Genomic DNA, 57671 nt, shown 5'->3' with positions numbered 1-57671 from the left:
TCCTGCAGCAGGACCTGCTCACCGTCCTCTCCGAGGGTGCGCTCATCGCGGTCAGCGGACGCTTCGAGGTATCGGGGAAGAGCGGAGAACGGCAACTCCGCGTGGAGAAGGTGAGCGCCACATCCGTGCCACATGCCGGAGCCGCATATGTGGCGCGTGCCGAGGCCGAACGATACCTGGCCGCTCAGCGAGCTGCGCGGCCCGAGCGGTTCGAGGGGCGGTCCGCCGTCAACCCGTACGCGGAATCCGGTCCCCAGATCGCGAGGCGGCTGACGGCATTGGGAATACAGGTCAAGCGCGTCGTCGTGCTGAGGCCGGCCGATTCTCAGACGAACGACGAATTCTCCGGCGGCTTCAGGAAGGCGGGACTTCGCGAGGACCACATGCCGGTGAGCTTCGACGCGGCACCGTTGTCAGCTGCGCTGGAAGCCGTGTCGTCAGACGGCGAGACCGTCGTCGCCATTCACCGTGGTGGCGGGCATTGGAGCGGCCGCGCCGCGCTCGACGATGTCCGAGTCGTCCGAGCGATCCTGGACTGCGCTGTTCCGGTTCTGACCGGAATCGGGCACTCGGCCGATCTGACGGTCAGTGACCGCGCTGCTTTCGCAGCCGCGACGACACCAACCGACCTGGGGAAGCGGATCGGTGCGATCGCCTTTGCGCAGTCGCGGCCAGCGCGCCGGGTCGAGAAGTCGTCGGCGCATCCGTCCGCACTTCATTCGCGAAACCGGGATCGACACGATGACCTCGCCCGTCAGCGGAAGCACGAAGCCGCCGAACTCAGGGCGGCGAGAGCATCCGCCGATTGGCAGTTCCACCGACGGATCGACGAGGCGAGGTCCGCGGCGATGTATCGACTGCGTGTGCGCGGAGCGATCCTCGCGATGCTGTGGGCCGTGGCGGGCGTCATCCTCGCGGGCTCGTCCCTCGCCGTGCTCGCCGGGAACTCCGCAAGTGCCCCGGTGCTGGCTTGGATGGCCGCAGGCTGCCTCCTCATGATGGCTTGCAGCGGTTCATCAGGGAGACGAGCGACGTGGGTGACCGCGAGGCAACGGAAGCGAGGATGGCCGCCGATCGATGACGAGTCGTGGTTCGTCACCGCGGCTCAGGTGCGAACTCCGAGACAATTCCGACGGCACTTCGCCGAATGAGCCGTCGCGTAGACGTGCCGCCCCGCCAAGCGACCGCTACCGGGTGAGGGCAGCCCGCTCGTCGTCGCGCGGCGCGAGGACGACGGCGTCGTCGACCCCGTCGAAGGTCCGGACCGGACGGGTGGCGTCCCAACGCTGCCAGCCCGGGTCCCCTGTCTTCGCGAACGCGACCCAGGCGTCGTGCATCGCGGTCGCGAGCGACTGCGGGGCGGACGAGCCCGCCATGCGGACCGCCTCCGGGGAGTCGAGGTGGTCGAAGACGAAGCCGATCTCCATCGCGTGGGCCGCACCGAGCTCTCCCTCGCCGTCCCCACCGACCGGGCTCCGCCAGGCGAACTCGTACACCCAGGTGTCCGAGCCGTTGTCGGCGCGTGCGTCCGCCAGTTGATTGAGCGGGACGCGGAGCAGGATGTCGGTGGCGATCGCCCCGAGGATCTCGCCGGACTTCGCTTTCGGACGGTTGCGGCGGAAGGTCCGCACAGCCGAAGCACTGACCCCGAAGCGCAGTCGCGCCGCGAACAGCTGGAGGCGCGTGATCCGCCGGGCGATGCCGGTCGGGACGAGGAACAGTCGGTGCTCCTCCGTCGTCGTCCCGATGAGCACGGGGATGTCGGCGGAGCCGCCCGACACCAGGGCGTCCAGCGGACTCATCGGCGCGAGTGGCGACGACGTCGTGATCGAGAACCCCGGACCGCCGGTCAGCGGGTTGCCTCCGCCCATCACCCGCTCCTGGGCCCCGACGAGTCCCTCGGGCGGCACACGGCGGAAGCCGGCCCTGGTGGTCGGCACGCCGAGGTCCTTGGCCATGAGCTTCGAGATCCGGCCGGAGCGCTCTCGGGGTTCCGAGCGCAGCGGGCCGCTCTGGATGATCGCCCGTCGCATCACGGACGAGGCGTCCGGGTGTGCGAGGAGTGCCGCGACCGAGGCCCCGCCCGCGGATTCGCCGAAGACGGTGACGTTGTCGGGGTCACCGCCGAACCGGGCGATCTCGTCCTGCACCCACGTCAACGCCGCGAGTTGGTCGGCGAGACCGAGGTTCAGCGGTACGTCGTCGAGCACCGAGAACCCCTCGGACCCGAGGCGGTAGTTGATGGAGACGAGGACGACGCCGTCGCGAGCGAACGCGGTGCCGTCGTACGAGTCGAGCGCGTTGGAGCCGTGCACGAGCGAGCCACCGTGGATCCACACCATGACCGGGAGCGGGGTGTCCGACCGCTCGGCCGGGGTCCAGACGTTGAGGTTCAGGATCTCGTTGCCCGGCACCGTCACCGTGGCGAGCAGCTCGCCGACCGCGCCGGTGTAGGGCGGCTGCGGGGCGGTCGCTCCGGGGCGGGTCGCATCGCGGGCGTCCTCCCAGGGGACGACCGGCTGGGGGAGTCGGAAGCGGTCGTCGCCGAACGGTGCCGCCGCGTAGGGGATACCGAGGAATCGGGAGACACCCGCTTCGGTGACCCCGGTGATCGGGCCGCTGCCGATGGTGACGGTGACCGGCGTCGATCCGTCGCGCGCAGGGATCGGTTCGCCGGTCGGTTCCAGGCCAGGGTCGATGCTCATACGGGTCCGTTCGTCGATGCTCGGGTGACCAACTGTATCGACGCCGCGTGTGCGGAAGACTGGGCTGATGCAGATCCGTCCCTTCACGCCTTCCGACACCGAGCCCGTCATCGCCCTCTGGCACACCGTCGGGATCACCCGACCGTGGAACGACCCGGCGAAGGACATCGAGCGCAAGTCGACGACGCAGCCCGAGCTGTTCCTCGTCGCCACCGACGGCGACGGCGCCCTCGTCGGCACGGCGATGGTGGGGTACGACGGCCACCGCGGGTGGGTGCACTACCTGGCGGTGTCGCCGGCCCAGCAGGGCGGCGGGCTCGGACGGCGGCTCATGGTCGAGGCCGAGCGTCTGCTCATCGAACTCGGGTGCCCGAAGATCAACCTCATGGTCCGGACGGGCAACGACCGCGTGATCGGGTTCTACGAGGCGCTCGGGTACGGCACCGACGAGGTCGCGCTGCTCAGCAAGCGGCTCATCCCCGACGCCTGACGCTCCCGGTCAGAAGAGGGTCGGCTGGACCTGCAGGCCGGTGGTGACGAACTCGGGGGCGCGCTTGCGCAGCTCGGCCCGCTCGCCGTACCCGTCGCGCAGCATGCCGAGCGCCGACGAGCGGACACCCCCGGTGGCGGGGTCCTCGGTGCCGCGCTCGAGCCCGTGATCGCGGATCATCGGGCGGATGCGCGCGGCCAGCCACTTCCGGTACTCCTTCGGGGCGTAGGCGCCGTCGGCATACATCGAGGTGTAGCGGTCGACGAGCTCGGGGTGCTCCCGCGACAGCCACTGCATGAACCAGGGTTTGACGCCGGCCTTCAGGTACAGGGTCGAGAAGAGGACGGTGCTCGCGCCGGCCTCGCGGATGCGCGACAGGGCGAGGTCGAGGTGGTCGACGGTGTCGGTCAGGTAGGGGAGGATCGGCATCATGAAGACCCCGACGTCGAAGCCGAGGTCGGCAGCGGCGCGGACGGTCGCGAGTCTGGCCGCCGCCGTCGGGGTGCCGGGTTCGATCGACTGCTGGAGCTCGTCGTCGTAGATGGCGATCGACATGGCGAGGTCGACCGGTACGCGCTGAGCGACCTCGGACAGGAGGGGCAGGTCGCGCCGGAGCAGCGTGCCCTTCGTCAGGATCGAGAACGGGGTTCCCGAGTCGGCGAGGGCCTTGATGATCCCCGGCATGAGGCGGTACTTGCCCTCGGCGCGCTGGTACGGGTCGGTGTTCGTGCCGAGTGCCACCGGGTGCCTGCCCCAGCTCGCCTTCGCGAGCTCCTTCTCGAGGACCTCGGCGACGTTCACCTTGACGATGAGCTGCGAGTCGAAGTCCTTCCCGGCGTCGAGGTCCAGATATGTGTGAGTCGGTCTAGCGAAGCAGTAAAAACACGCATGCGAGCATCCCCGATAGGGGTTGATGGTCCACCCGAACGGCATCACGGACTGGCCGGGTACGCGGTTGAGTGCGGACTTCGCGAGCACCTCGTGGAAGGTGATCCCGGCGAACTCGGGCGTCTGGACGCTGCGCACGAGGTTGTTCAGCTTCGCGAGGCCCGGCAGCGCCGACGTCGTCTCAACCCCGAGTTCCTGTCCGCTCCACCGCATGCCTCCATTAGAACATATGTTCGAGTGCTCCGGGTGACTCCGGACGATCAGTTCCGGATGACGGGGCCCGGTCCGGCGGTGAGGCTCCACCAGAGGAGGGCAGCACTCACGAGCCAGAAGGCGACCATGAAGCACCAGTCGCGGGTCCGGAAGGGGATGCGGGTCCGCTCCGTGCGCTGCGGATGGGCACCGAACGCGCGGGAGTCCATGGCGAGCGCGACCCGCTCCGCGTGGCGGATGGCACCGGCCAGCAGCGGCACGACGGCGCCGGCGGCGCGGCGGACGGCGGCGATCGTTCCGCGACCCTCGGCCATGCCGCGGACCCGGTGGGCGGAACGGATCACCTCCAGCTCGTGCCCGAACCGCGGCACGAACCGGTAGGCGGCGAGCGCCGTGTACCCGATCCGGTAGGGCACGTGCAGCTGCTGGATCATCGCGCGGACGAACTCCGGGCCGGTCGAGGTGAGGCCGCCGATGCAGGCGAGGACGAGGAGGGCCGCGAGCCGCAGTGCCGTTGCGAGGCCGACGAGCAGCGCGCCGAGGAAGAACCGGTAGTCGCCGACCTGGAACAGTAGGACGGACTGGTCGACGCGGCTCGGGTCGGTCCACAGGCCGAAGCTGAACGACATGATCGCGACGAGGAGCGGCAGCGCCACGAAGAGTAGGAGGGCGACCGTCCGCGTCAGGCTGGCTCCGACGAGGATGACGACGACCGCGAGGGCGATGAACAGCGCCGGCGTGACCGGGTCCCTCGTGAACGCGAGCAGGATCATCACCGGGAGCGGAGCGCCGAGTTTCGCGAGCGGGTTCAACCGGTACAGGAATCGACCGGCCGGTGCCGTGCTCGACGCGTACGGGTCGATCGTCGTGGCGCTCATCGGGCGGCCGCCCCGGGCAGGTCGTCGAGTCTCGACAGGTGCCGCCAGTCGGGGTGGTTCGTCAGCGAGCGCATCGCCTGGGCGAGCGGCGGTGGCCGGAGCCCCGCGCGGCGCAGGAGCTCCTCGTCGCCGAGGACCACGGCGGTCGTGTCGTGGGCGAGCAGGCGACCGTCGGCCATGACCGCGACGTGACTCGCGTGATCGGCGACGAGCTGGAGGTCGTGGGTCACGACGAGGACCGTGGTGCCCTGCGCGTTGAGTCCGGCGAGGAGGTCCAGGAGCTCGTTCGCCCGCGCCCGGTCCTGACCGAAGGTCGGTTCGTCGAGCGCGAGCACCGGAGCTCCGGCGATGAGGGCGCTCCCGACGGACAGCCGGCGCTTCTGGCCGCCGGAGAGGAGGAACGGGTGCACGTCGCGCGCGGATTCCAGGCCGAACCGCCGCAGCAGGTCGTCGACGCGCCGCTCGATCCCGGTGTCGTCGACGCCCCGGATCCGCAGGCCGTGCGCGAGTTCGTCATGGACGGTGTGGGCGATGAACTGGTGCTCGGGGTTCTGGAAGACGAAGCCGATGTGCGCCGCGATCGTCCGGACGTCGCTGCGCGCCGGGTCGATCCCGCCGACGTCGATGCGGCCGCGGGGTGGCCGGACCACCCCGGCGATCGCCTGGAGCAGGGTCGTTTTGCCGGCACCGTTCGTCCCGATCACCGCGAGGAAGTCACCCGCAACGACCTCGAGGCTCACCTCATGGAGGATCGGGGTGCGCCGGCGGCCGCGACCGCGTTCGACGCTGAGCCGGTCGACGCGGACCGCGACCGGTCCCTCGGCGGTGACCGGCGCGACGGCTACCGCCGGCGGCGGCGTCGGCAGCGCGATCGCGTCGAGTGCGGCGGTCAACTCGGCGGGTGTCAGGGGGAGGTTCGGCAACGCGACACCGGCCGACCGCAGACGCAGCGCGGCGAGCGTCGCGACGGGAAGCCAGACACCCATGGCGAGGAGCTCGTCGAGGTGTCCGAGCAGGACGTCGCGGGTCGGGCCGTCGAAGGCGAGCCGCCCGTCGCGATCGAGGACGACGACCCGGTCGACGAGGTCGATGGCGGCGTCGAGGTTGTGCTCGACGAGCAGGATCGCGTGCCGCTTCCCGGCGCCGTCGGGTCCGGAGACGAGTGAACGGAGGGCGGCGTAGACCTCCTCGATCCCGGCCGGATCGAGGTTCGCCGTCGGCTCGTCGAGGACGAGGAGGTCGCTCCCCATGGCCAGGGCGCAGGCGATCGCGAGTCGCTGTCGGCCTCCGCCCGAGAGCCGGTCGGGGTTCTCGGTCCGGCGCTCCCAGAGCCCGACCTGCCGGAGCGCCCGTTCGGCGCGGGACAGCACCTCCTCGACGGGGAGCAGGAGGTTCTCCGGGCCGAAGCACACCTCGTCGAGGACCGTTCCGGTGACGATCTGCGCGTCGGGGTCCTGGAACACCATCGCCACGTGCTCGCTCAGCTGCGCGACCGTCGAGGTGGACGTGTCGAGCCCGCCGGTGACCACAGCACCCTCGAACTCGGCCGGGACAGCGTGGGGGACGAGGCCGTTGAGGGCCAGCGCGAGCGTCGACTTCCCTGAGCCGCTCGGCCCGAGCAGGAGCACCACCTCACCGGGTGCGACCTGGAACGACACGTCGTCCGGGGTCCACTCCTCGCGCTCGTCGTGACGGATGCGCACCCGCCGGACGACGGTGGCGGGGTGCGTCGGCGGTACGGGGTCCACTCAGGCCCGCGTGCCGGCCGAGCCGCGGTCGCGCTGCAGGGGTTTCGCGATGGACCGCCCCACACCGGCTCTCGCGAGCGCCGCTGCGACCGCCCGCCCGAGCGCGGTGAAGGCGATCGGGCTGAGGACGAAGAGCGCGATGTAGACCGTCTGGGCGAGGGGCGCGAAGTGCTCGATCCCGAGGACGACGAGCACGGAGCCGCCGAAGACGAGTCCCGCGATGCCCGCTGCCAGGTAGAAGACCCAGGCCTTCCAGACGCGGTAGCGCGACACGGCGAAGGGGATCTCCTGCAGGAGCCCGATCGCGAGACCGGTGCCGAAGTAGCGGAAGAACCACTGCGGGCTGAACGCCGCGGAGACGAGCCCGGCGGTGAGCCCGGTCATGAGGGCCACACCACCACGTCGGAGGAGCGCCTGGGAGACGACGCCCGGCAGGAAGTACACGCCGATGATGAGGCCGTAGAGCACGGGGGCGGTCGCTGAGATCGTGCCGCCGACGTACCCGGAGACGACGAAGACGAGGCCGCCGCCGACGCCGATGGCGGCGCAGGTCAGCAGCAGTCGCGTACTCAGACGTTGCATGAGCCCACCTTCACGAGCAGCCGATCTCCTGAGGACAGCCTATCCTTTATCGGCCCGTCGAGACGCCGACGGACACCGCTCGGAACGGGGTCCCGAGCGGCCGATCCGGGCGATCAGATCGAGCGTCGGCGCGGGGTCAGACGGACGTTCGGCAAGGGCGGCGCCGGGATGCGGTCCGTGCCGTGGCCGGCGACCGAACCGAAACGCGGCGACCCCGCCTCCCAGTCCTCCCGGGCGGACTCGATGTCCTCGTGGCTGCGACCGACGAAGTTCCACCACATGACCAGCTCCTCCGGGAACGGCGTCCCTCCGAGGAGCACGAAGCGGGCACCGCTCGCGCTCCGGAGCTCGAGTCGATCGCACCCGGGCGCCAGGTAGAGCAACGGGCCGGAGCCGAGTTCGACGCCGCCGACCTCGACCACTCCGTCGAGCACGAGGACGCCATGCTCGAAGGCCGGATCCACCGGCACCTCGACGACGGTGTCGGCCTCGAGGGTCACGTCGGCACCGAGCAGGGGCGAATGGACGGTCGCGGTCGACGTCACCCCGCCGAGCGTGCCGACGAGGACGGTCGCCTCCAGGCCCGGAGCGCGGTGGACGGGCAGGTCCGTGTGCTGCTCGAACGCCGCCGGCACCGAGGCGGCGGCCTCAGGGAGCGCCACCCACAACTGGAGGCCGTGCATCGCAGCCGCCTCCTCGCCCACCGAGAACTCGGAGTGCGACACGCCTCGGCCGCTCGTCATGAGGTTGAGCTCGCCCGGGCGGACGACCACGTCGCTGCCCACGCTGTCGCGGTGGCGGATGTCGCCGACGAGCGGCCACGTCACGGTCTGCAGGCCGGTGTGCGGATGCGGCAGCACGCGCATCAGCGAGCGGTCCTCGTCGAAGCGGTCGAGGAAGCACCAGGCGCCGATCATCGGCAGCTCGCGCTGCGGGAGGGTGCGATGGACGCTCAGGCCGCGGACGCCGCCGAGGGGGACCTCGCGGGCCTCGAGGATTCTCGTCCCGGATCCGTCAGGTGCGTGGCAGACGCTGGGGACCGGGTCGGCGTCGAGTCTCGTCATGAGCGCCTCCTTATCACGGACAACGCTACTCCCGCTCGGCCTGACCTCGGCCCGCACCGACGTGGTTGACTGGGCGCGGGGCTCGTCCGGCTCCGCCGCTGCCGAGATTGGGGATCCCATGGGCCTGTTCGACAAGCATGAGGACGCACCGGAGCCGCTCGCCCGCGGCCTCTGGCACGACCGCATCGGCACGTTCGCGACCCGGAGCATCCAGACGCTCGCCATCGTCGCGGTCGCCGCGCTGATCGTCTTCGCGCTGACCCAGCTCTCGCTCGTGATGATCCCCGTCGTCATCGCGCTCATCCTCGCCTCGGCGATCTACCCGCTGATGCGGTGGATGCGGTCGAAGGGGCTCCCGTCGATCCTCGCCACCTGGATCGCCCTCGTCTCGATCCTGGTCGTCCTCGGCGGCATCGGGTGGCTCATCGTCTGGGCCGTTCGCAGCCAGTGGGACGACCTCGTCGACTCCGCCTCGAAGGGCTTCGGCCAGCTGCAGGACTGGCTCGGCACCCTGCCGTTCGACATCGACGAGAAGCAGATCGAGGACGCCAAGCAGACCGCGGTCGACTTCCTCACCTCGAGCCAGTTCGGCAGCGGGGCACTCGCCGGCGTCTCCGCGACGGCGAGCTTCCTCACCGGCCTGGTGCTCATGGTCGTCGTCCTGTTCTTCTTCCTCAAGGACGGGCCGCGGCTCTGGGAGTTCCTGCTCCGCCCCTTCACCGGAACCGCGTACGACCGTGCCAAGCGCATCGGCGGCAAGACGGTGGACACCCTCGGCGGGTACGTGCGCGGCACCGCCACGATCGCGGCCGTCGACGCGATCGGCATCGGCATCGGCCTCGCGATCATCGGGGTCCCGCTCGCCCTGCCGCTCAGCGTCATCGTGTTCCTGACCGCCTTCATCCCGATCGTCGGTGCGACCGCCGCGGGCATCCTGGCGGCGCTCGTCGCCCTCGTCGCCAACGGTCCGGTCGCCGCCCTCATCGTCGTCGGCATCGTCGTGCTCGTGAACCAGCTCGAGGGCAACTTCCTCCAGCCCGTCGTCATGGCACGCTCGCTCAAGCTGCACGCCCTCGTCGTCCTCCTCGCCCTGACCGCCGGCACCATCCTCGGCGGCATCGTCGGCGCGGTCCTCGCCGTCCCGATCGCCGCGGTCGCCTGGGGCATCGTCGGTGTCTGGAACGGTCCGGACCAGCCGGCCGAGCCCATGCGGCAGAAGCGACCCGAGTCCGTCTGAGCGAGGCCGTCAGGGCCGTGGGTCCGCCCGCCGGATAGCATGTGATCGTGGACCCCCACGATCTCCTCGGCCTCGTCTTCGAGGTCTTCACCTGGATCGGCTTCGGCAGCGCCGTCGCCGTGCTGCTCGTCATGCTCATCGCGCGGGCGGCGGACGGCAGCTGGGTGGAGACGCACGGGGTCATCGTGGACCTGCCGGAGGACGCGGGCGGCGGGGACGTCGATCGCGGTCCGGGGCGCGAGGTCCGCTGGATGACGGAGGCGGCCGAGCTGTACTCACGGCCCGTCACGGATGCGGAGTTCGACGCCCTGCGCGACCCCGAGGAGCCGAACGTCTTCTACGCCCGTCGGGAACCGTCGCGCGCACGCTTCCGCCGGACGGCCGATCACACGAGAGCGCTCCGGCTGCTCTTCGGCGTGACCTTCGGCATCGGCGTCGTCTGCTCCATCGCCTCGATCGTCCTGCTGTTCGTCGCCGACACCGGGTCCTGAGCACCCGCTCCCCGGTCCTTGAGCTCCCCTCCCCGGTCCCTGAGCTCCCCTCCCCGGTCCCTGAGCCTGTCGAAGGGCGACGCTCGGGTAGGCTGTGTGCACGAGCGTCGACACCTGGTCCGCTCGCTCTCCCGGAGGCATCGCATGACGGAACGGTGGGCCCGTGTCGCCCGCGGCACCGCCGCAGCCGCGTTCGCCACCTTCGCCGCCGCCCTCTCGCACACGATCGGCGGGGCCGCCGCGCCGTCGGCGTTCGTGCTCCTGGTCGGTGGCACCTTCGCCGTCCTGGTCTGCGTCCTCCTCGCCGGCCGACGCATCACCGCACTCGGGGTCATCGCCTCCGTGCTCGTGAGCCAGCTCGGCTACCACGCGCTCTTCACCCTCGTCCCGAGCACCGTCAGTGCCACGGTCGCATCCGGCGGCGCGACCGGCCCCGCCGACTGGCACCGGCACGGTGTCGTCGAACTCGCGACCGGCGGCGTCACCGCGGCGCACACCCACGGCGACACCACGATGTGGGCGGCGCACCTCGTCGCGGCCGTCGCGACCATCGCAGCCATCCTGTTCGCCGAACGCGCGACACTCGCAGCGCTCGCCGCTCTGACCGTCCGGATCCTCGCCCGCCGCGCGGCACCGACGCACCTCGTCCCCGCGCCCCGCCGGGTGCGCTGGGTCCGCGTCAACCGTCGTCCCCGCAACCTCGGGGTGGTCCTGCTCCACCTGCGACACCGCGGTCCGCCGGCGCTCGCCGCCGCCTGACCGACGCACCACCCTCCGACCGGGACGGGTGCGGTGCGTGGCCGGGTCGGCCCCGACGCAGCAGCACCCTTCGGCGCGCCATCCGGCGTGAGCCATCCCTTTCCGCACGCTCGACGCCGTGCGGATCAGTCGACAGGACGATCATGAACGCAACCACCCCCCGCCCGACCTTCCGCAAGCCCGCCGTGCTCGGTGCCGTCGCCATCGGCGCCGGAGCGCTCCTCGCGGTCGGCGCACCACTCGCCGCCAGCGCCCACGTCAGCGTCACGCCGACCTCCACGGCCGCCGGCTCCTACACGGTGCTGAGCTTCGCCGTCGGTCACGGCTGCGACGGCTCGCCCACGACGAGCCTCTCCTTCGAGATCCCCGAGGAGATCAACGCCGTGACGCCGACGGTCAACCCGAACTGGACCATCGACAAGCAGATGGCCCCGCTCGCGAAGCCCATCACCGACAGTCACGGTGAGCAGCTCGCCGAGCGCGTCGGCACGGTCGTCTACACGGCCAAGACGCCGCTCGCCGACGGCTACCGCGACACCGTCTCCTTCCAGGTCCAGCTGCCGGCCGACGCCGAGGGCAAGACCCTCGTCTTCCCGGTGACGCAGACGTGCGAGGTCGGCCAGACCGACTGGACCGACGTCGCGAAGGACGGTCAGACCGAGGACGACCTCGAGTCGCCGGCGCCGGTCGTCGTCGTGACCGCTGCCGAGGCCGGCGACCACCACGGTGGCGCCGCCATGGACGACGACGGTGACGGCGACCACACCGAGGCCGCCGCCGCGACCGACGCCGGCACCACCGACGTGCTGGGCCGCGTGCTCGGTATCGCCGGTCTCGTCGTCGGTGCCGCCGGCATCGTCATCGCCGCCTCCGCACGCCGCGCAGCGTCCGACGCGAAGCGCCAGGCCTGATGACGGTCTCCCGTCGTCGCCGTCTCGTCGGCACCGCTGCGACCGCGTTCCTCGCGGTCGCAGCGGTGCTCGCCGTGGCCCAGCCGGCCTCAGCGCACAACAGCATCATCTCGACGACGCCGGCCGAGGGGTCGACGATCACGGAGCAGCCGGAGCAGCTCGTCATCACGACGAACGACAACCTGCTCGACCTCGGGGAAGCCGGCCAGTCCAACCAGATCCAGGTGACCGGTCCCGGCGACGAGCGGCTGTACTACGGCACCGCGTGCGCAGCCGTGAACGGCCCAGCGCTCGTCATGCCGCTGCAGCTCGGGCAACCCGGCGAGTACACCGTCGTCTGGCAGCTCGTCTCGACCGACGGCCACCCGCTGTCGGGCAGCTACACCTTCGAGTGGGCACCGGCCGAAGGCCAGGAGCTCGCCGTGGGCAGTGCGAAGCCCGCGTGCGCGACGAGCGGTGCCTCCACGGTCGAGCCCTCGTCGGAGGCGGGCGGTGTCGAGCCGGAGTCGTCCTCTGGCGGGCTCAGTGGCGATGTGTGGTGGATCGTCGGCGCGATCGGCGTCGTCCTGATCGCCGGCATCGGCGTCCTGCTCGTGACCCGGCGGAAGCCGGAGCCGACCTCGGACGACCACGGTACGGACGCCCCCGCGCCCTGAGCCGCACCCGTTCCGGTCCCTGAGCGTGTCGAAGGGTCCCGACACAACGGAACAGCCCCGCCATCCTCGAGAGGATGGCGGGGCTGTCGCTGTTACCGGTGTAGCGTGCGGGTGAACCCGCGGTCGGCTACTTTGCCGGCGGCATCAGCACCGAGTCGATGAGGTACACGGTCGCGTTGGCGGTCTTCACGCCACCGCAGATGACCTTGGCACCGTTGACGGTGATGTTGTCGCCCGAGCCCTCGACCTTGACGGTTCCACCCTCGACGGTGGTCTGCTCACCATCGATGTCGGACGGAGCGATCTGGCCGGGGATCACGTGGTACGTGAGGATCGAGGTCAGCGTCGCGGCACCCTCAGGCGTCTTGAGGCTGTCGATCGTCGCGGCGTCGATCTTCTTGAACGCGTCGTCGACCGGGGCGAAGACGGTGAACTCGGAGCCGTTCAGCGTGTCGACGAGGTTGACGTCGGGGTTCAGCTGGCCGGAGACGGCAGCGGTGAGCGTGGTCAGCAGCGGGTTGTTGGACGCGGCGACGGCGACGGGGTCGGCCGACATGCCGGCGACGGAGCCTGCACCGTCCGGGACAGCCTCGGCGTAGGCGGCGCAGCCCGAGCCGACGAGGTCCGCTGCGGGGTCGGCGGTCATGCTCGACTCGGAGGGAGCGGAGCTCGGCTCCATCGAGGAACCGCTGTCGGAGCTGGAGCCGCTGGAACAGGCTGCGAGGCCGAAGGTCGCGACGGCGGCGAGTGCGAGCACTGCCATGTGGTTTCGCTTGATGGTACGCATGTGATTCTCCTTTGATGACGGTTGGACCGGCTGTTCGAGTGCCTCTCAGAACCGGCCCTCGATGACACTTCGGAGCCCCCACGGGGGTGGTTTGGAAAAAGATCCGATCGCGTGTCGGACGGGGTCGCGCATTAAGAGGAGCGAAATTCTTCGGATCCGTTCCTGTGGAGGCGCACCGGGGTGTCAGCCGCTGCGGCTACGATCGACGGATGAGCTGGAGCACCGAACCCGACTGGATCCCGGACGACGCGGACGCTCCCGACGACTTCGACGCCCCACCGCCCGACGACGCGTACCTCGGCGGCGGTGTCGCGTGGGGGAGCGGAGCGGTCGCGTCCGCTCCAGCCGCGGCTCCGGTGGCGGCCCGCGCGGCAGGCCAGAAGTTCGCCACGGCCCAGGAGGCACTCCACACCGTCTTCGGGTACGACGCGTTCCGCGGCGAGCAGCAGCAGATCATCGAGCAGGTCGCCGGCGGCGGCGACGCGGTCGTCCTCATGCCGACGGGTGGAGGCAAGAGCCTCTGCTATCAGATCCCCGCGCTGCTCCGGCCGGGCACCGGCATCGTCGTCTCCCCGCTCATCGCCCTCATGCAGGACCAGGTCGACGCACTCCTCGCCGTCGGCGTCCGCGCCGCGTTCCTCAACTCGACGCAGGATCCCGCTGAGCGCTCCCGGGTCGAACAGGCCTACCTCGCCGGCGAGCTCGACCTCCTCTACGTCGCGCCGGAGCGGCTGAGCTCCGAGGCGACGCGACGGTTCCTCGGCCAAGGCACCATCGCCCTGCTCGCGATCGACGAGGCGCACTGCGTGTCGCAGTGGGGGCACGACTTCCGCCCCGATTACCTCATGCTCGGCGAGCTCGCCGAACGCTGGCCCGACGTCCCGCGCATCGCGCTCACCGCGACGGCCACCGAGGCGACGCACCAGGAGATCACGCAGCGGCTCCACCTCGGCGAGGCGAAGCACTTCGTCTCGAGCTTCGACCGCCCGAACATCCAGTACCGGATCGTCGGCAAGAACGAGGTCCGCAAGCAGCTCGTCGCGTTCGTGAAGGAGCAGCCGGCCGGCACCGCCGGGATCGTCTATTGCCTGAGCCGCAAGACGGTGGAGCAGACGGCGCAACTCCTCCGAGACAACGGGGTGGACGCCGTGGCGTACCACGCCGGACTCGACGCCTCCGTGCGAGCGGCTGCGCAGTCCCGCTTCCTCCGTGAGGACGGCGTCGTGGTCGTCGCGACCATCGCCTTCGGCATGGGGATCGACAAGCCGGACGTCCGCTTCGTCGCCCACGTCGACCTCCCGAAGAGCGTCGAGGGCTACTACCAGGAGACCGGCCGTGCGGGGCGCGACGGCGAGCCGTCCATCGCCTGGCTCGCCTACGGCCTCCAGGACGTCGTCCAGCAGCGGCGGATGATCGCCGAGTCACCGGGCGACCTCGCGCACCAGCGCAACCTCAGCGCCCACCTCGACGCGATGCTGGCCCTCTGCGAGACCGTCGACTGCCGTCGGGTCAACCTGCTGCGCTACTTCGGTCAGCCCTCCACGCCGTGCGGCAACTGCGACACCTGCCTCGAACCGCCGGTCACCTGGGACGGCACCGTGCCGGCGCAGAAGCTCCTCTCGACGATCGTGCGCCTGAAGCGCGAGCGCAACCAGTCCTTCGGCGCTGGGCAGATCATCGACATCCTCCGCGGCAAGCGGACCGACCGCGTCGCCCAGCAGCGGCACGACGAACTCGCGACCTTCGGCATCGGCGAGGACCTCAGCGACCAGGAGTGGCGCGGCGTCGTCCGTCAGTTGCTCGCACGCGACCTCCTGGCCACCGTCGGCGAGTACGGCACGCTCGGCCTCACCGAGGGGAGCGCCGAGGTGCTCGCCGGGAACCGGCCGGTCGCCATGCGTCGCGAGCCGGAACGCGCCGCGCGCTCCTCGTCGAGGTCGTCCTCCCGCTCGTCGACCGCGAACGCCGAGCTCGAACCGGCCGCGGCGGAGCTGTTCCAGGCCCTGCGTGCCTGGCGGGCCGGGGTGGCGAAGGAGCAGGGCGTCCCCGCCTACATCGTCTTCGGCGACGCGACCCTGCGGGAGGTCGCGACGGCGAAGCCCGACTCGCTCGGTGCGCTCGACGGCATCAGCGGCATCGGCGCGAAGAAGCTCGACGCCTACGGACAGGCGCTCATCGAGGTCGTCGCCGCCAACGCCTGACGACGCTCCTGGGAGCGAGCTGCGACAGCTGTGGGGGAGGACCAAGTCGATCGACGACGATCGGGCGGGCCCTTGTCCACATCCCACAGGCGCTTTCGCCCATCGTTATGACAGTCCTACCATTGTGGGAGGTCTTCATGGGTGAAAGGCAGGACACAGCGATGGTCGACACAGCGATCCGGACGAGCGTCAGCGGTACCACGGCAGCGACGGTCGAGGTGGCGCCGTCCGACGCGCGGATCGACGTCCCCGCGCTCGCGCACCAGCTGCTCGGCACCTGGCCGGAGGCCCGTGTCGCCTCGCGCGCACTGGCAGCCAAGCCGGAGATGCAGCGCATCGAGGGCCAGTCGATGGACGACCACCGCGACCGCGTCTTCCACCAGCTCAAGCTCCTCGTCGAGAACGGCCAGGTACTCAAGGCGTTCCCGACGCGCCTCGGCGGCGCCGACGACCACGGCGGGAACATCGCCGGGTTCGAGGAGCTCGTCCTCGCCGACCCGTCCCTCCAGATCAAGTCCGGTGTCCAGTGGGGCCTCTTCGGTGCGGCGATCCTGCACCTCGGCACCGAGCCGCACCACGACGCGTTCCTGCCCGGCGCGATGAACCTCGACGTCCCCGGTGCCTTCGCGATGACGGAGTCCGGTCACGGCTCCGACGTCGCCTCGATCGCGACCACCGCGACGTACGACCCGGAGACCCAGGAGTTCGTCATCGACACCCCGTTCCGCGCGGCGTGGAAGGACTACCTCGGCAACGCGGCCGTGCACGGCAAGGCCGCGACCCTGTTCGCGCAGCTCATCACGAACGGCGTGAACCACGGCGTCCACTGCTTCTACGTGCCCATCCGCGACGACGAGGGAGCCTTCCTCCCCGGGATCGGCGGCGAGGACGACGGCCTGAAGGGTGGGCTCAACGGCATCGACAACGGCCGGCTGCACTTCACCGGCGTCCGCGTGCCGCGCACCAACCTCCTCAACCGCTACGGCGACGTCGCCGAGGACGGCACCTACTCCTCTCCCATCAAGAGCCCCGGGCGACGCTTCTTCACCATGCTCGGCACGCTCGTCCAGGGCCGGGTGTCCCTCGACGGAGCAGCGACGTCGGCCTCCGCCCTCGCCCTGCAGATCGCGATCACCTACGGCAGTGAGCGTCGGCAGTTCAACGCGGGCAGCGACACCCAGGAGGAGGTCATCCTCGACTACCAGCGCCACCAGCGCCGGCTCCTGCCGCGCCTCGCGACGACGTACGCGCAGATCTTCGCCCACGACCGGCTGCTCGTGAAGTTCGACGAGGTGTTCAGCGGCAAGGCCGATTCGGACGACGACCGTCAGGACCTCGAGACGCTCGCGGCTGCCCTCAAGCCGCTGTCGACCTGGCACGCGCTCGACACGCTCCAGGAGGCGCGCGAGGCGTGCGGTGGCAACGGCTTCCTCGCGGAGAACCGCCTCACCGGCCTGCGCGCCGACCTCGACGTCTACGCGACGTTCGAGGGCGACAACAACGTGCTGCTGCAACTCGTCGCCAAGCGCCTACTCACCGACTACAGCCGGAAGTTCGCGAAGGTCGACGCCGGTGCGCTCGCCCGCTACGTCGTCGAGCAGGCGACCGACCGCGCCGTGCACAGCAGCGGACTCCGGAGCCTCGCGCAGACCGTGAAGGACTTCGGGTCCACCGCACGCTCGGTGAGCCAGCTGCGCGACACGAACGTCCAGCGCGAGCTGCTGACCGAGCGCGTCGAGTCGATGATCGCCGAGGTCGCGACGAAGCTGCGCGGCGCGAACAAGCTCTCGAAGCAGGCCGCGTCCGACCTGTTCAACGCACACCAGAACGAACTCATCGAGGCGGCACGCGCCCACGGCGAGCTTCTGCAGTGGGAGGCGTTCACCGAGGGCGTCGAGCAGATCCAGGACCCCGGCACCAAGCAGGTACTGACCTGGGTGCACGACCTCTTCGGGCTCTCGCTCATCGAGAAGCACCTCGCCTGGTACCTCATCCACGGGCGCCTCTCCCCGCAGCGCGGCCAGGCCGTCAGCGCGTACGTCGACCGTCTCATCGCCCGGTTGCGTCCGCACGCCCTCGACCTCGTCGAGGCGTTCGGCTTCGCACCCGAGCATGTGCGCGCACCCATCGCGACCGGCCAGGAGGCGCAGCGCCAGCAGGAGGCCGCCGACTACTTCGCCGAGCTCCGTGCCTCGGGCGAGGCGCCGGTCGACGAGAAGACGCTGTCCAAGAAGTCTCGCTGATCACAGCCGGTTGACGGGAGGCATATCGTCGTCGGCGCAAGGGTCCGGCGACGATATGCCTCACCTCGCGCTGCGCGATAGGGTGCCGACATGACGTTCAACGACAACGCCGACATCAGCGGGAACAAGGTCAAGCGACGGGGCCGCACGACCGGCATCGCCGTCGGTGGCGGCGCGGTCGGCGTCATCGTGATCGCCCTCATCTCGCAGTTCCTCGGGGTCGACGTGTCGGGCATCCTCGGCGGCGCGGGCGTCGGCGGGGGCCAGCAGGAGGAGAGCCAGCTCTCCGACGAGTGCCAGACCGGTGCCGACGCGAATGCGAGCGTCGACTGCCGCATGGGCGGTGCCTACTCGTCGCTCGACGCCTACTGGGCGGAGGAGCTGCCCGCGCTCGGCGCCGACTACACCTCGCCGGCCGACTTCATCATCTTCGACCAGCAGACGAACACGGGCTGCGGCGCGGCGACGAGTGCCACCGGCCCGTTCTACTGCCCGCCGGACCAGACCATCTACATCGACACCAGCTTCTACGCCGAACTGCGCGACCGCTTCGGCGCCTCGGGCGGACCGCTCGCCGAGATGTACGTCGTCGCCCACGAGTGGGGGCACCACATCCAGGCGCTCACCGGCATCATGGACCGCGCCGACCGCAGCGGTACGGGTCCGGCCTCCGACTCCGTGCGCATCGAGGTCCAGGCCGACTGCTTCGCCGGCGCATGGGTGGCCGCGGCGTCCGACACCGAGGACGCGAAGGGGGTCGCCTTCCTGAAGCCCGTGACCCAGCAGGAGATCGATGACGCCCTGAGCGCTGCGGCGGCCGTCGGTGACGACCGCATCCAGGAGGCCGCGACCGGCCAGGTGAACCCCGAGGCGTGGACCCACGGCTCCGCCGAGCAGCGGCAGCGCTGGTTCATGACCGGCTACCAGTCCGGTCCGTCCGCGTGCGACACCTTCTCGGTGTCGGCCGACCAGCTCTGACCGGCGGGCCGGGTGCGGCATGCTAGATGAGACACGTGTCGTGAACACAGGAGGAAGTGGACCGTATGGGTGAGCCGTATCCCGAGATCGAGCCGTACGAGACCGGCATGCTCGACGTCGGCGACGGGCAGTCGCTGTACTGGGAGACCTCCGGAAACCCCGACGGCAAGCCCGTCGTGTTCCTCCACGGTGGCCCGGGTGGCGCGACGAGTCCCATCCACCGCCGGCTCTTCGACCCGAAGCGGTACCGCATCGTCCTCGTCGACCAGCGCGGCTGCGGCAAGAGCACCCCGCACGCGAGCGATCCGGCCGCCGACCTGTCGACGAACACCACCTGGCACCTCGTCGCCGACCTCGAGGTGCTCCGGAAGGCGCTGAAGATCAAGCGCTGGATGGTGTTCGGCGGGTCCTGGGGCTCGACGCTCGCACTCGCGTACGCGCAGAAGCACACGAAGCGCGTCACCGAGCTCGTGCTCCGGGGTATCTTCACCCTGCGCGACGCCGAACTCGACTGGTTCTACGAGGGTGGTGCCTCCGCGGTCTTCCCCGACCTGTGGGAGGGCTACCTCGAGCCGATCCCGGTCGACGAGCGCCGCCACCTCATCGAGGCCTACCACCGTCGCCTGTTCGACGAGGACCCAGCCGTCCACGGGCCGGCGGCCGTCGCCTGGTCGCGGTGGGAGTCGTCGACCATCACCCTGTTGCCGCAGGAGGAGACCGTCGCGCGGTTCACCGACCCGCACTTCGCGGTGGCGTTCGCGCGCATCGAGAACCACTTCTTCACGAACAAGGGCTGGTTCGAACCCGAGCAGCTCATCCGCGACGCCGGCAAGCTCGCCGGAGTGCCCGGCGTGATCGTCCAGGGCCGCTACGACATGTGCACCCCGGTCTTCACCGCCTGGGACCTGCACCGGGCGTGGCCGGAGGCGGACTTCACGATCGTCCCCGACGCGGGCCACGCCTTCGACGAGCCGGGCATCCTGTCGGCGCTCATCGACGCGACGGACCGCTTCGCGAAGGACTGAGGGGCGGGGTCGCCGGAGCCGCTGGCGGTCACTCCGTGAAGCGTGCCCGGCGGACGGCCTTGCCCACCCGCAGGGCCTCGCCGAGCGACCGGCCGACGAGGCCCTCGCGGGCGAATCCGCTCAGCAGCTCGGCTGCGAGCGCGCCGCGGTCGACCTCGGGTTCCGGGCCGTCGTCGACGCCGTCGGCCGGGCCGGCGAAGCCGTCGTGGGCGAGCAGGATCGAGCCCTGGTGGCAGTGCCGGACGGCGTGGGCGACGCGCTCGTGCTCGCCGACGTCCTTGACGTCCCAGGCGGTCGCCGTCCACAGCACCGTCTGCAGACCGGCTCGCTTGACGGCCTGCCAGGTCTCGATGCTCTGCGCGCCGTAGGGCGGCCGGAACCACTCGATCGGCTGGCCGCTCAGCTGTTCGAGCTCCTGCTTGGCGGCGAGGGTCCGCCGGTAGGCCGCTTCCTCGGAGAAGTCGGTGAGGCGCACGTGGTCGTCGCCGTGCAGCGCGAGTTCGTGACCACCGGCGACGATGCGTTCGAGGAGCTCGGGGTGCTTCCGCGCGCGGCCGACGAGGACGAAGAACGTCGCGGTCGCGCCGGCTTCGGCGAGGGCGTCGAGGACCCCTGGCGTGCCGTCGGGACTCGGGCCGTCGCCGTAGGTCATGACGACCGTGCGCTCCTCGGTGGCGACACCGACGATCGAGCCGTGGACGGGCAGCGAACCGGTGAGGCGTGCGAGCAGCGCCTGCCGAGCCTTCGTCATGTGTCCACCGCCCTGTGAGTCGATCCGTCCAACAGTACCTCGCTGCCGTGGCGAACGGGAGCGAGGCCGCGGCGGCGGAACGAGCGGCGGGAAGCGGTGGGTGTCAGGCCTGGACGAGCGTGGTGTCGAGCTCGCGCTGCTCCTCGAGCTGGGCGAGTGCACGGCGGAGTGCGGTGCTCGACGTGCTCATCGTGTACGGGAAGTAGACGACCTCGACGCCGACCTTGGCGAATTCCGCTTCGAGCCGGAGGCCCTCGGCGGTCCCGCGCCAGTCGTCGCCCTTGAAGAAGATGTCGAAGCGGAGAGCCTCCCACGCCTGGAGCTTGTCCTCCCAGGTCTCCTCGACGGCCTCGTCGACGAAGCCGATGTGACGGACGATCTCGAGACGCTCCGTCAGCGGGACGACGGGCTCGATGCGCTTGCGGGTGCGGAGCAGCTCATCCGAGACGACTCCGGCGATGAGGTAGTCGCACGCGCTCTTGGCGTGGCGCAGGATGTTCAGGTGACCGACGTGGAAGAGGTCGAAGGCCCCTGCGGCGTAGCCGACGCGTCCGACTGCACTGCGATCCGTCATGGTCTGCCCCCTGGCATGCTCGTGGTGGTGTGCGCACGGAGCCGTCGGGATCGACTCCGGCATTCGGCACATCCATCGGGCCTCTTGCGAGCCTATGAGGGGCATCAGCGCTTGCCGAGTCCACTTTCAGGTGCCACCCGACCAGGGGTGCCAGCTCCGATACGGGTCGACCGACCGGTGCGATACAGTTCCCGAGACGATCTGGAGCGTGACATGGCCGAAACAGAAGACCGCACCGAGGTTCCGACGACCGGCGACGAGCCCGGGGCACCCGGTCGTCGTCGCGTTGTGCCGATCGTCGTCGGCGTGGTCGTCGTCGTCGTGGTCGTCGGCGTTTTGCTGTGGTTGACCATTCGCCCGGGCATGCCGTCCTCGCAGACCACGAGCGACCCGTCCAGCGCCCCCTCCTTCTCGTCGACGGTGCTTCCGACCGCTGAGCCGGGCTCCACGTTGCCCCCCGCCGGATCGGAAGCCGGCGCGATCGGGTTCGACGACTCGGCCGCCATCGGCGACGCGGTGAGCGTGCGGATCGAGTCCTTGGAGGCGGTCGACGGCGAGGCGTCACAGCCCGGCGAGGTGGCCGGGCCATCGATCCGCGTGACGATCGCCTTCACCAACAGCGGCTCCGAGGCGTATTCGCTCGCGGGCGCCGTCGCGAACGCCTACTACGGCGCCGACCTCACTCCGGCGATCGAATTGGCGGCTCCAGGCGGTGTCGCGTTCCCCGAGCAGGTCGCGGCCGGCGAGACGGTGCGGGGCACCTTCATCTTCAACATCCCCGAGGACGCGCGTGACACCGTGCGGGTGACGGTGGACTATGCGGCGGCCGAACCGGCCGTCGTGTTCGAGGGCGCCGTCCCGCGCTAGCCCTGCGGCGTCGGGGCTCCCGGCGGACGATTTCGGCTCGTGTCGGTATCAGACATATGTCGATCTGTCAGCCGCCAGCACTGATCTCGATGGAATTCACCCCTGATCTGGGGGTGCAACTGCCCCCAACGGGGTGCATCGTCGTCCCCCATCTTGCGGTTGACTGCGTGGAAGGACCATCCCCGCTGGCCCACGGCTCCCGACCGTGTGCGTCAGAGGTCCGACTCCTTCACCCGAGAAGACTGCGAGATACCCCATGACCACACTGCTGTCGTCCGAGCCCGCGACCCCGCGACGGACGCGCCGGCCGGCGCGCGCGCGCCTCGTCGCCCTCGTCGGCCTCGCCGCCGCCTCCGTGCTGTTCGGCACCCTGACCGCCGTGCAACCGGCCGTGGCCGACACCACCCCGGCCACCGGCCAGCCGGCCACGGTGTCGTCCGACGCGCTCCCCGCGCCGCAGATCAACGGCGTGGTCTGGGATCAGGTCGTCATCGGTAACACGGTGTATGTCGCGGGGTCCTTCACGACCGCGCGCCCGGCCGGTTCCGCGGCCGGCGCCAACACGGTGACCCGGAACAACTTCCTCGCCTACACGTTGTCGACCGGTGCGCTCCTCCCGTGGGCACCGAACTTCAACCAGCAGGTGCGCTCCCTCGCCGCCTCGCCCGACGGCTCGAAGCTCTACGCGGGTGGGCAGTTCACCGCGGTCAACGGGACGACGCGCTACCGCCTCGCCGCGTTCGACGTGGCCACGCAGACGCTGGTCGCCGCCTTCGCGCCCTCGATCAACTCGATCGTCAAGTCGGTCACGGCCACCAACACCACCGTGTACGCCGGGGGACAGTTCACGTCCGCGCAGGGCTCGGCCCGTGCCGGCGTCGCCGGTTTCGCCGCCTCGAACGGTGCCCTGACCGGCCTCGCCCCCGACGTCGTCGGTGGAACGGTCCAGGCGCTCGTGCTCAGCCCCGACTCCTCGAAGATCGTCATCGGCGGCAACTTCACGTCGGTGAACGGTTCCGACAGCCCCGGCTACGGGCTCGCGGCCCTGAGCACCACCTCCGGCAGCTCCATGCCGTGGGCGATCAACTCCCTCATCCGCAACGGTGGTGAGGAGGCATCGATCAACTCGCTCACGAGTGACGGCACGAGCGTCTACGGCACCGGATACACCTTCGGCAAGGGCGGCAACATCGAGGGCGCGTTCAAGGCCGACTGGGCCGGCGGCGAGCTGCAGTGGGTCGAGGACTGCCATGGCGACTCGTACTCCGTCGCGGCCGACACCGACGTCGTCTACGTGGCCAGCCACGCACACTACTGCGGCAATGTCGGCGGATACCCGCAGACCGACCCCTGGGGGTTCCAGCGCGCGACCGCCTTCACCAAGGCCACCACCGGCACGCTGACCGCCGACCCGTACGGCTACTACAACTTCGCAGGCACTCCGGCACCGACCCTGCTCAACTGGTTCCCGACGATCAACACCGGCAGCTACACCGGTACCGGTCAGGGCGCCTGGGACGTGACCGTCGCCGGTGACTACGTGCTCTACGCCGGTGAGTTCACCCAGGTGAACGGCACGGGCATGCAGGGCCTCGTGCGGTTCGCGAAGGCATCCATCGCACCGAACAAGGACGGCCCGCGACTCACCGGCTCCAACTTCGTGCCCGCCGTCACGTCGTTCAGCCGCGGGACGGCCCGCATCTCGTGGCAGGCAAACTACGACCGCGACAACTCGGACCTCACCTACCAGGTGATCCGCAACAACGTCACGGCCTCGCCCGTGTACACGACCCAGGCTTCCTCCACATTCTGGAAGCGCCCGGTCATGTCCTTCCTCGACACCGGCCTGACGCCCGGACAGTCCTACAACTACCGGATCCGGGCGACCGACCCGTACGGCAACTTCCAGCAGGGACTCAACGTCGCGGTCACCGTCTCCGAGGACGGCGTGATCAGCAGCTACCAGCAGTCGGTGCTGAACGACGGCGCGACCTCCCTGTGGCCGCTGGGTGAGTCGAGCGGGACCACGGGGTTCGACTGGACCTCGGGTGACGACCTGACCCTCACGGCGACCGGCGTGACGCGCGGAGCGGCGGGCCAGGAAGCCGCCTCGAACAACGCGGCCACCACCTTCTCGGGCGGATCCAGTTCCTCCACCGTCCAGAAGCCGTCCCCGAACGTCTTCACCACGGAGGCGTGGTTCAAGACCACGACCACCTCCGGCGGCAAGATCATCGGATTCGGCGGATCCGCGACCGGTAACTCCTCCTACGACCGTCACATCTACATGGGCAACGACGGCCGACTGAACTTCGGCACCTACACGGGCGCGACGAACGTCGTGACCAGCCCGAAGGCGTACAACGACGGCCAGTGGCACCAGGTCGCAGCCTCACTCGGAGCGAACGGCATGCAGCTGTTCGTCGACGGGCGGAAGGTCGCGGCCAGGGCCGACGTCACGAGCGGTCAGGTCTTCAACGGCTACTGGCGTGTCGGTGGTGACAGCCTCGGTGGCTGGCCTAACGGTCCGAGCAGCAGCAACTTCTCCGGCGACATCGACGACGTGTCCGTGTTCCCGACGGTCCTGACCCGCCAGCAGGTCGACGCCCACTACGTCGCCTCCGGCCGCACGTCCACCGTCCCGACCGCACCGGCCGACGCGTACGGCGCTGCGGTGTTCGGCCTCGACCCGGCGCTCTACTGGCGCCTCAACGAGACGAGCGGGTCCACGGCCGTCGACGCCGGCCCGACCGAGTCGAACGGCCTGTACTTCGGTCAGGTCACCAAGGGTGCGAACGGCGCCATCTCTGGTGTGGACAACACGGCGGCCCAGTTCACCTCCAACGGCTGGGACGAGGGAGGTGTCTCGAGTCAGTCGAGCTACTCCAACCCGACCAGCTACGCGATGGAGGCCTGGTTCCAGACCACCTCGACGCAGGGCGGCAAGGTCATCGGCTTCGGGTCGAACCAGACCGGTGGATCGGGCGGGTACGACCGGCACGTGTTCCTGCGCCCCGACGGCAAGCTCGTCTTCGGCACCTGGACCGGCCAGGAGAACACGATCACCTCGCAGGCCGCGGTCAACGACGGCAAGTGGCACCACGTGGTCGCGCAGCAGTCGGCTGCCGGGATGAATCTCTACATCGACGGGGCCTCCGTCGGGACCAACCCGCAGACCGGCGCGCAGGACTACACCGGCTACTGGCGAGTGGGTGGCGACAACGCCTGGCAGGGTTCGGTGCCGTACTTCAACGGCAAGATCGACGAGGTCGCCGTCTACAACGCGCCCCTCACCGACGCCCAGGTCGCCCAGCACCGTGAGCTCGGCCTCGGCCAGGCTCCGAACGTCCTCCCGACCGCCGCGTTCACCAACGCGGTCGCCAACCTCGACCTCACCACGGACGCGACGACGTCGACCGACACCGACGGCGTCATCAGCTCCTACGCCTGGGACTTCGGGGACGGTCAGACCGGGACCGGCGCCACGGCGGCACACCACTACGCCGCCGGCGGCACCTACACGGTCACCCTCACGGTGACGGACAACCGGGGCGGCACCGCCACCGCGCAGCAGACGGTCACCGCGGTGGCTCCGAACCAGCTCCCGACCGCGGCGTTCACGCCGACCGTCGTGAACCTGGACGGGTCGTTCGACGCCTCGGCCTCCGCCGACCCGGACGGGACGATCGCCTCGTACGCCTGGAACTTCGGTGACGGCACCTCGGGGACCGGTGTCACGGCGACCCACAGCTACGCCACGGCCGGGACGTTCACGGTCAGTCTCACGGTAACCGACAACGTCGGCGCCACGGCGAGCGTGACGCACGACGTGGTCACGACGCTGCCGCCGAACCAGCTGCCGGTCGCGAGCTTCACGGCGGCCTCCACGGGACTCACCGCGAGCTTCGACGGGTCGGGTGCCTCGGATCCGGACGGCACGATCGCCTCGGTGGCCTGGAACTTCGGTGACGGAGCGACCGGTACCGGGACGACGACGACGCACAGCTACGCGACGGCCGGCACGTACACGGTCACCCAGACCGTGACGGACAACCGCGGCGGCACGGCGGCCACGACCCTGAGTGTCACGGTCGCCGAGATCCCGGTGGCGTCGACCTACGCGGCCGACACCTTCGAGCGCACGACGAGCAACGCGTGGGGCACGGCCAGTACGGGCGGAGCCTGGACCGTCGCGGGCGGCAACACGAGCTTCTCGGTCGGCAACGGCACCGGCAAGATGTCGCTGCCCGCCGGCGGGACGCGTACGGCCCGCCTGAACGCGGTGTCCGCCACCGACGTCACGGTGAGCGCGAAGATCACGGCCTCGGCCGTGGCCAACGGAGGCGGCGTCTACGCCTCGGTGATCGGTCGACAGGTCGGCAGTGCGTTCTACTCCACGCGCGTGTGGATCCAATCGAACGGTGCCGTCCGCATCCAGCTGCTGCAGGGGGCGACCGCGCTCCAGGCGGTCACGGTCCCCGGACTGACGTACACCGCCGGTCAGGCCCTGCAGGTCAAGCTCCAGGTGACGGGCGCTTCGCCCACCACCCTCGGTGCGAAGGTCTGGGTCGCCGGAGCGACGGAGCCGACCGCCTGGCAGGTCCAGGCGACCGACGCCACCGCGGGACTGCAGTCCGCCGGCCTCGTCGGGCTCAGCAGCTACCTGTCCGGTTCCACCACGAACGGTCCGGTCACGGTCACCTTCGACGACCTGCTCGCGGCGACGCCGGGAGCGGCCCAGCCGACCCCGGTGAACCAGGCCCCGACGGCGTCGTTCACGACGACCCCCTCGGGCTTGACCGCGGCACTGGACGCCTCCGCCTCCACGGACCCTGATGGCACGATCGCGTCGGTCGCCTGGGACTACGGAGACGGATCGACGGGGACAGGCACCACCTCGTCCCACGTCTACGCCGCCGGCGGGACGTACACGGTCACCCTGACGGTCACGGACAACGGCGGCCTCACGGCCACGACCTCGCAGACCGTCACGGTCACCGCGCCGGTCGTGCCCCCGGTCGACCCGAGCCCTGTGGTGGTCGCGGCGGACACCTTCGCCCGGACGGCGACGAACAGCTGGGGCGCTGCGCAGACCGGCGGGCCGTGGACGCTCGCCGGGACGGCCTCCTCGTTCTCCGTGAACGGGACCGCGGGCGTGATCTCCGCCAGCGCCGGGCAGTCGCGGACCGCCCGTCTGGCGCAGGTGTCGTCCTCCGGCACCGACTCGACCGTGTCGTTCACCATCGCGCAGGCGCCGACCGGCGGCGGGCAGTTCGTCTCGCTCGTCGGCCGCCAGGTCGGTGCCGACAACTACGCGGCCCGGGTCTGGATCCAGGCCAACGGCGTGCTGCGCCTGCAGCTCATGAAGGGTTCGACGGCTCTGACAGCGGTGAACCTCGCCGGGCTCGCCTACACCCCGGGGATGAAGATCACCATCCGCACGCAGGTGTCCGGTGTCGGCACGACGGCGATCAAGGCCAAGGCCTGGGCCGACGGTCAGGTGGAGCCGGACTGGCAGGCGAGCACCACCGACACGACCGCTGCGCTGCAGGCGCCCGGCTCGGTGGGTGTCGACACCTACCTGTCCGGCACGATCACCAACGGCCCGGTCGTGGTCAACTACACCGGCTACCGGGTCACGGCCCTGTGAGCTGATCGAAACCCGGTCGGGAGTGGACGCCGTCGCAGCTGAGACGCCCACTCCCGGCCGCACCAACGGCGACGTCCTCCTGGGTTCGCAGCTCCGGGGCGTCGCCTGGGGTGTCCCGTCGGGATACGAGCACCTCGCAACAGCGCCCCTGGTCCGACCAGGGGCGCTGTTGCGTGGTGCGGGTCAGCCCCGAGGCGAACGGCCGGAGCGGATCCGGGCGGCGAGCCGGCGACCGTCGCGGATCGCCCGCACCGCCGTCCACAGGATCGACGGACGGGTCACGAACTGTCGACGCCCGCCCTGCAGCAGCACCTCGCGCGAGACGGCCGCCGTCGCGCGTCGCCAGGCGGCCTCGTCGGTTTCCGAGAGGTGCAGGGCGGCGAAGACGAGTCGGTTCCGGATGTTGTAGTAGTAGTAGAGGTCGGATTTGGCCTGGCCCGACGCGGTCTGTCCGGCGGCCTGCGTCCCGCCCTCCGCGTGCACAGCGGTGACCTCGTCCAGGACGAGGAGGCGACCGCCGACGGACACCACTTTGTGCGAGAGGTCGACGTCCTCCCAGTAGAGGAAGTACTCGTCCGAGAACCCACCGATCCGGCGCCATAACGTCAGGTCGACGGCGAGGCAGGCTCCGGTGAGCCACGGCTCGATGCGATCGAGCGGGACATCGGCGAGACGGCGACGGCGGGAACGGATGCGCCCGTCGTCGAGGTAGAGGTCGGAGCCTCCGAACCACAGACTGCCGTCGGGGCGCAGGATGCGCGGCGCTACGAGCGCGGCCGGGTCGGCGGAGCAGGCGGCGAAGAGGGAGGCCGCGGCCGGCGGCAGGAGTTCGGCATCCGGGTTGAGGATGACGAACCTGGTCGCGCCGGATTCCACGGCGAGCTCGATACCGGCGTTCACTCCGGCGCCGAACCCCAGGTTGGTCGGGGGTTCCACGAGGTACCAGCCCTCGGCGGTGGCGAGCGACTGCAGACTCGAGCGCTCGGCGGACGTCGTCGGATTGTCCACGACGACCGTCACGAGTCCCGGCGCGTTCCGGGTCAGCCGCGTCAGGTGCTCGGCGAGCAGGGCGCTCGAACCGTAGTTGACGACCACGACGGCGGCGTCGGCGAACGCCGGGTCCGGTGTGGCGTTCATGCGAGACTCCCGTCGTCGGCAGGACCGTCCGGCTCAGATGAGACGACGGGTGGGGTCTTCGACCGTCGAGCGGCGCGGACGATGTCGAGGACCAACCGGAGGTCCCGGCGGACGGCCGGGACGAGGAGTGCCGCGAGGGCGTACACCGCGAGATCGGCGACGATCGCCGCGAGGATCTGCAGGATCGTCCCGCCAGCGGTCGCGAACACCGTCGCACCGTACGCCGCGGCTCCGGCGGAGAGAGTCAGCAGGGAGAGCCGCACCACCCCGAGGAGGAGCGTGCGGATGGGGATCGGCGCCCAACGGTTCAGCCACCAGAGTGACAGGGGCCACGAGACCACCGGTTCGAGGGCGAATCCGGCGGCGACGCCGACCACGCCCCAGTTCGACCCGATCAGCACGAAGGTGATCTTCAACGCCGCGCTCATCAGGGTGAACTGGAACAGGCGGGCGGTCAGCCCTTTCGACACGTAGACCCAGTAGCCCACGAGGGCGAGCGTCTGGAAGGCGCCGGCGACCGTGAGGAAGCGCAGCACCGGCGCGACCTCGAGCCACCGTTCACCGAGTCCGAGCGCGACGATCGGCTCGGCGGCACCGGCGACGAGCCCGAGCCCGGCGACGAGGGTGTAGCCGAGGGCGACCTGTCCACGGACGATGTACGAGTCGAAGCGCGCCTGCTGGTCCTGGATCCGCGAGAGGACTGGGATCGCCACGCGCGTGACCGGTGCGCGGAGCTGATTGAGCGGGTTCATGAGCAGCTGGAATCCGCGGCTGTAGATGCCGAGCGGTGCGGGGCCGAGCCGCAGGCCGATGACGAACGAGTCCGTGTTGTTCGCCGCGTACCCGACGAGCTGCGTGGCGACCATATTCCAGCCGAAGCGGTAGAACCCGCGCATGTCGACGCCGCGCTTCGGCAGCCGGGGCAGCCAACGGGACGCCGCGAGCACGAGCACGAGCGTCGCGAGCGAGAGGGTGACCATCTGCCAGGCGAGCGCCCAGTACCCGGCCCCGAGGACGGCGAACACGATCGCGACCGCGAGGGCGATCACGGAGGCCGCGACGTCGACGACGGCGAGCGTCGTGAAGCGCAGGGCCCGGCTGAGGCTCGCCCGATGCTGCGTGCAGACGCCGTTCAGGAGGAACGCGAGCCCCATGAATTGCGCGAGCGGCACCAGCTCCGGCCGCCCGTACAGGGCGGCGATGAGGTACGCGAGCCCGAAGATGACGGCGCCGAGGGCGATGCCGATCCCCGAGTTCGCCCAGAACAGGATGTCGCGCTGGCGGTGGCTGAGGGTCTTCGCCTGGATCGCGGCGTTGGACAGCCCGAAGTCGCGGAAGATCTCCGAGACCCCCACCACGGCCATGACCATCGCGAAGAGGCCGTAGTCGTTCGGGGTGAGGAAGCGGGCGAGGACGACGACCGACACCACCTGGACAAGGATCCGGGTGAGCTGGCCGACCATCGTGACGGCCGCGCCCCGTGCGGCATGGCGGCCGAAGTCGCCGCTCGTCGTCCCGGGTGCCGTGCCCGCGGTCATGCGTGCACCGCGGTCGCGACGCCCGAGCTGGGGGCGGTGGGGGCGTGCGGGCACCCAATAGTCTGGTGGTCCATCGACGGCTCAGCCGCGGAGAGGGAGTACATGCACTCGGACACCCCGGTCGGATCCACCGGAGGCGGACTCGCGACCTCGTTGGTCGTCGCCATGCTCACCTTCCGCCGACCGGACGACCTCCGCGTCGCACTCCCGGCACTGCTGGAGCAGGCCGCGAGCGTGACCGACCGCTTCGAGCGGGTCGAGGTGCTCGTGGTCGACAACGACCCGGCCGAGAGCGCCAGGGGGTCCGTGCTGTCGACACCGTCGCCGGACGCGGTGACGCTCACGTACCGTTGCGAACCGGAGAGCGGCATCACGGCGGCCCGCAACCGGGCGCTCGCCGAGGCGGGCGAGAGCGACCTGCTGGTGTTCATCGACGACGACGAGCGGCCGACGGAGCACTGGCTCGTCGAGCTCGTCGCGACGTTCGACCGCGGCGGGGCGGTGGCGGTCGTCGGCCCGGTCGTGTCGCGGTTCGAGGTGGAACCGTCGGCATGGATCGAAGCCGGCGAGTTCTTCACGCGCCGTCGGCTCCCGACGGGCACCGCGGTGTCGGTCGCCGCGACGAACAACCTGCTGATCGACCTGCGGGTCGTCCGGGCGATCGGGCTGGAGTTCGACACCGCCTTCGGGCACGCGGGCGGCGAGGACACCATGTTCACCCGGACCCTGCACGCGACGGGCGGACGCCTCGTCTGGTGCGACGAGGCGGTGGTGTGGGACATCGTCCCGGCGGCCCGCAGCACGCGGGACTGGGTCGTGCGCCGCGCGTTCAGCAGCGGCAACAGCTGGAGCCAGACATCCATCGCACTCGAGTCCTCGACGCGTGGTCGGCTCGTCGCCAGAGCGCGTTGCATCGGCCGCGGCGCGATCCGGGCGGCCGGCGGGGCGGTTCGGGCGCTGCTCGGCGTCGTCACCCTCTCGCTCCGCCACCGGGCCAAGGGGGTCAGGACGCTCGCGCGTGGCACCGGCATGATCACCGGTGCGGTCGGGTACTCGTACGAGGAGTACCGGCGTTCCGACGCCTGAGCGACGGCGGTGCCCTCGGCGAGACGGCGGGGCTCAGATCGCACGGTTGCCGACCCTCCGGACGGGGGCACCGGGCGCTTCGGGGCGGCCGTGTCCCAGCGCGGCACGGTAGGCAGCGAGGTGCAGCTGGCCGGCGAGGTCCCAGTCGCGCGCCGACAGGTCCGGGCTCGGCCCGCGGGACGGATCCCGGACCGCGTCGAGCGCCCGCTCGAGGTCGGACGCGTCGAGGTCGCCGTCGTACTGCACGACCCAACCCTGGCCCACCTCGGCGGCGAGCCGCTCGTTGACCGCGTTCGCCGGGACGAGGACGGGTCGGTCGACGGACAGCGCGGCGAGCGCTCCACCCGAGTTGTGCATCTCGCGGTAGGGCAGGACGACCAGTTCGCCCTGTCGGGCCACGTCCACGAGCTCGGCGTCGCTCAGGAACTCGAGACTCAAGTCGATGCGGTCGTCGTCGGCCGCCAGGCTCCGGAGGTCCGCGGCGAGGGCCTCGCTCGAGGGGCGGCCGGCGACGCGCAGGCTGCGGTCGCCTCCCGGGAGAGCCGAGAAGGCGCGCAGGAGGCCGTCGACGCCCTTGTAGCGGCGGATGAGGCCGAAGTAGCTCAGTCTCCCCTCGACCGCTTCACGCTGGGGGTAGCGGGCGTACCAATCGCGGTAGTGACCGTGCGGGATCACGGCGCTCCCGACGCCCTCCGGCGGAACCGTCTGCTCGTTGAGCACGATCACGAAGGCCGTGCGGCGCTCGAAGAGGCCCAGGAGCGCGTGCTCGATCCAGGAGATGCCCGAGGGCCGGTGGAGGTTGTGGAGCGTGCGGACGATCGGCGTCCTCGTGACGGCGAGCTTCGCGAGCAGCACCAGGGTGAGCAGCTGCCGGACGGCGCGCTTCGGCTTCGACGCACCCGACACGAGGATCTCCGGCCAGTGTGCGTGGAAGACGTCGTAGCGGCCGAGGATGGCCCCGCGCCACGAGAACGTGCGGACCGCGAGGCCCGGCGTCGTGGCGAGGTGGTCGCGCAGCATCACGATGTACGGGTTCGTGGTCGGACGGGGGTCCGGGAACGACTGCTGGACGGTGACGGTGCTCGGGTGCTGAGTCACGGGAATGGCCTCCGGAGGCGGGGTACTGGCGGGCCGACGGTCGCCGCTAGGCTCGCAATCGGGGAAATCGAGGATCGGACGGATCGATGGGACGACTGCGTGCGGTGCGCAAGCACTTCTGGAGCTATGCGCGCGGCGTGCTGCGCGGCCACCCCGGCGCGAGGATCGAGGCCGGGGTGAAGCTCGGCGGCCCGGGGACCTACCGACTCGACCGCGGCTGCACGGTGTCCAAGGGGGCGCAGATGTGGGTTGGTGAGGCGGCGACGCTGCACCTGTCGAGGGGCTCCAAGATCGGGATGCGCACCATCGTGAACGTCGAGTCCGGGCTCGAGATCGGACCGGACGTCCGCATCTCCTGGGAGGTGCAGATCCTCGACACCGACTTCCACTGGACGACGTCGCCCAGCGGTCGTCGCCGAGCGCACACCGCGCCCATCGTCATCGAACGCAAGGTCCTCATCGGGACGCGTGCGCTCGTCCTGAAGGGTGTCACGCTCGGCGAGGGATCCGTGGTCGGTGCCGGTTCGGTGGTCCGACGCGACGTCCCCGCGCGCACGGTCGTCGCCGGGAACCCGGCCGCGGCGGTCGGCGAGGTCTCCGACTGGGGGAGCGCCGTCGGCTGACCCCGACCGCTCAGGCGACATGGGCGTGCCGTCCGCGTGGTGGAACCGGAGCGGGTCCGCGGATGAGCCGTGGCGCCTCGTAGAGCACCCGCGCCGGCCCGCGCACGGCGGCGCCGCTGATCAGGAGCGAACCGGCGATCGCGAGACCGGCGAGCACCGGTGGCAACCCCGGAGCGACGACGGCGACCGGGGTCACCCTCGCGAGGAGTGCGAGCAGGTAGGCCATCACGATGATGAGCGGGGTGTGCGTGAGGTAGACCGGCAGGGTGTTCGAGCCGATCGCCACGAGCCTGGGGATGCGGGCCAACCACCGGCTGACGGTCACGCCGGTCACGACGCCGAGCACGCAGTTCACGAAGTACAGCCCGGGCACCCAGCGCAGCCCGAACACGGCCACGACCGCGGAGACGGCGACCCAGGCGACCATGAGCGCCACGAGGAGCCCGCCGATGCGCGCGCGGCTCAGCCGGAAGACGACGTCCTTCAGGTAGAGCCCGGCGAGGAAGAAGAAGAAGTACTTGATCGAGCCGCTCCACCCGATGTTGGCGGTCTCCCACCCGCTGAGGGCGGCGGCCGAGCACACCCCGGCGACGGCGAGCTGGACACGCCAGTCGATCCGGCGGATGAGCTTCGCGACCACGAAGAAGATCGCGAGCGCCCAGATGAACCACAGCTCGAACCGTGGCGCGATCGGCGAGACGAGGAGGTCGCGGACCGTGCCGACGAGGTTGATCGGTTGTCCTTTCATCGTCAGCCCCAGCAGGAACACCGCTGAGCCGATGACCTCCCAGACGAGGAACACCCAGACGAAGAGCGAGAGCTTCGAGCGCCACAGCGACCGCCAGCAGGCGGTCAGCCATTTCGCGGCGAAGAGTCCGGCGAGCATGAAGAACAGCGGCATGCGGAGCGACGAGAGGGCCTCGTTGACCTGGCGCCACCCGTCGATCTCGAATCCGGCTCCGAGGAGCCAGCTCGCGGAGTGGTACATCGCGACGAGGGTGATCGCGAGCCCCTTGCCGGCGTCGACCCAGTCGAGCCGCGGTTTCGCCGGTGCGGTGGCGCTCATCGGTGCACCGCCGTCTGACGGGTCGGCGGGATGCGTCCCCCGGCGGTGGACGCCTCGGGCCGCGACCGCATCGTGACCGGGACGAAGGCGACGCCGAGGAACAGCATCGTGAGGAGCATCGAGGAGTCGACGGGGCTGAAGCAGAGGTTCCACAGCATGCGGATGGCGAGCCAGATCACCAGGGCGCTCGCGGCACGTCGGGCGAGACCGTCACCGAGCGCTCGGAAGGTCAGGACGAAGAGCAGCACGACGAGCGCGGCGCCGAACAGCCCGAACCGGACCCAGAGGTCGCCGATCATGGAGTGCACTTCGTAGCCGTTGCCGAACATGTAGCGCTCGACGTAGCCGTTGTTCGGCTGGTACCCGATGAAGGACATGCCCGTCTTCGCGGACAGGATGTCGGAGAGGGTCGGGATCGCACCCGAGCCGTAGCCGAGAGGACGGTTCGCGACGAGCTCCACCGTCGCGGCCGCCTCCGGCCGCCCGCCCACGATGAGGTTGCCGGAGGTGTCGATCTGCGCCTGGGTCCGCTCCTGGGTGCGTTCGCCCAGGAGCCCGCCGAGGATCACCGCCTGGGCGACCGTGTAGACGGCCGCGCCGAGGACGGCGAGCCCGAGGAGCGTCCGCACCGTCGAGCCGCGTCGACCCGGCGTCGTGGGGCGCAGTTGCCAGAGGACCAGGGCCGCCGTCATCACGAGCATCGCACTACCGGAGCGGGCGTCGTTCAGGGCGCCGATCACGCCGATGGCGCCGATGACCGCGAACTCCATCACGCGTGAGCTCCACCGCCAGGCGAGGGCGAGGAGCAAGACGGTCAACGGGAGCGAGAGACCGAAGCGCCAGACGTTGACGCTCGAGAGTCCGCTGCCGAGCGGGATCGCCGCCACCATGCCGAGCCCGAACCAGACCGCCACCATCGGTGCGCCGATGACCGTGCGCGCCCAGAGGAGTGCGCCGGTGCCGGCGACGAGCCCGAGCACCATGAACGAGTTGCCGGCGAGGAGCGTCTGGCTGGTCGACTGGCCCGCGTTGCTGAACGCCGTGAGGACGGCGCCCATCGCGATCGCCGCGAGACCGAGGACGGCGAACAGTCTGGCTTCGCGGAACCGGGCGAGCACCGGCAGCCACACCGGCACGAGGAGCAGCGCGATGACGTACCCGACCTTGAGGCCCTGGGGCAGGTCCAGCGACATCGCGAGGAGGACCGGTGCGGTCGCGGCCGCCGCACGGTCCATCCACGTGTGCGGGCGCAGGGGCGGCGACGGCACCTCGGCGGCGGTGGCGCGCGGCGCGACGGCGCGGGTGCTCGGTCGTACCGTCATGATCACCCCCTCATGGCTCCGGCCAGCTCGTCGGTTCGCCAGGGCCGCGGGGTTCGAACGCGCGCGAGCGACAGTCGATTCGGGAGGGCCTGAGGTGGGGGACGCGCCGGGTAGCGCCCATCCACCGATAGTCCGATTCTACCGAAGGGCCTACCGGAAGACCTTCCCCAGTTCGCGGGGATGTTGCCCCCAAACCGAGGGGTGACGACGGAACGGCGCGTGCCGTGGCACGCGCCGTTCCACTGCCGGTGGCGGTCGATCAGGGGGAGAGGAGGCTCCCCGCCCGCGCCGGGGCGAGGCCGGCCGGCCGACCCAGCAGGGCGGCGACCGACGTCGGCAGAACCACCACGACGAGCGCCGACTGCGCGAGTGCCGCGGGGGTCAGCTGATAGCCCGTCGTCGTCACGGCGGTGCCGTCGACGAGGACCGACCGTCGTTCCTGCCCGGTCGCCTTCGTGAACGCGGCGACCGTCGCGAAGCTCTTGGCCGTGCCCGCACCCTGGCCCCACCGGACGGCGAGCGAGGGCGAGCTCGTCGAGGCCCGCTGGTAGACGTTGCCGTTCAGCGTGAGCTTCATCTGCTCGGCCGTGAACTCCTTCGACTGGTCCTCGACGCAGACGAGGCAGCCGCCGCCCGCACCCGAGATGACGTTGTTCGAGACCGTGACGTTCTTGATGATCCACGGGACCGTGAGGTCCGGCAGTGACTGTCGCCGGTCGTGGCCGGCGGAGTTCACGTTCGTCTGCCGCCGCTTGTCCTGGGTCAGTTGCAAGGCGGCCATGCTGTTGCCGGTGATGGTGTTGTTCCAGACCTGCACGTTGCCGGTGTTGCCGATCCAGAGGCCGTACCGGCCGTTCGAGGCGATGACGTTGTTCGTCACCGTGAACGTGTCGGAGATCTCGAGGATGATCCCGGACGCGCCGTTGGCGATCGAGCGGTTCCCGGTGACCGTCCCGTTGTACACCGACTCGTCGAGCCAGAGGCCGACCGTCGTGTTCCGCTGGAAGTCGTTGTTCGTGAAGGCGACCGTCCGGGACCTGGTGATCTTGAACCCGCCGGACACCGGCATGCGGTTGAAGTTCTGCACGTTGTTGCCCGAGACGACCGAGTTCTTCAGCGTGAACTTGTCGGCCGCGTTCGCTCCGCCGCCCATCATGCCGTTGCCGGTCGCCGTGATGTTCGCGAAGGTCACCCCGGTGCCCCAGGCGTAGAGCCCGATGGTGGCGTTGTCCTGCACGACGAGGTTCTCGAAGGTGATGGCGTCGTTCTGGGCGGTGATCGCGCCCATCTGGTACACCGAGTTGCCGTAGTTGCGGACGCCGATGCCGCGCACCACGCTGCCGACGCTCTTCACGGCGAGCGCGGTCTGGAGTGTGCTCGCGGTGACGGTCCTGCCGGACGGGTCGGTTCCGAGGACGAGCCGCTTCCCGCTGCGGTCGACGAAGAACGAGCCGGCGGTGACGGCGCGCTCGCTCGCGACCTGTCGCTGGGCGACGCCGTCGATCCAGACCTGGTCGGGGTACGCGGCGAGCGGGTAGTCGGGGTTGATGAACTTGATGGCCTCGGCGCTGCCGTCGGACGCGCCCTTGGTGAAGGTCGGGCTGGTGTCGAAACCGGTGTTCCACCCGGAGACAGCCCAGCCGACCGAGCCCTTCTTCCAACCGGTCACGGTGGAGCTGCCGTCGAGCCACACCGCCTCCTTCGGGTACGACTGGATCGTGAGCTTCTTCGAGCTCGCGACGACGACGCTCTCCCGGTAGGTGCCGGCCCGGAGCACGAGGGTGGAGCCGCTCGGAGCCTTGTCGATGGCGTGGGCGAGCGAGGTGTACGGCGAGGCGAGCGTCCCGGAGCCGCCGTTGCCCGTGCCGGCGGACACGTACAGCGCCTTCGTCGGGATCGCGTAGGACGCCGAACCGACCGCCGCGGAGCCGCGACCGGCGGAGGGGACCTGTGCGTCAGGGCCCGTCGGCGTGGTCGGCGCCGTCGGCGTGGTGGGGGTGGTGGGCGTCGTCGGCTCGGCCGGCGTGGTGGGCTCGGGCGCCGGCGTCTCCACGGGGTCGGTGGGTTCCGTCGGCGTGGGGACCGGCGTCGTCGGTTCCGGTTCCGGGTTCGACGTCGTCGAGGTGACGGGGGCGGCGCTCAACGCGCTGATCCCGAGGCCCTGCGGGGCCGCGGTGCTCGAGAGGTAGCCCCAGACCCCGATCCCGCCGGACTGCAGCCGCTGGGCGCTCGCGTCCGTGGCGATCCGCTGCCAAGAGGGCTTCGCGCCGCCGACGACCCAGGCGCGACTGGCGATCGTGACGCTGCCGGAGGAGCGGGTGCGGAGGTCCATCTGGAGCGACTGACCGGGCTGGAGGTCTGAGGCGATGAGCGCCTCTTTGGAGAGCCTCGTCTGGTCGGCGGTCGAGCCGTCGACGCGGGCGGTGCCGAGGTAGACCGAGCCGGTGGGTGTGACACGCAGAGTGCTCTGGTAGTACCGCTTGCCGTCGGAGCGTGTCTGCAGCCCGAAGTACAGTCCGCTGCCCGCGGTCGGGAGGGTCGGGACGGTGATCGTCGCGGTCGCCTGCACGTCGGCGATCTGGACTCCGGAGAGCACGGCCTGGCGGGCCGTGCCCGGGGTGGCGAAGGAGATGCGGCCACCGCTCGCCACGGCCAGACCGGTGGTGACCGGGGAGGTGTAGGCGCCCCCGAGCTCCGCGGTGCCGAATCCGCTCGCCACGGTCCTGGCGAAGGTGTCGTTGACGACGGGGGAGCCGACCTTCCAGGTCTCCGTCGCGGCGCTCGCCGGCGTCGAGACCGTGAACGAGCTGAGGATCAGTGCGCCGGCTGCGGCACCGGCGGCCAGCAGTGAGCCGAGACGCCGGGCCCGACCGCGCCGCTCAGGCGTCGCGGAGGTGCTGGTCGTCGTCCGGTTCGGGTGTCGGCGGTCGGCGGGGGGACCGGCTGCGTGCGGAGCGGAAGTCAAAACGGGGTTCCTCACAGGGATCGGGAACGTCCGATCCCTCGACGCGGAGCAGGGGCGGGGGTGGTGCGGTCGCGTCGTGCGGGGCGGACTCGGCCTTCGGGAGGCCGTTTCGGTCGGGTGGCGCTGGAGTGTTGTTGAGGGATGCTACAGCAGGGATCTGTGACGGGTCCACGTTTCGGAGGCGAAGATCCGAGGTGGTCGTCCACCTCTTGACCGGGACGGAGAAGACGCCGGGTACCGAGCGGAGAAGTCGGTGGATGCCTAGTGATACGAGGATCGACAGCGCGGCGAGGGCGGGCGGGAGAGCCACTCGCTGCCAGGACGCCACCTCGTCCGCGACCGGATGCAGTGCTCCAGCAACGGCGATCATAGGAAACGTATGTACGAGGTATATCGGGAGGGTCCTAGTGCCGAGGTAGGCCAGGAAGGCACCCGCGCGCGCGCGGGACAACACCACCGCGAGCGCGATGCCGGTCGCGGTGGCCACGAGTCCGGCTCCGAGCAGCACGAAGGGGGCGAATCGCCACTCGGTGCGGAGGACGAAGGCGACGATGCCTCCGTAGATCACGACGAGCACGAACAGATGTCCGAGCCGGAGCCGCGGAGCGAGCCGCCGGATGATGGGTGCCGCGTGCGCGGCGAGGAGGAAGAAGCAGAAGTAACGCCCGGCCTTCTCCCACGGGACACCGAGCGAGGAGAAGATCCCGGTGCCGAACGCACCGGAGACGATCGCAGCGATCGCCAGTTGCAGCAGCCGCGGCCAGCTGCGCATGAGCCAGGCGATCATGAAGTAGATCGGCAGTGCGTAGATGAACCAGAGGTTGGGGTGCGGCTGGACGAGGATCGAGGCGAAGGACCACCAACTCACCGGGTCCGGTGCGTCGTTCAAGGGGGGCATCACTGCGCCGTACGCCGTCTGCACGGTGCTCCACACCACGTAGAGGTACAGCAGCAAGACCAGACGCTTGCGGAACAGATCCCCGAAGGATCGGGCGAGCGCCGAGGGCGCCAGCAGCCCGGAGACGAAGAAGAACAGCGGCATCCGGAAGGTGTCGAGCGGAGTACTCGCGAGCGCCCATGGACCGGCGATCCCGGCGACGCCGAGGTACATGACTGCGTGGAACAGGACCACGAGGATGATCGCGATCCCGCGTGCGGAATCGATCCAGGTTTCTCGGGAACCGGTGTCCTCAGCCGAACCCGGCCGCGCGTGTCGGGCGGTCGCGGACATGGGGTTACCGGTCTCCGGCGGTTTCGGGGGTCGACTCCGAGGCCCCGGCCGCGACCGCTCGCCGGCGCGGGCGGAGCGCACGGCCGCTCTGGCGGGGTCGGGCGTTCTCGTCATCGGTGTAGTACGTGGTCCGCTCATGGTGCCGGACGTCGTTCGCCACGACACCGAGCACACGCGCGCCGACGGAGTCGAGGTTGGACAGCGCCTTCTGGAGCTGCTGCCGCTTCGTCCGACGCTCCCGGACGACGACGATCGCACCGTCGGTCTCGTGGACGAGCCAGAGGGGGTCTGTCACCGGGATAACCGGGGACGTGTCGATGACCACGAAGTCGTACTGTGCCTTCAACGCCTCGAGGGTGCCGCGCATCGTGTCCGAGGCGAGGAGCTGGTTCGGGTTCGGTGGGACGGCGCCCGCGACGAGGATGTCCAGGCCGGGGACACCCCAGGGCTGGACCGCCTCGTCGAGCGAGGAATCGCCCAGGAGGACACTGGTGAGACCGACCGATCCCTCGAGGCCGGTGTAGTCGGCGATCGAGGGGTTCCGGAGGTCGCCGTCGACCAGGATGACACTCCCGCTCGATTCCGCGAGTGACATCGCGAGCCCGACCGACACGGAGCTCTTCCCCTCGCCAGGCAGCGCGGAGGTGACCACCACGGAGGCGACCGGCTTGTCGACGTCGGCGAAGGCGAGGCTCATGCACAGTGACCGGAACGCCTCGGCGGTGACGCCGTTCGGGCTGGAGCGGACCACCTGGGCGATGCGTCGCTCGCGTGAGGTGCGGCCGATCTCCGCGAGGAGGGGCAGGTCGGTGACGAGGTCGATGTCGGTGTTGCTCCGGATCCGGGTGTCCACGAGCTCGCGGAGGACCGCCCAAGCGAGGCCGAGCAGGACACCGACCGCGGCGCCGAGACCGGTGATCAGCCGGACATCCGGCGAGACCGGGTTCACCGGTGCCGACGCCGGCGAGATGATGGTGAGCTGCACCGAGGCGGCCTGCGCCGCATCCTTCGGGGAGATGTTCGCGACGGCGTCTGACAATGACTTCGCGATGCCGTCGGCGATCGCCCTGGCCAGCTCCGGGTCGGAGTTCACGACGGAGATGTCGACCACCACGGTGTTGAGGGGGGTGTCCGCCGTGACGGTCCGAGCGAGCTGCGCGACCGTCAGATCGAGGCCCAGGTCGTTGATGACCGGCTGCAGCACGTACGGGGACTTCGCGATGAGGGCGTAGGACTGCACGAGGTTCTGCACGTAGGTCGAACCCTGGACGAGTTCGCTCGTCGACTCGCCGTAGGCGGCGGAGGCGTAGGCGCTGCTCGTCGAGCGGTACATGCTCGGCATGGACTGAGCGTAGACATAGCCTCCCGCCGCTCCGAGGAGCGCCAGGAGGAGGATGACGGCCCACTGCTTGCGGATCGCGCCGAGGTAATCGTGAACGGTCACGTCACTGCCCTTCTGCCGGCACCGGGCCGGGGCTGTGCTGTGGGCGGCGCGGAACGGCCGCCCTGTTGGTCCCACTATCATGTGGGGAGGACGAGGGGAGCGGGGATCTGGACGAGCAACGTGACCAGACACTGCTGGTGGTGTGCGCGGCGAACGTCTGCCGGTCGCCACTTGCGGCGTTCCAGTTGGAACGCCGGTTGAGCGGTCTCGCCGAATTCGACCAGGTCGTCGTCGAGAGCGCCGGGGTGACGGCGCGGACCGGCTCGGAGATCTGCGAGCGGGTGAGGCGGCTCGAGCGCGGCACCGGCTTCGCGGCGTTCGCCGATGCCCACCGCTCACGGCCGATCACCGAGGCGATCATCGACCACGCATCGCTGATCCTCACCGCCTCGACGGCCGAGCGATCAGCGATCGCCACGCTCGCACCCGCCGCCCGGTCCCGGACGTTCACCCTGCGGGAGGCGGCGGCTCTGGCCGTCGTGCCCGGATTCGCAGACGAGGACGGGATCGAGCTGGAGGGTGTGCTCGACCGCTTCGCGGCAGTCATCCACGGGCGCCGCGGGTTCGTCGCGCCGAGCCGTCGACCGAAGAGCCTCCGACGGTTCGGACGGGCTGCGGCGCCGACGGATCCGTTCGACATCGCCGACGGCCACCTCTCGGGGTCGGCAGCCCACGACCGCACCATCGCGCAGGTCGGTGAGGTCGCCGGACTGCTCGCCGACGCGTTGCCGAGGACGGCACCGCGCGACGTGGCCTGACCACCAGCCGCTGCCAGGAGGCCCTGCGCTGGAAGCAGGACGCTACGCATCGATCCGCTCCGCCCCACGAGGCCGGAGCGGAAGCCCGTCCACCGACTCGATGATGCGGTCCTGATAGGCCCTGACCGAATGGCGGTCGGCCGCGATGCGCTCGTCGTCGAGCGCTGCCGCGGACCGAGCAGCCCAGTCGGACCGGATCTCGGCGAGCGCGTCCGCGATCGCGACGGCGTCTGCAGGGGTCACGAAACTCGCTGCGCGGTAGCCGGCGGCAGCCTCGCGGAGCCCGGAGGTGTCGCTCACCACGACCGGCCGTGCGGCGAGGATGCTCTCGACGGCGGTGTTCCCGAACGGCTCGTCGAGCCGGGAGGGCACGACCAGCACGTCGCTGGCGGCGAGTGCAGGCCACGGGGTCGGCTGGAAGCCGAGGAGCGTGACGCGGTCCGCCAGGTCCCGCGCGGCGATCGAGGCGCGCAGCTCGTCCTCGAACCACTCGTAGCCGGGGTAGACCGCACCGACGATGTCGGCTCGCGCGTCGATCCCACGGCGGTTGAGTTCGTCGACCGCCTCGATGACGAGGTCCGGCCCCTTCCGCGGTGACAGGCGTCCGACGAAGAGCACGCGAAGTTCGTCGAGGACGTCCGTCCGAGGAGCCGTGACCTCGGACGGCCCGGGGACCCCGTTGAGGACGACGGTCGTCCGGTCGGCGAGGCGGGCGTAGGAACGCTCGAGTGTCTTGGCGCTGTACGAGCTGTTGGCGATCAGCCGATCGGCGAACAGCAGGGGGAATGCGAGGGCGCGCATCACGATCGGCTTCGCCGATCCTTCCGCCTCGTGCACGTGCACGACGGAGGGGAGACGGCGCAGCCGCGCGAGCGCCGTCCACAAGGGGATCGTGATGGTGTTGGTCCAGACGAGATCGGGCTGCACCTCGCGCATGAGACGACCACCCGCCCGCAGACCTCGGACGGTCTGCGACACGAGCTCGCCGAACCCGCGTGGGGTCAGCAGACGCTTCCGCAGCACGAGGGTCGGCACGATGCGCACCCGCGCACCCCGTTCGACGAGCAGCGGGCTGAGTGGTCCGTCCGCGGGCATGGTGACCACGACGTCGGCCCCGTCGCGGACGAACGCCTCCACCGTCTCCAGGAACACGCGATCGGATCCGTACAGGTCTGCGCTCGGATGAGCGAGCAGCAGCGTCCTCCGTCTGATCGGCTCGGGCCGTCCAGACCCCCCAAGGTCGTTCATCGTCCGATCAACTCAGCAGCTCGGAGACGGGGTCTGCACCCAGGCGGTCCATGTCGCGGAACCACTTCACGGAGGCGAGGAGCAGGTGGCCGGTGTTCGCGACGAACATCAGGGTGTACACGGCGAAGAAGAGGACGGGCGCGCCGAGCAGCAGGAACACCAAGCAGAGGAAGCCGTAGTCCGTCGGGATCACGAGGAGCGAGCGGAGCGGAGAGCTCTTCCGTGCGTCCGCAGCGGGCTTGAACCCGTAGGCGGCCTTCAGCTGGTCGTTCAGGATCATCGCGAAGAACGACACCGCCGCGACCACCGTGTACCCCATGGGGATGAGGTAGAGCGCCGGGTCGGTGAACTCGAAGTGGCGGAACACCATGATGAGTACGGCGAGGTGCAGGGTCGAGATCTTCGTGGCGTCGACGACGTGGTCGAGCCACTCGCCGCTGGCGGAGCCGCCGCCGCGCAGACGTGCGACTTGACCGTCGGCCGAGTCGAAGGCGTATCCGATCGCCAGCGCGAGCCAGACGGCGACACCGACCCACCACGCCGGCGGGAGGATGGCCAGCATCGCGATGCCGGAGAAGGTGAAGACCGCGCTGATCGCCGTGACGATGTTCGGCGTGAGTCCGACCTTGTAGGCGCCGGCGGCCAGGTATCGGCCGGCCTTGCGGTTCACGTAGATCGAGTAGGCCGGCGCTCCGGCAGCCCGCTTCTTCTGCGCACCGGCCAGGCGGGCGACGATCTCGGTGTAGGACTCGGTGGTCGAACGGGTGTCGGCAGTGATTCGGGTCATGCCAATCCTCCGGTGCTCTCGGTGACGTGTGTCGGGTTGATGCCACTGACCGGTTTCGGGTTCCAGTCGATGGGCAGGCGGGTGAATCGTCCGGTGCCGTGGATCGTCGCGCCGTCCGCCAGGCGGAGGGCGAGTGCTTCGTAGCCGTCGGCGATGCTGTCCCAGCGGTAGACCTCGGCGGCGCGCACCTGCAGGGCTGCTCCGAGGGCGGCGGTGCCCGCCTCGTCCAGTTCGGCCTGTTCGATGAGGCGGGCGACCTCGTCGCTCGCCGCGAAGAAGGAACCGGAGTCACCGACCACCTCGTGATTGAACACGGAGTCGAAACCGATCACGGCCGTACCGGCACCCATGGCGCGGAGGAGCGAGGGGTTGGTCCCGCCGACCGAGTGGCCGTGGACGTAGGTGAGCGCGCCGGCGTACAGCTGGTCGAGGAGCTCTTGGTCCCAGACGCCGCCCAGTAGGTGCACCCGGGGGTCGCTCGCGGCCAGGGCGGCGATGCGCTCGCTGTGTTCGGCGCCGTACGGTGCCGAGCCGACGACGACCAGCGGGTGCCGCGCGGCGCTGCGGATGAAGCCTTCGACGATCAGGTCGACGTGGTTCTCCGGTTCGAAGCGGGCGACCACGAGGTGGAACGCGCCGGCCTCGACACCGGCGCCGGAGCCGAGCAGATCCGTTCTCGGGTGTTCGAGGATCTTCGCGCCATAGGTGAGGAGTTCGGTCGGCACGCTGAACTGCTGCTCGTAGTAGTCGGCGATCCCGGCCGCGTCGGCGATGAGGGCGTCGGCTGTGCGAACGGAACGTTCCTCGGCCCAGCGGTAGTAGCGCTTGCCTGAACCGCTCCACTTCGCCCGCTTCCATTCGAGGCCGTCGACGTGCACGGCGGTCGGGACGCCCTTGGCACGGATGACGGGGACGAAGGGTGCATTCGCCGCGTTGAAGACGAAGGCGACGTCGTTGCGTCGGGTGACCGCCATGTGGAGGACGGACAGAGCGGTGTGGCTGAGGGTCTCCAAGACCTTCTTGCGAACCGCTGGCAGGTGCACGAGTCGCATCCCGAGGTGTTCGGCCGGTTGCTCGGCCGCAGTGCGGCGGCAGTAGACGGTGACCTCGTGGCCGCGGGCCGCGAGCCTGCTGCCGATCTCCTCGACCGCGGTCTCGAACCCGCCGTAAGCCGCAGGAACTCCTCGCGTGCCGACCATCGCGATGCGAAGGGTGCCGTCGGGCTGACGTCCGTGTGCGACGCCCCTGCGAGAGTGGCCTGTCATCGGGTCGTCGCCGTTTCGCCGGTCATCGAGCACTGCTGAATGGAGGTCATGGGTGAGTTCGGGTCTCTCATGGGTTCGCTTCCGCGGCAGTGTGTCCGGGTCTGCGTGGCGGGGCGGGATGTCGACGCTGCAAGCGTCGTTGCTCGGATGATGGGCGTCGCGTACCGGGTCGGGTGTCCCTGCACGACGACGATGGTGCAGCACGTGCGCGTTCGCCCGATACGTCCGCTTTCGGGTGCGGACGGCGTCGAAGGTCGATTCGCTCGGGTAAGCGTCACGGATATCGATGCACGATCGGGTTCGTGCGCGCGAGCGGCGTCATTGACCAGGCGAATCGACTCGACGGATTCGGGTGTTTCGGGTGTCGAGCGGCTCACCGGTTCGCGGTGATGGAGACGACTGTATCGAACTGTTGTCCCCTCTGGAAGGGGTTTTGTCCTCTTTTCGCAGGACACCCCTCGCTTTGGGGGCATCACCGACAGAAGTCCTGACATCAGTACGCGCCGACCGGTTTCAGGACCACTTTCACCGTCTGCCACAGGATCATCAGGTCGCCCGTGATGGACCAGTTCTCGACGTAATAGAGGTCGAGGCGGACGCTCTCCTCCCACGTCAGGTCGGAGCGGCCGGAGACCTGCCACATGCCGGTGAGGCCCGGCTTGATGTGCAGACGGCGGTGCACGTCCTTCTCATACTCGGCGACCTCACTCGCCAGCGGCGGCCGGGGCCCGACGAGACTCATGTCGCCGGTGAGGATGTTCCACAGCTGCGGGAACTCGTCGAGGGAATACTTGCGCAGGATGCGCCCGACACGGGTGACCCGCGGGTCGTTCCTCATCTTGAAGAGCACGCCGTTGCCCTCGCTCTGCGCCATGAGGGCGGGGAGCGCGGCTTCGGCGTCGGTGACCATCGACCGGAACTTGAACATCGTGAACCGCTCGCCGTTGCGCCCGACGCGCTCCTGACGGAAGAGGACGGGGCCCGGGCTGTCGAGCTTGACCGCGAGGGCGATGAGCGCCAGTAGGGGCGAGATGAGCAGCATCCCGAGGCTCGTGAGGCCGACGTCGAGCGCCCGCTTCATGATGTGGCGACCGCCTTCGAACTGGGGGATCTCGACGTGGATCAGCGGCAGCTCCTCGACCGGTCGGAAGTGGATCCGAGGCCCGGCCACGTCCGTCAGTCGCGCGGCGAGCACGAGCTCGGTGGCGGTCCCCTCGAGGTCCCAGCCGAGGCGACGGATGTAGTCGCTGCCACCGTCGACAGGTCCGGCGATGATGACCGCGTCGGCGGTGAGGTTCGAAGCGGCTTGCGCCACGCCGTCGACGTGGGCGATGACCGGGACGGATCGGCCCCGGCTCGAGAACGGCTCGGCGGTCTCCTCGTCGACGATCGCCGCACCGACCACGGTGTAGCTCATGCTGTGCTGCTTCGCGACCTGTTCGAGGACGTAGTCGACGTCGTCGCGCCGACCGACGACGACCGTCCGTGCCGTGTACTCGCCGACGCGACGGCGGCTGAGCAACCACTTGCGCCACATCCAGCGCGAGGCGAGGAGGGCAAGCGTCCCTGCGGGGAGCGCGAGGATGAAGTACCCGCGCGCGATGTCGATCTTCAAAACGAGGAAGGCGATCGCGAGGATGCCGAAGGCGAATGCGCTGGCGTTGACCACGCGCTTGTACTCGGTGACACCGGAGCCGATGATGCGGCTGTCACGTGTCCTCGTGAATCCGAGGAAGCCCAGCCAGACGAGGACGATGACCGCTGAGAGCAGGACGTAGAGCTGTTGGCCCTCCGGACCGACCGGGGCGTCGCCGAACCGCACGACGAACGCGGCGGAGACGGCGAAGAGCGCGATCGCGCTGTCCGTGAGGACGACTCGACGACGGTATCGCTTCGACCACTCGCGTTGCGTCAGCGAGGTGACCGCGGCGGGGGAGGAGGCCGCGCCGAGCGCGACGGCTCGACGTCGGCGCAACCCGATGGGGCTCGCGATGGGGCCGGTGATCGGGAACGGGTGTTCTTTGACGTCGGTGCTCACGCGGTGGCCCACCGTTCCGGGCGGTGCGGAAGGGTGGCCGCGGTTCGGGTGCACGGACAGGGGCGTCGGAGGTTCCGACGGCGGTTCGGGTACGTCGTCATGAGGGCTGCTATCCACTTGTGGGTTCGGGTGTGGTGCTGGTGCGCGGTGCGCACGGGCGGTTCGGGCCGCCCGCGGAGAACGCGACGTCGCTCGTGTACCCACGACCGACCGGTGATACCGGTCGAGATGAGCGTCCCCCTTGGATATCCCTCAACTCTAGGAAGCGGGGGTCATCGGCGGATCCCCCACTCCAGGGGGGTGACGGCCCCCAATTCTGGGGGTGAGCGTGCCCTCGGACGCGTGATTCCGTCGTCATTCGCAGATCCGGCCACGGACTTCGTCGATCGCGTCCATCGGGGTCCGGTGGGGGACAGCACCGCCCGGCCCGCCGGTGCCCATCACGGATGGCGGCTCGGCCCTACGCCCAGCGACTACATTGGTGCCATGGATGGAGCGCGCGCGACCGATGGCGTGATCGCCGACGCCGCCCGCGATCCCATGGCCGATTGGCCGACCGGACGGCTCCTCTCCACGGCGTCGCGACTGATCGAGCACACCTGGCAGCAGGCCCTCGACGGCATCGGTGTCACGCACGCCGGTCTCATCGTCCTGCACCTGCTCGACAGCGGCCCCGCCAGTCAGAAGGAGCTCGCCCGACGGGCCCGCGTGCAGAATCAGACCATGTCACGCACGCTCGACCGACTGGAGCGGGCCGGCCACATCGAGCGCATCGCCGCGGCCGACGACCGTCGTCGTCACGTGGTGAGCCGGACGCCTGCGGGCGATGAAGCCTGGCTCGCCGCACATCGGCTCGAGGCCGACGTCTTCCCGGAACTGCCCGATGAGTCGGCGCTGCGGTCGCAGCTGCTCGCGATCATCCGTTCGGGCGAGTCCGCCCGTTGGTCGCCCGAGGACGTCGAACCCGCCTGACCTGCCTGCCGGGCCGCCCGTCGACAACGGTCCCCGAGCCTGCCCTGCACAACCGCTCCCTGAGCCTCCAGTGCAACACCGGTCCCTGAGTCTGTCGAAGGGCGGGGCCGATCTGCGCGCGCGCGTGCCCTATCCGGGGGGATTCGAGCTGGTGCTCCGGGGCGAGAGTGGCTAGTGTGATCAAAGTTTCTATTGTGACTGTTGTGACAGGATGACGGCCGCGACCCGCCGAGGTCGCCGTGATCGTGTCGTCGGACTGGAGAATGATGACCCCCGCACGAACGCCCGGTGCGCAGTACGGCCGCCGCCGTCCCTGGCTGGCGATGGCCCTCTCCGTCGGCGTCGTCACGGCGTCACTCACCGTCGGTGCCCTACCGGCCCACGCGGAGGACTACCCGAGCTGGGCCGACGTCGAAGCGGCCAAGTCGAGTGAGTCCGCGAAGGCCGCCGAGATCACGAACATCACCGCACTGATCACCTCGCTGCAGGAGCAGTCCGACGCCGCGTTCCGCACCGCCCAGATCGCCGCGGAGGCCTATCGTCAGGCGCAGGACGCCGTGACCGAGGCGACCGCCCGCGAGTCGGCGCTGCGCGAACAGGCCGAGGCCGCTGCGGCCGCCGCCAAGGTCTCGAAGCAGCGCGCCGGAGCACTCATCGCGCAGCTGTCGCGCGGCGGCGGCGGCGACGTCTCACTCGACCTCGTCCTCGGCGCGGGGAAGTCCGACGATCTGCTGTCCCGCCTGTCCGTCATGGACAAGCTGGGTGAGCGGAACGCGGCGAGCTACGCCGAGGCGGTGACCGACCGCAACGCGGCGAGCGGTCTGACCGACCAGGCGGAGGTCGCGAAGACGGAACGCGAACGCCTCGAGGGCGAAGCGCAGACGAAGTACGACGAGGCGGAGAGCGCCTCGGCGGCGGCATCCGCAGCGGTGGCAGCCCAGGAGCAGCAGGCCGACCAGCTCTACGCGCAGCTCGCCTCCCTGAAGAACACCACCGCCGAGACCGAGCGCGGGTACGCGGCCGGCGAGTCCGCTCGCCAGGCTGCGGAGGCGGCTGCAGCGGCGGCCGCTGCAGCCGCGGCCAACACCCCTCCCGCGTCGTCCGGCGGTTCGTCCGGCGGCGGCGGATCGAGCAGTGGTGGCGGCGGTGGCGGTGCGTCCAGCGGCGGTGGCGGCGGCTCGGTCGCACCTCCGGACTCCGCCGGCGTCGAGTCGGCGATCGCCTTCGCGCTCGCCCAGGTCGGCAAGGGCTACCAGCTCGGCGGTTCCGGCCCGAACGTCTGGGACTGCTCGGGCCTCACCCGTGCGGCGTACGGCAGCGGCATCGGGACGCACTCGGCGACGAACCAGTACTACACGATGCAGTCGCAGGGACGCCTCGTGCCCTACAGCCAGAAGCAGCGTGGCGACCTCATCTTCTGGTCGAGCGGCTACGACTACTACCACGTCGCCATCTACCTCGGGAACGGCCAGATCGTCGAAGCGGCCAACGAGCGGGCCGGCACCCGGGTCGGCGGCATCTGGGGATCCGGCGACGTCGCACCCTACGTCGGTCGCCCGACGGGTTGATCCCGTGAGCTCCGCCGAGGTCGACGCCTACCTCGCGTCCCTCACGCACCAGCTGAAGCCGGCGGTCGTCCGTCTGCGCGAGGCGATCATGGCCTCGGACACTGGCTTCTCGGAGCACCTCAAGTGGAAGGCGCCGAGCTTCGTCTACGACGGCGAGGACCGCGTCACCTTCGCCCTGCACCCGGCGAACCGCATCCGGATCATCCTGCACCGGGGCGTGCATCAGCGGGACGACACCGACGCCTTCCGGTTCGACGACCCCTCCGGTCTCGTGGTGTGGGCGGCGCCGGACCGCGGTGTCGTCACCTTCTCGACCATCGATGCGGCGGCCGCCGCCGAGTCTGCCCTGCTCGAACTGATCGGGCGCTGGGTGCGGGCCTGACCGAGGTGTCGGGATTCTCCGGGACGCCAGGCACCGGACCTGGTCACTCGAGGGGCAGCACCCGGAAGTCTCGGAACGACACGGTCGTCGTCGCCGTGGCGGACCCCGAGAGGTACAGGGCCAGACCCACGGCTCCGACACCCTGCAGCCCTGGGGTGTCGTCGGCGACGGACAGCTGGAACGTCGTCGGTTCGACGTCTCCGGTCCACGCCTTGGCCTCGATCGTGGTGCCGCTGACGCCGGTCGTCCGCGTCACGAGGTGGACCTCGCTGCCGGCTCCGACCGACGTCCCGGCGAGGTTCAGTGCGCTGATGGTGTTGCCGTTGCGCTGCACCTGCAGCTGAACGACACCGGACGCCTGGATCCAAGCGCGCGTGACGTATCGCTCGGAACCGACCTGCCGCGCGATGAGTGAGACGAACTGACCGCCGCCGCTCGGCGCCTGGTCGAGCGAGAACGTCACCGAGGTCTCGGCCGCTCCGACCGGCGTCGCCGCCAGGACGGCGGTGCGAGTCGCGCCCGGAGCAGCGGTGATGGTACCCCGGTTCGACGTGACGGCGAAGCCAGTCCGCCCGCCGGCGAGCGTCCAGGCGCCGCCGAGGAGCGCATCCCCCCAGCCACCGGTCACTTCGCGGGCGAAGTCGTCGGTGACGAGCGATGCCGGGTCGGCGGGTGCGGTCGGGTCCGTAGGCGTGGTCGGGTCCGTCGGTTCGGCGGGCGGCGTCGGGTCAGTCGGTTCGGCGGGCGGCGTCGGATCCGTGGGGTCGGGGGCGGGCGCTGCGGCTTCACGACCACCGGCGGTGACCGCGTCGAACGTGTCGACCGTGAAGGTCACGGGCCCATTGCTCGCCGAGGCCGACAGATAGCCGGAGAGTCCGACCGCACCCGGTGCCTGGAGGGCGGCGGCGGCGTCGGTCGCCGACACCTGCCAGTCGGCGGGCTCAGCAGCGGACCCGGCCCACACCTTCGCGGTGAGACTCGTCGCCCCGTCCACGGGGGCGCCGGCGGCGGCTCGGAGGCGCAGCGTCCCACCCGCGGACGCCGACAGCCCGTCGATCTTCTGCGAGACCAGCACCGTCGTGCCGGACAGCAGCTGCAAGCGGACGTCGTTCGCGGCACGGAACCAGAGTCTGGCGGTATACGCGACGGTGCCGACCTGGCGGGTGATCACCGAGTAGTACCCGCCCCCACCATTGGCGACGACCGAGGGGGTGACGTCGGTGAGCACGTCCGCCGAGGCCTCGGTGACGCCGATCAGGCGGGCGGCCCGAGTGCCTCCCGCGGGAGCCTGGATCGTCGCGGTCGAGCCGGACACGGCGAAGGCGGTCTTCCCTCCGGCCACGGTCCAGGAGCCGCCGGTCTCGGCGTCTCCCCAGGCGTTCGCCACCGAACGCTCGAAGGCGTCCGAGGCGAAGGGCTGAGCGCCCGGCTCCGGGTCGACGACCGGAGCGGTCACCGTCACCACCTGCGTCACGCTCGCCGTCGCCTGGTCGTCGTCGGTGACGGTGAGCGTCACGGGGTAGTCGCCGGCTGCGGTGTAGGCGTGGCCCGCCGCGGCGCCACTGGCGGTCGCTCCGTCGCCGAAGTCCCAGGCGTATCCGGTGACGGTGCCGTCGGCGTCGGTCGAGGCGGTGCCGTCGACGGTGAGGTCCAGCCCGTCGACCGTCGGGGTGAACGCCGCGGTCGGTGCCTGGTTCGCCGGCTCCGGGGCGATGCCGTCGACCCCGACCGAGTGGTGCGCGGCGATCTGCGCGCCGGTGAGCGCCCGCGGGTAGACCGCGACGTCGTCGAGACGACCGTTCAGGTGGTCGCTCGAGGGGCGGTCCGGCCAGCCGGAGAGCGAGGTGCCGCCGACCGTCCAGTAGCCGCTGTAGTCCTGTGCCCGGACCGTGCTCCGGTCCTCGGCCTCGAGGGCGCCGTCGATGTAGAGCTGCTGGCCCGTGTTGCCGAGGACCGCTACAACGTGGTGCCACTCGCCGTCGTTGACCGCGTTGGCCGAGGTGACGGTCCGGACAGTCCCGGGATAGAGACCGAAACGGACGCGGCCGTCGTCGCCGAGGTAGACGAGGCGGTCGCGGTTACCGGAGCCGAGCGCCGTCCCGCTGGAGGCGCCGATGATCGGGCCGCCGCTCGTCGACGTCGTCTGGACCCACGCCTCGAGCGAGAAGCGGTTGGTGAACGGTTCGGTCGTCGTGGTCACCCCGCGCGCGTCACCACCGAACGACGTCGACGTGCCGCCGCCGTCGGACTCCGCGCCGGGCTGAGCACGGCCCAGGGTCGTGCCGGACAGCTGCAGCTCGGCCGCACCCACCCAGTCACCGCCGGTCGTCCCCGTCGCCTCGTTGAGTGACCAGTAGTGCGAGGGACTGTCGGCGAGGACCGAACGGTCCAGGTCGGTGGAGGCGATCGGCGCGCCGCCTGCAGCCGTGAACGTCACGTTGTCCCCCCAGGCGACGTTGCCGGTGGCGTCGGTCGTCTTCACCCGGTACCGGTAGTCGCGACCGACCGTGAGGCCCTGGTCGATGAACGTGATGTCGGGCCTGTCCCAGAAGGACGCCGCTGCATTCACGGTGAACACGGGCGATGCCGTGTCGTTGTCGCGGATGACGTCGTATCGCAGCACCTCGCTGTCGCGGTCCTCGTTCGACGGCCAGGTGACCTTCGCCGCGCCGTCACCGATCGCGGTCACGGTCGGGGCCAGCTTGGAGCCCCCGAGCTGCGGGCCCTGCGCGTTCGTCGAGACGGCGCGTGTACCGAACCGGGCGAGACCCTGCTGCGGCGCACCGTTCACGGTCGTGAACTCTCCGGCGTACAGCACGTACTCGCCACCGGCGGTGACGTCCCACGGGCCCTGGCTCAGGCCGGTGTAGCTGCCGGCGTTCATGTCGGGGAACCAGTGGAGGAGTTCGGTGGCGGGATTGCCCTCGAAATTGCCGTAGGTCCAGCCTCCGGGCGGGGTGTTGTGTGCAACCCGTCCGACGCTCTCCTTCGAGAAGGCGACCGCGCGGTGGTATCCCTCGGCGTTGGGGAAGCCGCCGGTGTTGTCGCAGGCGTGTGCGTGTCCGGCCGTGTAGACGACGTCGCCGACGACCTGTACCGAGTAGCTGTCCCCGTGGCAGTCCGCCAACCATTGGAGGCTGCCGTCGGCCCAGCTCATGCGGAACGTCCCCTCGGTGGCCTTCCCGCCCTGACTGTGCTGGTAGCCGACGCCGTACACGCTGTCGACGTCCGATGACAGCGAGAAGACGGAGGACTTCGTGCCGCCGTTCCGGATGATGGAGTTGGCCGCCCACGGCAGGACCACACCCGAGTCACCGGTGACCGCACCCATGCCGAGGCCCGGCTCGGTGGAGCCGCCGATCGAGGTGAATCCGCCGCCGAGTACGATCTTCGACGCATCGGGCGAGACGACGATCGCCTTGACCGAGCCGCCGAGCACCGAGGGGTTCCATGGCTGCAACGCGGCATTCGTCGTGCTGAGCGCGGCCCCACGGAGACGCTCGTTCTTCTGCACGGAGGTGAAGATGCCGCCCAGGTATACGCTCGTCGCGGAGACGGCGATCGATTCGACGGTCGCATTGACGGTCGGAGCGAAGCTCGACACGAGGGTCATCGACGGAAGGTCGAACGCCGCGACGCGATACCGGGTCGTGCCGTCGACCTTCGTGAAGGAACCGGCGACGTACAGCCGCGACTGGTCGGGGGACACGGCCATCGCCCGGATCTGCCCGTCGAAGGACGTCGAGATGTCCGAGCGCAGCTCGCCGGTCGCGAGATCGTACGCGAGGAAGTTGGACCGCGCGACGGTGGCGACCCCGGCTGCGGCTCCGGCCGGTCGCGCGGTCGTGAACTGTCCACCGACGTAGACCGTACCGCCGGCGACGACCTGGTCCCAGACCACGCCGTCGATCTGTGGAGCGGGCAGCGAGTCGGCGGTCACGGTGGTCGGGGCGAGCGGATCTGACGGATCGACCGGAGCGCTGTCGGCGACCGCGGCGGAGACCGGGACGAGCGCGCCGAGCAGCAGCGCCGCCGTCGTCACGGATCCCGCGAGGACGCTCGCCCATCGGCGGGTCGGCCGCGTCCGCGACTCGTCGGATCGTTCGGTTCGCGGTCGACCCACGGTGTTCCCCTCTTCCGGTGGTGGTGGCGCACCGGAAGAGCAGGCGGCCAGAGCACCACGCATCTGCTTCGGCACGTCTTCCGATGCTGTCAGTGCACTGCGAGTCTTCCAAGACGGGTGGCGCCCCCAATTCGGGGCAAGGCCGTCAGGTCGGGCTGCTCGGAACGACCGTGGCCGAGGAGCCGGCGGACGTATGATCGACTGCCGAGCGGGCGACAGTGCTCCGACGGACCGGTGGTGAAGGAGGCCTCGTGCGCAGTGCCGTGCTCGGCGTCGTGCTGCTCGTCATCGGGACGATCGCGATCCTCACCGGCGTCCTCCCCGCGCCGGAGGCCCTCGGCATCGCCGACCGCGTCTGGCCGATCCTGCTCTTCGTCGTCGCGATCACCGTCGTCGCCGAACTCGCTGCGGACGCCGGCCTGTTCACCCTCGTCGCCTCCCGGCTCGTGCGCTGGGGTCGGGGGAGCACCTGGTTGCTCTGGCTGCTCGTCGTCGCGCTCGCCACGCTCAGCACCGTCTTCCTCTCGCTCGACACCACGGCAGTCCTGCTGACGCCGGTCGTCATCACGCTCGCGCGGCACGCCGGGCTGTCGCCGGTGCCGTTCGCCCTGACCACCGTCTGGCTGGCGTGCACGGCGTCGCTGCTGTTGCCGGTGTCGAACCTCACCAACCTCCTCGCGGAGCACGCGATCGACGAGGCCGCCATGGCGTCGGGTGGCGGCCCGCTCGGCCCCGGCGGATTCGCAGCGCTCATGGTCGTCCCGGCGATCATCGCGGTCGTGGTCCCGTGCGTGGTCCTCGCGATCGTGTACCGCCGTCAGCTCGCCGGTGCCTACACGGTGGACGTGGAGGCGCAGGACGACGACCGGGTGCTGCTGTGGACGTCCGGGCTCGTGGTGCTCGTGCTCCTGCCGCTGCTGGTGTCCGGCATCCCGGTGTGGATGTCTGCGGTCGGTGCGGCGGTGATCCTCGTCGTCGTGTTCCTCATCCGGCGTCCGGCGGCGCTGCGTCCGGCGCTCGTCCCGTGGCAGCTCGTCCTGCTCGCCTCAGGACTGTTCCTCGTGGTGGAGGCGGCTCACGCCCTCGGGCTCGCGCGGGCGCTCGCGTCCATCGCGGGGACCGGTGACTCGCTCCTGGCGCTCGTGCAGCTGGCGGGGGTCGGCATGGCGAGCGCCAACCTCGTCGACAACCTCCCGGCGTATCTCGCCCTCGAGCCGGTGGCCGGCGACCCCGTGCGGTTCGCCGCCCTGCTCATCGGCGTGAACGCGGGCGCGCTCATCACCCCGTGGGCGGCGCTCGCGACGCTGCTCTGGCACGCGCGGCTCACCGCGGCGGACGTCGAGTTCGGTTGGGGCCGGTTCATCGCGCTCGGGTTCGTGGTCGCCCCGCTGACGGTGGCCCTCGCCACCGTCGGGCTCTGGCTGGCCCAGGGTGCCGGCGCGGTACTCCCGTGACTTCCCACGCCGCCCTCAGTGCTCGTGGCGTGCGTCCGCCGCCCGACGCCGCTCCAACAGCTCCGTGACGATCCGGTCGATGAGCTCGAAGGGGATCGGCCGGCTGAACGGGAACTGCAGCGTGTCCTTCGCCGCCCGGTAGTCGGCGACGGCGTTCTGGAGGGGGCCGTCGAACGCCGGGATCGAGTACAGGGCGATGTGGTGCTTCCAGGCGCCGAGGTAGAGCAGGTAGCGGTCGTCGAGCATGAAGGTCGGCATCCCGTAGCGAATGGCCTCGGTGACTCCAGGCACGATGCGGTGGACGCGGAGTCGGATCTCCTCGATGGCGTCCGCGGCGTCGGCGGGTTGCGCGGCGAGGTAGTCGTCGATCGTGGTGGGTGCGCCCGGCATGTCTCTCCTCGTCGGAACGGAGACGGCACGGGAGCCGCTGCCCCCGTGCCGTCATCGTCCCATGTCCGCGTCTCGCGCGACAGTGGTGGTTCTACCGCTTCGCGAGGGCACGCCGCACGTCCTCCTGGACGAGGTCGGCGTTCATGATCGCGCCGGCCATCGATCCGGCGGCCGCCGCCTGCAGGACCTGGGTGCGCAGGTTCGTGACGTCTCCGGCCGCCCAGACACCCGGCACCGAGGTGGCGCCCAGCTCGTCGACGCCGATCGCGTCACCGAACTCGGCTCCCCGCGGGTGCGGTCGCGTGTGGAGCCCGAGACCGGTGAACGCCTCGGCGCGCACCCGGTTGACGGGGGCGACGGCCAGCGCCTCGACGGGGACGGAGCGGCCGTCGTCCAGGCGCACGCCGACGAGCCGGTCGTCGGTGATCTCGAGCCGCTCCACGACGCCGTCGACCACCTCGATGCCCCGCGCCGCGAACGCCGCCTCCTGCTCCGCCGTGAAGGCGCCCGCGGTGTTGCGGAGCACGACGACCCGGTCGCTCAGCTGCCGGAACAGCTGCGCCTGGTGGGCGGCGGCCTCCGCGTTCGTGCCGAGGACCCCGATCACGCGGTCCTGGACCTCCCAGCCGTGGCAGTAGGGGCAGTGGAGGGCGTCGCGGCCGAACCGCTCCCAGAGGCCTGGGATGGGCGGGAGCTCGTCGGCGGTGCCGGTGGCGATGAGGAGGCGGCGGCCTCGGACGATCGCGCCGTCCGCCGTCGTCAGGGTGAACCAGTCGTCGTCGCGCCTGGCATCGACGACCTGGCCGTCGACGATGCGGACGTCGTACGACGCCACCTCCGCGCGGCCGAGGCGCAGGAGCTCGCGAGGCGGGGTGCCCTCCCGGGTCAGGAAGCCGTGCACCCCGTCGGCGGGTGCGTTCCGGGGCTCGCCGCCGTCGACGACGATCACGGACCGTCGTGATCGTCCGAGCATGATGGCTGCGCTGAGCCCGGCGGCGCCCCCGCCGACGATGACGGCGTCGACGAGGTCGGTGGTGGTTGCTGGAGTGACGGGAGTGCTCATGGATCGTTCCGTTCGGTCGACGTGCTGGGAGGTGTCCAGGGTGCGCCGACTGGTGCCGAAGTGGCAAGAACACTTGCCGAAGCGGCAACGTGCGAGCGAGAATCGACCCATGGCGCATGCACACGACGAGCAACGGTCCATCGACGGCGTCCTGGATGCCGTCGGGCCGAGACTGCGAGCCATCAGGCAGCATCGCGGCACCACGCTCGCCGCGCTGTCAGCCGAGACGGGCATCTCGGTCTCCACCCTCTCCCGGCTCGAGTCCGGCCAGCGCCGACCGAACCTCGAGCTGCTCCTCCCGCTCGCCAAGGCGCACCAGGTGCCTCTGGACGACCTCGTGGGCGCTCCGCAGACGGGTGATCCCCGCGTCCACTTGAAGCCCGTCCAGCGGTACGGCCAGACGATCGTGCCGTTG

The 57671-nt window shown here is 70.3% G+C and carries 45 protein-coding genes (2 of these 45 running past the window's edge); 21 read left to right on the top strand and 24 right to left on the bottom strand.

The genetic code is table 11. From position 1 onward, the window contains the following. Positions 1-1151: the 3' portion of an exodeoxyribonuclease VII large subunit gene (locus ITJ62_RS00765; protein WP_194599306.1), read on the top strand. 277 nt of this gene lie to the left of the window's left edge; the window shows 1151 of its 1428 coding nt (coding positions 278-1428); the start codon falls outside the window, past its left edge; the stop codon is at positions 1149-1151. A 36-nt stretch (positions 1152-1187) separates the two neighbouring features. On the opposite strand, the gene ITJ62_RS00760 is transcribed toward ITJ62_RS00765, so the two are convergent. Further along, a complete protein-coding gene (locus ITJ62_RS00760) occupies positions 1188-2705 on the bottom strand; it encodes a carboxylesterase/lipase family protein (RefSeq protein WP_194599305.1) in 1518 nt (505 codons plus the stop codon). A 67-nt stretch (positions 2706-2772) separates the two neighbouring features. Here ITJ62_RS00760 and ITJ62_RS00755 point away from each other — a divergent pair, with 67 nt between their 5' ends. Beyond that, positions 2773-3195 (top strand): GNAT family acetyltransferase, encoded by a 423-nt coding sequence (locus ITJ62_RS00755; RefSeq protein WP_194599304.1) that lies wholly within the window; start codon positions 2773-2775, stop codon positions 3193-3195. A gap of 9 nt (positions 3196-3204) precedes the next feature. On the opposite strand, the gene ITJ62_RS00750 is transcribed toward ITJ62_RS00755, so the two are convergent. The 5 genes from ITJ62_RS00750 to ITJ62_RS00730 all read right to left on the bottom strand — a co-directional run bounded on the left by ITJ62_RS00750 (position 3205) and on the right by ITJ62_RS00730 (position 8568). Next, positions 3205-4296, bottom strand: coding sequence for an Rv2578c family radical SAM protein (locus tag ITJ62_RS00750; RefSeq protein WP_194599303.1), 1092 nt, complete (start codon positions 4294-4296; stop codon positions 3205-3207). Between the two features lie 47 nt (positions 4297-4343). Next, complete coding sequence (locus tag ITJ62_RS00745; RefSeq protein WP_194599302.1) at positions 4344-5174, bottom strand: energy-coupling factor transporter transmembrane protein EcfT; 831 nt, start codon at positions 5172-5174, stop codon at positions 4344-4346. After that, positions 5171-6922 carry an ABC transporter ATP-binding protein gene (locus tag ITJ62_RS00740; protein ID WP_194599301.1) on the bottom strand — a complete coding sequence of 584 codons (1752 nt, stop codon included), beginning with the start codon at positions 6920-6922 and terminating at the stop codon, positions 5171-5173. Before ITJ62_RS00740 ends, ITJ62_RS00745 begins: the two co-directional genes overlap by 4 nt. Beyond that, on the bottom strand, positions 6923-7504 hold the full coding sequence (locus ITJ62_RS00735) for an ECF transporter S component (RefSeq protein WP_071259786.1): 582 nt from the start codon (positions 7502-7504) through the stop codon (positions 6923-6925). It abuts the gene before it with no gap. A 113-nt stretch (positions 7505-7617) separates the two neighbouring features. Then, entirely contained in the window at positions 7618-8568 is a 951-nt protein-coding gene (locus tag ITJ62_RS00730; protein WP_194599300.1) for a pirin family protein, read from the bottom strand. Positions 8569-8686: 118 nt separating this feature from the next. On the opposite strand from ITJ62_RS00730, the gene ITJ62_RS00725 reads away from it, so the two are divergent. From ITJ62_RS00725 to ITJ62_RS00705, 5 genes are all read left to right on the top strand, one after another. Then, positions 8687-9805, top strand: a complete 1119-nt coding sequence (locus tag ITJ62_RS00725; RefSeq protein WP_194599299.1) for an AI-2E family transporter — start codon at positions 8687-8689, stop codon at positions 9803-9805. Between the two features lie 47 nt (positions 9806-9852). Continuing rightward, the gene (locus ITJ62_RS00720) at positions 9853-10296 is read left to right on the top strand and encodes a DUF3592 domain-containing protein (protein WP_194599298.1); all 444 of its coding nucleotides are present in this window, start codon (positions 9853-9855) and stop codon (positions 10294-10296) included. 144 nt (positions 10297-10440) lie between these two features. Beyond that, entirely contained in the window at positions 10441-11055 is a 615-nt protein-coding gene (locus ITJ62_RS00715) for a hypothetical protein (protein ID WP_194599297.1), read from the top strand. A 143-nt stretch (positions 11056-11198) separates the two neighbouring features. Further along, entirely contained in the window at positions 11199-11966 is a 768-nt protein-coding gene (locus ITJ62_RS00710; RefSeq protein ID WP_085511800.1) for a YcnI family protein, read from the top strand. Then, positions 11966-12622, top strand: coding sequence for a copper resistance CopC family protein (locus ITJ62_RS00705; RefSeq protein ID WP_194599296.1), 657 nt, complete (start codon positions 11966-11968; stop codon positions 12620-12622). The genes ITJ62_RS00710 and ITJ62_RS00705 overlap by 1 nt, the downstream gene beginning before the upstream one ends. A gap of 127 nt (positions 12623-12749) precedes the next feature. Here the strand turns inward: ITJ62_RS00705 and ITJ62_RS00700 are convergent, their stop codons facing one another. Beyond that, the gene (locus tag ITJ62_RS00700; RefSeq protein WP_194599295.1) at positions 12750-13409 is read right to left on the bottom strand and encodes a fasciclin domain-containing protein; all 660 of its coding nucleotides are present in this window, start codon (positions 13407-13409) and stop codon (positions 12750-12752) included. Between the two features lie 209 nt (positions 13410-13618). Between ITJ62_RS00700 and recQ the strand changes: the two genes are divergently transcribed. The 4 genes from recQ (at position 13619) to pip (ending at position 19856) form a co-directional block, all read left to right on the top strand. After that, positions 13619-15610 (top strand): DNA helicase RecQ, encoded by a 1992-nt coding sequence (gene recQ / locus ITJ62_RS00695; RefSeq protein ID WP_194599294.1) that lies wholly within the window; start codon positions 13619-13621, stop codon positions 15608-15610. Between the two features lie 161 nt (positions 15611-15771). Continuing rightward, positions 15772-17853: an acyl-CoA dehydrogenase gene (locus ITJ62_RS00690; RefSeq protein ID WP_194599293.1), complete on the top strand. Its 2082-nt coding sequence runs from the start codon at positions 15772-15774 to the stop codon at positions 17851-17853. Positions 17854-17943: 90 nt separating this feature from the next. Continuing rightward, positions 17944-18831: a neutral zinc metallopeptidase gene (locus ITJ62_RS00685; protein ID WP_064294250.1), complete on the top strand. Its 888-nt coding sequence runs from the start codon at positions 17944-17946 to the stop codon at positions 18829-18831. Between the two features lie 65 nt (positions 18832-18896). Next, a complete protein-coding gene (gene pip / locus ITJ62_RS00680; RefSeq protein ID WP_194599292.1) occupies positions 18897-19856 on the top strand; it encodes a prolyl aminopeptidase in 960 nt (319 codons plus the stop codon). A 28-nt stretch (positions 19857-19884) separates the two neighbouring features. Here pip and ITJ62_RS00675 read toward each other — a convergent pair whose 3' ends face one another. Both ITJ62_RS00675 and ITJ62_RS00670 read right to left on the bottom strand, forming a co-directional pair. Further along, positions 19885-20607, bottom strand: coding sequence for a polysaccharide deacetylase family protein (locus tag ITJ62_RS00675; protein WP_194599291.1), 723 nt, complete (start codon positions 20605-20607; stop codon positions 19885-19887). Between the two features lie 103 nt (positions 20608-20710). Beyond that, on the bottom strand, positions 20711-21181 hold the full coding sequence (locus tag ITJ62_RS00670; protein ID WP_194599290.1) for an adenylyltransferase/cytidyltransferase family protein: 471 nt from the start codon (positions 21179-21181) through the stop codon (positions 20711-20713). A gap of 213 nt (positions 21182-21394) precedes the next feature. Here ITJ62_RS00670 and ITJ62_RS00665 point away from each other — a divergent pair, with 213 nt between their 5' ends. Both ITJ62_RS00665 and ITJ62_RS00660 read left to right on the top strand, forming a co-directional pair. Further along, a complete protein-coding gene (locus ITJ62_RS00665; RefSeq protein ID WP_194599289.1) occupies positions 21395-22048 on the top strand; it encodes a hypothetical protein in 654 nt (217 codons plus the stop codon). Between the two features lie 256 nt (positions 22049-22304). Continuing rightward, positions 22305-27698: a PKD domain-containing protein gene (locus ITJ62_RS00660; protein WP_194599288.1), complete on the top strand. Its 5394-nt coding sequence runs from the start codon at positions 22305-22307 to the stop codon at positions 27696-27698. Positions 27699-27881: 183 nt separating this feature from the next. On the opposite strand, the gene ITJ62_RS00655 is transcribed toward ITJ62_RS00660, so the two are convergent. Both ITJ62_RS00655 and ITJ62_RS00650 read right to left on the bottom strand, forming a co-directional pair. Next, the gene (locus ITJ62_RS00655; protein ID WP_194599287.1) at positions 27882-28835 is read right to left on the bottom strand and encodes a glycosyltransferase family 2 protein; all 954 of its coding nucleotides are present in this window, start codon (positions 28833-28835) and stop codon (positions 27882-27884) included. After that, a complete protein-coding gene (locus ITJ62_RS00650) occupies positions 28832-30373 on the bottom strand; it encodes a lipopolysaccharide biosynthesis protein (protein WP_194599286.1) in 1542 nt (513 codons plus the stop codon). The genes ITJ62_RS00655 and ITJ62_RS00650 overlap by 4 nt, the downstream gene beginning before the upstream one ends. Positions 30374-30475: 102 nt before the next feature. Between ITJ62_RS00650 and ITJ62_RS00645 the strand changes: the two genes are divergently transcribed. After that, complete coding sequence (locus ITJ62_RS00645; protein WP_194599285.1) at positions 30476-31459, top strand: glycosyltransferase family 2 protein; 984 nt, start codon at positions 30476-30478, stop codon at positions 31457-31459. 33 nt (positions 31460-31492) lie between these two features. Here the strand turns inward: ITJ62_RS00645 and ITJ62_RS00640 are convergent, their stop codons facing one another. After that, positions 31493-32557, bottom strand: coding sequence for a glycosyl transferase (locus tag ITJ62_RS00640; protein ID WP_228497759.1), 1065 nt, complete (start codon positions 32555-32557; stop codon positions 31493-31495). Between the two features lie 86 nt (positions 32558-32643). On the opposite strand from ITJ62_RS00640, the gene ITJ62_RS00635 reads away from it, so the two are divergent. Next, on the top strand, positions 32644-33180 hold the full coding sequence (locus tag ITJ62_RS00635; RefSeq protein ID WP_194599284.1) for a DapH/DapD/GlmU-related protein: 537 nt from the start codon (positions 32644-32646) through the stop codon (positions 33178-33180). Positions 33181-33190: 10 nt separating this feature from the next. Here the strand turns inward: ITJ62_RS00635 and ITJ62_RS00630 are convergent, their stop codons facing one another. The 5 genes from ITJ62_RS00630 to ITJ62_RS00610 all read right to left on the bottom strand — a co-directional run bounded on the left by ITJ62_RS00630 (position 33191) and on the right by ITJ62_RS00610 (position 41208). Continuing rightward, positions 33191-34246, bottom strand: coding sequence for an acyltransferase family protein (locus tag ITJ62_RS00630; RefSeq protein WP_194599283.1), 1056 nt, complete (start codon positions 34244-34246; stop codon positions 33191-33193). After that, entirely contained in the window at positions 34243-35568 is a 1326-nt protein-coding gene (locus ITJ62_RS00625; protein WP_194599282.1) for a hypothetical protein, read from the bottom strand. The genes ITJ62_RS00630 and ITJ62_RS00625 overlap by 4 nt, the downstream gene beginning before the upstream one ends. Before the next feature lie 259 nt (positions 35569-35827). Beyond that, positions 35828-38533, bottom strand: a complete 2706-nt coding sequence (locus ITJ62_RS00620) for a right-handed parallel beta-helix repeat-containing protein (protein ID WP_194599281.1) — start codon at positions 38531-38533, stop codon at positions 35828-35830. Beyond that, positions 38448-39764: an acyltransferase gene (locus ITJ62_RS00615; RefSeq protein ID WP_194599280.1), complete on the bottom strand. Its 1317-nt coding sequence runs from the start codon at positions 39762-39764 to the stop codon at positions 38448-38450. Before ITJ62_RS00615 ends, ITJ62_RS00620 begins: the two co-directional genes overlap by 86 nt. A gap of 4 nt (positions 39765-39768) precedes the next feature. Further along, complete coding sequence (locus ITJ62_RS00610; RefSeq protein WP_194599279.1) at positions 39769-41208, bottom strand: polysaccharide biosynthesis tyrosine autokinase; 1440 nt, start codon at positions 41206-41208, stop codon at positions 39769-39771. Between the two features lie 137 nt (positions 41209-41345). On the opposite strand from ITJ62_RS00610, the gene ITJ62_RS00605 reads away from it, so the two are divergent. Next, positions 41346-41966 (top strand): hypothetical protein, encoded by a 621-nt coding sequence (locus ITJ62_RS00605; protein WP_370581776.1) that lies wholly within the window; start codon positions 41346-41348, stop codon positions 41964-41966. A 42-nt stretch (positions 41967-42008) separates the two neighbouring features. On the opposite strand, the gene ITJ62_RS00600 is transcribed toward ITJ62_RS00605, so the two are convergent. The 4 genes from ITJ62_RS00600 to ITJ62_RS00585 form a co-directional block, all read right to left on the bottom strand. Further along, positions 42009-43118, bottom strand: coding sequence for a glycosyltransferase (locus tag ITJ62_RS00600; protein WP_370581775.1), 1110 nt, complete (start codon positions 43116-43118; stop codon positions 42009-42011). Positions 43119-43221: 103 nt separating this feature from the next. Continuing rightward, on the bottom strand, positions 43222-44001 hold the full coding sequence (locus tag ITJ62_RS00595) for a CDP-alcohol phosphatidyltransferase family protein (RefSeq protein WP_194599276.1): 780 nt from the start codon (positions 43999-44001) through the stop codon (positions 43222-43224). Further along, on the bottom strand, positions 43998-45266 hold the full coding sequence (locus ITJ62_RS00590) for a DUF1972 domain-containing protein (protein ID WP_194599275.1): 1269 nt from the start codon (positions 45264-45266) through the stop codon (positions 43998-44000). Before ITJ62_RS00590 ends, ITJ62_RS00595 begins: the two co-directional genes overlap by 4 nt. A 493-nt stretch (positions 45267-45759) precedes the next feature. Next, complete coding sequence (locus ITJ62_RS00585; protein WP_370581774.1) at positions 45760-47304, bottom strand: sugar transferase; 1545 nt, start codon at positions 47302-47304, stop codon at positions 45760-45762. 486 nt (positions 47305-47790) lie between these two features. Here ITJ62_RS00585 and ITJ62_RS00580 point away from each other — a divergent pair, with 486 nt between their 5' ends. The 3 genes from ITJ62_RS00580 (at position 47791) to ITJ62_RS00570 (ending at position 50226) form a co-directional block, all read left to right on the top strand. After that, entirely contained in the window at positions 47791-48276 is a 486-nt protein-coding gene (locus tag ITJ62_RS00580; RefSeq protein WP_197977384.1) for a MarR family winged helix-turn-helix transcriptional regulator, read from the top strand. A gap of 266 nt (positions 48277-48542) precedes the next feature. Beyond that, positions 48543-49844 carry a C40 family peptidase gene (locus ITJ62_RS00575; protein WP_228497755.1) on the top strand — a complete coding sequence of 434 codons (1302 nt, stop codon included), beginning with the start codon at positions 48543-48545 and terminating at the stop codon, positions 49842-49844. A gap of 4 nt (positions 49845-49848) precedes the next feature. Then, on the top strand, positions 49849-50226 hold the full coding sequence (locus tag ITJ62_RS00570) for a DUF1801 domain-containing protein (RefSeq protein WP_370581773.1): 378 nt from the start codon (positions 49849-49851) through the stop codon (positions 50224-50226). Between the two features lie 43 nt (positions 50227-50269). On the opposite strand, the gene ITJ62_RS00565 is transcribed toward ITJ62_RS00570, so the two are convergent. Then, positions 50270-54349: a LamG-like jellyroll fold domain-containing protein gene (locus ITJ62_RS00565; RefSeq protein WP_194599274.1), complete on the bottom strand. Its 4080-nt coding sequence runs from the start codon at positions 54347-54349 to the stop codon at positions 50270-50272. Positions 54350-54600: 251 nt separating this feature from the next. Between ITJ62_RS00565 and ITJ62_RS00560 the strand changes: the two genes are divergently transcribed. Beyond that, a complete protein-coding gene (locus tag ITJ62_RS00560; protein ID WP_194599273.1) occupies positions 54601-55803 on the top strand; it encodes an SLC13 family permease in 1203 nt (400 codons plus the stop codon). A gap of 15 nt (positions 55804-55818) precedes the next feature. Here ITJ62_RS00560 and ITJ62_RS00555 read toward each other — a convergent pair whose 3' ends face one another. Both ITJ62_RS00555 and ITJ62_RS00550 read right to left on the bottom strand, forming a co-directional pair. Then, positions 55819-56193, bottom strand: coding sequence for an iron chaperone (locus ITJ62_RS00555; protein WP_194599272.1), 375 nt, complete (start codon positions 56191-56193; stop codon positions 55819-55821). 91 nt (positions 56194-56284) lie between these two features. Continuing rightward, positions 56285-57256 (bottom strand): NAD(P)/FAD-dependent oxidoreductase, encoded by a 972-nt coding sequence (locus tag ITJ62_RS00550; RefSeq protein WP_194599271.1) that lies wholly within the window; start codon positions 57254-57256, stop codon positions 56285-56287. 109 nt (positions 57257-57365) lie between these two features. On the opposite strand from ITJ62_RS00550, the gene ITJ62_RS00545 reads away from it, so the two are divergent. Then, a protein-coding gene (locus tag ITJ62_RS00545; RefSeq protein ID WP_194599270.1) for a helix-turn-helix transcriptional regulator crosses the window boundary here: on the top strand, positions 57366-57671 show its 5' end (the start). 306 nt of this gene lie beyond the right edge of the window; only the first 306 of its 612 coding nucleotides appear in the window; its start codon is at positions 57366-57368; its stop codon lies beyond the right edge, outside the window.

The sequence above is a fragment of the Plantibacter sp. VKM Ac-2876 genome (assembly GCF_015350715.1).
In the GTDB taxonomy this organism is placed as follows: Bacteria; Actinomycetota; Actinomycetes; order Actinomycetales; family Microbacteriaceae; genus Plantibacter; species Plantibacter auratus.
The sequence above is the reverse complement of the archived record's forward strand: the minus strand, read 5'-3'. Positions and strand labels throughout refer to the sequence as shown.

Excerpts from the sequence above, each read along its gene's own strand:
- ITJ62_RS00760 (WP_194599305.1), bottom strand. The coding sequence starts at position 2,705 with ATGAGCATCGACCCTGGCCTGGAACCGACCGGCGAACCGATCCCTGCG.
- ITJ62_RS00755 (WP_194599304.1), top strand. The coding sequence starts at position 2,773 with ATGCAGATCCGTCCCTTCACGCCTTCCGACACCGAGCCCGTCATCGCC.
- ITJ62_RS00750 (WP_194599303.1), bottom strand. The coding sequence starts at position 4,296 with ATGCGGTGGAGCGGACAGGAACTCGGGGTTGAGACGACGTCGGCGCTG.
- ITJ62_RS00745 (WP_194599302.1), bottom strand. The coding sequence starts at position 5,174 with ATGAGCGCCACGACGATCGACCCGTACGCGTCGAGCACGGCACCGGCC.
- ITJ62_RS00735 (WP_071259786.1), bottom strand. The coding sequence starts at position 7,504 with ATGCAACGTCTGAGTACGCGACTGCTGCTGACCTGCGCCGCCATCGGC.
- ITJ62_RS00730 (WP_194599300.1), bottom strand. The coding sequence starts at position 8,568 with ATGACGAGACTCGACGCCGACCCGGTCCCCAGCGTCTGCCACGCACCT.
- ITJ62_RS00725 (WP_194599299.1), top strand. The coding sequence starts at position 8,687 with ATGGGCCTGTTCGACAAGCATGAGGACGCACCGGAGCCGCTCGCCCGC.
- ITJ62_RS00715 (WP_194599297.1), top strand. The coding sequence starts at position 10,441 with ATGACGGAACGGTGGGCCCGTGTCGCCCGCGGCACCGCCGCAGCCGCG.
- ITJ62_RS00710 (WP_085511800.1), top strand. The coding sequence starts at position 11,199 with ATGAACGCAACCACCCCCCGCCCGACCTTCCGCAAGCCCGCCGTGCTC.
- ITJ62_RS00705 (WP_194599296.1), top strand. The coding sequence starts at position 11,966 with ATGACGGTCTCCCGTCGTCGCCGTCTCGTCGGCACCGCTGCGACCGCG.
- ITJ62_RS00700 (WP_194599295.1), bottom strand. The coding sequence starts at position 13,409 with ATGCGTACCATCAAGCGAAACCACATGGCAGTGCTCGCACTCGCCGCC.
- recQ (WP_194599294.1), top strand. The coding sequence starts at position 13,619 with ATGAGCTGGAGCACCGAACCCGACTGGATCCCGGACGACGCGGACGCT.
- ITJ62_RS00690 (WP_194599293.1), top strand. The coding sequence starts at position 15,772 with ATGGTCGACACAGCGATCCGGACGAGCGTCAGCGGTACCACGGCAGCG.
- ITJ62_RS00685 (WP_064294250.1), top strand. The coding sequence starts at position 17,944 with ATGACGTTCAACGACAACGCCGACATCAGCGGGAACAAGGTCAAGCGA.
- pip (WP_194599292.1), top strand. The coding sequence starts at position 18,897 with ATGGGTGAGCCGTATCCCGAGATCGAGCCGTACGAGACCGGCATGCTC.
- ITJ62_RS00675 (WP_194599291.1), bottom strand. The coding sequence starts at position 20,607 with ATGACGAAGGCTCGGCAGGCGCTGCTCGCACGCCTCACCGGTTCGCTG.
- ITJ62_RS00670 (WP_194599290.1), bottom strand. The coding sequence starts at position 21,181 with ATGACGGATCGCAGTGCAGTCGGACGCGTCGGCTACGCCGCAGGGGCC.
- ITJ62_RS00665 (WP_194599289.1), top strand. The coding sequence starts at position 21,395 with ATGGCCGAAACAGAAGACCGCACCGAGGTTCCGACGACCGGCGACGAG.
- ITJ62_RS00660 (WP_194599288.1), top strand. The coding sequence starts at position 22,305 with ATGACCACACTGCTGTCGTCCGAGCCCGCGACCCCGCGACGGACGCGC.
- ITJ62_RS00655 (WP_194599287.1), bottom strand. The coding sequence starts at position 28,835 with ATGAACGCCACACCGGACCCGGCGTTCGCCGACGCCGCCGTCGTGGTC.
- ITJ62_RS00650 (WP_194599286.1), bottom strand. The coding sequence starts at position 30,373 with ATGACCGCGGGCACGGCACCCGGGACGACGAGCGGCGACTTCGGCCGC.
- ITJ62_RS00645 (WP_194599285.1), top strand. The coding sequence starts at position 30,476 with ATGCACTCGGACACCCCGGTCGGATCCACCGGAGGCGGACTCGCGACC.
- ITJ62_RS00635 (WP_194599284.1), top strand. The coding sequence starts at position 32,644 with ATGGGACGACTGCGTGCGGTGCGCAAGCACTTCTGGAGCTATGCGCGC.
- ITJ62_RS00630 (WP_194599283.1), bottom strand. The coding sequence starts at position 34,246 with ATGAGCGCCACCGCACCGGCGAAACCGCGGCTCGACTGGGTCGACGCC.
- ITJ62_RS00625 (WP_194599282.1), bottom strand. The coding sequence starts at position 35,568 with ATGACGGTACGACCGAGCACCCGCGCCGTCGCGCCGCGCGCCACCGCC.
- ITJ62_RS00615 (WP_194599280.1), bottom strand. The coding sequence starts at position 39,764 with ATGTCCGCGACCGCCCGACACGCGCGGCCGGGTTCGGCTGAGGACACC.
- ITJ62_RS00595 (WP_194599276.1), bottom strand. The coding sequence starts at position 44,001 with ATGACCCGAATCACTGCCGACACCCGTTCGACCACCGAGTCCTACACC.
- ITJ62_RS00590 (WP_194599275.1), bottom strand. The coding sequence starts at position 45,266 with ATGACAGGCCACTCTCGCAGGGGCGTCGCACACGGACGTCAGCCCGAC.
- ITJ62_RS00580 (WP_197977384.1), top strand. The coding sequence starts at position 47,791 with ATGGATGGAGCGCGCGCGACCGATGGCGTGATCGCCGACGCCGCCCGC.
- ITJ62_RS00575 (WP_228497755.1), top strand. The coding sequence starts at position 48,543 with ATGACCCCCGCACGAACGCCCGGTGCGCAGTACGGCCGCCGCCGTCCC.
- ITJ62_RS00555 (WP_194599272.1), bottom strand. The coding sequence starts at position 56,193 with ATGCCGGGCGCACCCACCACGATCGACGACTACCTCGCCGCGCAACCC.
- ITJ62_RS00550 (WP_194599271.1), bottom strand. The coding sequence starts at position 57,256 with ATGAGCACTCCCGTCACTCCAGCAACCACCACCGACCTCGTCGACGCC.